The 41,349-nt window shown below is 60.6% G+C and carries 38 protein-coding genes and 1 tRNA gene (1 of these 39 running past the window's edge); 22 read left to right on the plus strand and 17 right to left on the minus strand.

All coding sequences use genetic code 11. The features are described from left to right. From ABD842_RS07590 to ABD842_RS07625, 8 genes are all read left to right on the plus strand, one after another. Positions 1–204 carry the 3' end of a fumarylacetoacetate hydrolase family protein gene (locus ABD842_RS07590; protein WP_345112265.1) on the plus strand. Its footprint begins 411 nt before the window's first position, so only the last 204 of its 615 coding nucleotides appear in the window; the start codon falls outside the window, past its left edge; its stop codon occupies positions 202–204. A gap of 199 nt (positions 205–403) precedes the next feature. After that, positions 404–2,410, plus strand: a complete 2,007-nt coding sequence (locus ABD842_RS07595; RefSeq protein WP_345112266.1) for a M23 family metallopeptidase — start codon at positions 404–406, stop codon at positions 2,408–2,410. Positions 2,411–2,746: 336 nt separating this feature from the next. Further along, positions 2,747–3,331 (plus strand): lipocalin family protein, encoded by a 585-nt coding sequence (locus ABD842_RS07600; protein ID WP_345112268.1) that lies wholly within the window; start codon positions 2,747–2,749, stop codon positions 3,329–3,331. Beyond that, positions 3,331–3,777, plus strand: a complete 447-nt coding sequence (gene bcp / locus ABD842_RS07605; protein ID WP_345112269.1) for a thioredoxin-dependent thiol peroxidase — start codon at positions 3,331–3,333, stop codon at positions 3,775–3,777. The genes ABD842_RS07600 and bcp overlap by 1 nt, the downstream gene beginning before the upstream one ends. Positions 3,778–4,045: 268 nt before the next feature. Next, positions 4,046–4,951, plus strand: coding sequence for a transketolase (locus ABD842_RS07610; RefSeq protein WP_345112271.1), 906 nt, complete (start codon positions 4,046–4,048; stop codon positions 4,949–4,951). Between the two features lie 161 nt (positions 4,952–5,112). Then, positions 5,113–6,513: a vWA domain-containing protein gene (locus ABD842_RS07615; protein ID WP_345112272.1), complete on the plus strand. Its 1,401-nt coding sequence runs from the start codon at positions 5,113–5,115 to the stop codon at positions 6,511–6,513. Positions 6,514–6,686: 173 nt separating this feature from the next. Continuing rightward, on the plus strand, positions 6,687–6,986 hold the full coding sequence (locus ABD842_RS07620; RefSeq protein ID WP_345112274.1) for a GIY-YIG nuclease family protein: 300 nt from the start codon (positions 6,687–6,689) through the stop codon (positions 6,984–6,986). Positions 6,987–7,108: 122 nt separating this feature from the next. Further along, entirely contained in the window at positions 7,109–8,068 is a 960-nt protein-coding gene (locus tag ABD842_RS07625) for a transketolase family protein (RefSeq protein WP_345112275.1), read from the plus strand. A gap of 265 nt (positions 8,069–8,333) precedes the next feature. On the opposite strand, the gene ABD842_RS07630 is transcribed toward ABD842_RS07625, so the two are convergent. The 8 genes from ABD842_RS07630 to ABD842_RS07665 form a co-directional block, all read right to left on the minus strand. Then, complete coding sequence (locus tag ABD842_RS07630; RefSeq protein ID WP_345112276.1) at positions 8,334–9,305, minus strand: peptidoglycan DD-metalloendopeptidase family protein; 972 nt, start codon at positions 9,303–9,305, stop codon at positions 8,334–8,336. Between the two features lie 196 nt (positions 9,306–9,501). Beyond that, entirely contained in the window at positions 9,502–9,984 is a 483-nt protein-coding gene (locus ABD842_RS07635; RefSeq protein WP_345112278.1) for a DUF2947 family protein, read from the minus strand. 224 nt (positions 9,985–10,208) lie between these two features. Continuing rightward, on the minus strand, positions 10,209–10,757 hold the full coding sequence (locus ABD842_RS07640) for a hypothetical protein (protein ID WP_345112280.1): 549 nt from the start codon (positions 10,755–10,757) through the stop codon (positions 10,209–10,211). 171 nt (positions 10,758–10,928) lie between these two features. After that, on the minus strand, positions 10,929–11,747 hold the full coding sequence (locus ABD842_RS07645) for an energy transducer TonB (protein ID WP_345112281.1): 819 nt from the start codon (positions 11,745–11,747) through the stop codon (positions 10,929–10,931). A gap of 214 nt (positions 11,748–11,961) precedes the next feature. After that, complete coding sequence (locus tag ABD842_RS07650; RefSeq protein WP_345112283.1) at positions 11,962–12,690, minus strand: hypothetical protein; 729 nt, start codon at positions 12,688–12,690, stop codon at positions 11,962–11,964. A 292-nt stretch (positions 12,691–12,982) separates the two neighbouring features. After that, entirely contained in the window at positions 12,983–13,438 is a 456-nt protein-coding gene (locus ABD842_RS07655; RefSeq protein WP_345112285.1) for a hypothetical protein, read from the minus strand. Positions 13,439–13,578: 140 nt separating this feature from the next. Beyond that, entirely contained in the window at positions 13,579–14,664 is a 1,086-nt protein-coding gene (locus tag ABD842_RS07660; RefSeq protein WP_345112287.1) for a tyrosine-type recombinase/integrase, read from the minus strand. A gap of 43 nt (positions 14,665–14,707) precedes the next feature. After that, the gene (locus ABD842_RS07665) at positions 14,708–15,055 is read right to left on the minus strand and encodes a single-stranded DNA-binding protein (protein ID WP_345112289.1); all 348 of its coding nucleotides are present in this window, start codon (positions 15,053–15,055) and stop codon (positions 14,708–14,710) included. Between the two features lie 234 nt (positions 15,056–15,289). Between ABD842_RS07665 and ABD842_RS07670 the strand changes: the two genes are divergently transcribed. From ABD842_RS07670 to ABD842_RS07685, 4 genes are all read left to right on the plus strand, one after another. After that, complete coding sequence (locus ABD842_RS07670) at positions 15,290–15,841, plus strand: RNA polymerase sigma factor (RefSeq protein WP_345112290.1); 552 nt, start codon at positions 15,290–15,292, stop codon at positions 15,839–15,841. 30 nt (positions 15,842–15,871) lie between these two features. Then, a complete protein-coding gene (locus tag ABD842_RS07675) occupies positions 15,872–16,330 on the plus strand; it encodes a hypothetical protein (protein ID WP_345112292.1) in 459 nt (152 codons plus the stop codon). Positions 16,331–16,378: 48 nt separating this feature from the next. Continuing rightward, a complete protein-coding gene (locus tag ABD842_RS07680) occupies positions 16,379–16,867 on the plus strand; it encodes a hypothetical protein (RefSeq protein WP_345112293.1) in 489 nt (162 codons plus the stop codon). 240 nt (positions 16,868–17,107) lie between these two features. Further along, positions 17,108–18,322: an aspartate aminotransferase family protein gene (locus ABD842_RS07685; RefSeq protein ID WP_345112294.1), complete on the plus strand. Its 1,215-nt coding sequence runs from the start codon at positions 17,108–17,110 to the stop codon at positions 18,320–18,322. 137 nt (positions 18,323–18,459) lie between these two features. Here the strand turns inward: ABD842_RS07685 and ABD842_RS07690 are convergent, their stop codons facing one another. Next, positions 18,460–18,915 (minus strand): tellurite resistance TerB family protein, encoded by a 456-nt coding sequence (locus ABD842_RS07690; RefSeq protein WP_345112296.1) that lies wholly within the window; start codon positions 18,913–18,915, stop codon positions 18,460–18,462. Positions 18,916–19,162: 247 nt separating this feature from the next. Here ABD842_RS07690 and pfkA point away from each other — a divergent pair, with 247 nt between their 5' ends. Then, positions 19,163–20,134, plus strand: a complete 972-nt coding sequence (gene pfkA / locus ABD842_RS07695; RefSeq protein ID WP_345112297.1) for a 6-phosphofructokinase — start codon at positions 19,163–19,165, stop codon at positions 20,132–20,134. A 175-nt stretch (positions 20,135–20,309) separates the two neighbouring features. Here the strand turns inward: pfkA and miaA are convergent, their stop codons facing one another. Together miaA and ABD842_RS07705 are read right to left on the minus strand one after the other, a co-directional pair. Beyond that, positions 20,310–21,206 carry a tRNA (adenosine(37)-N6)-dimethylallyltransferase MiaA gene (gene miaA / locus ABD842_RS07700; protein ID WP_345112298.1) on the minus strand — a complete coding sequence of 299 codons (897 nt, stop codon included), beginning with the start codon at positions 21,204–21,206 and terminating at the stop codon, positions 20,310–20,312. Beyond that, on the minus strand, positions 21,203–22,330 hold the full coding sequence (locus ABD842_RS07705; protein WP_345112299.1) for a glycosyltransferase: 1,128 nt from the start codon (positions 22,328–22,330) through the stop codon (positions 21,203–21,205). The genes miaA and ABD842_RS07705 overlap by 4 nt, the downstream gene beginning before the upstream one ends. Positions 22,331–22,480: 150 nt before the next feature. On the opposite strand from ABD842_RS07705, the gene ABD842_RS07710 reads away from it, so the two are divergent. The 4 genes from ABD842_RS07710 to ABD842_RS07725 all read left to right on the plus strand — a co-directional run bounded on the left by ABD842_RS07710 (position 22,481) and on the right by ABD842_RS07725 (position 29,474). After that, a complete protein-coding gene (locus tag ABD842_RS07710; RefSeq protein ID WP_345112300.1) occupies positions 22,481–26,587 on the plus strand; it encodes a PAS domain S-box protein in 4,107 nt (1,368 codons plus the stop codon). A gap of 61 nt (positions 26,588–26,648) precedes the next feature. Continuing rightward, on the plus strand, positions 26,649–27,026 hold the full coding sequence (locus ABD842_RS07715) for a response regulator (RefSeq protein WP_345112301.1): 378 nt from the start codon (positions 26,649–26,651) through the stop codon (positions 27,024–27,026). A gap of 104 nt (positions 27,027–27,130) precedes the next feature. Beyond that, the gene (locus ABD842_RS07720) at positions 27,131–27,898 is read left to right on the plus strand and encodes an MBL fold metallo-hydrolase (RefSeq protein ID WP_345112302.1); all 768 of its coding nucleotides are present in this window, start codon (positions 27,131–27,133) and stop codon (positions 27,896–27,898) included. Between the two features lie 22 nt (positions 27,899–27,920). Continuing rightward, entirely contained in the window at positions 27,921–29,474 is a 1,554-nt protein-coding gene (locus tag ABD842_RS07725; protein ID WP_345112303.1) for an NFACT RNA binding domain-containing protein, read from the plus strand. Positions 29,475–29,531: 57 nt separating this feature from the next. On the opposite strand, the gene ABD842_RS07730 is transcribed toward ABD842_RS07725, so the two are convergent. Both ABD842_RS07730 and ABD842_RS07735 read right to left on the minus strand, forming a co-directional pair. Continuing rightward, positions 29,532–29,613, minus strand: a tRNA-Leu gene (locus ABD842_RS07730). 293 nt (positions 29,614–29,906) lie between these two features. After that, positions 29,907–30,578 (minus strand): Dps family protein, encoded by a 672-nt coding sequence (locus tag ABD842_RS07735; RefSeq protein ID WP_345112305.1) that lies wholly within the window; start codon positions 30,576–30,578, stop codon positions 29,907–29,909. Positions 30,579–30,777: 199 nt separating this feature from the next. Here ABD842_RS07735 and ABD842_RS07740 point away from each other — a divergent pair, with 199 nt between their 5' ends. Next, positions 30,778–31,482: a VIT1/CCC1 transporter family protein gene (locus tag ABD842_RS07740; protein WP_345112306.1), complete on the plus strand. Its 705-nt coding sequence runs from the start codon at positions 30,778–30,780 to the stop codon at positions 31,480–31,482. 76 nt (positions 31,483–31,558) lie between these two features. On the opposite strand, the gene ABD842_RS07745 is transcribed toward ABD842_RS07740, so the two are convergent. Then, positions 31,559–33,181, minus strand: a complete 1,623-nt coding sequence (locus tag ABD842_RS07745; protein ID WP_345112307.1) for a hypothetical protein — start codon at positions 33,179–33,181, stop codon at positions 31,559–31,561. Between the two features lie 171 nt (positions 33,182–33,352). On the opposite strand from ABD842_RS07745, the gene ABD842_RS07750 reads away from it, so the two are divergent. Further along, positions 33,353–33,880 carry an MOSC domain-containing protein gene (locus ABD842_RS07750; protein ID WP_345112309.1) on the plus strand — a complete coding sequence of 176 codons (528 nt, stop codon included), beginning with the start codon at positions 33,353–33,355 and terminating at the stop codon, positions 33,878–33,880. 31 nt (positions 33,881–33,911) lie between these two features. Here ABD842_RS07750 and ABD842_RS07755 read toward each other — a convergent pair whose 3' ends face one another. The 3 genes from ABD842_RS07755 to ABD842_RS07765 all read right to left on the minus strand — a co-directional run bounded on the left by ABD842_RS07755 (position 33,912) and on the right by ABD842_RS07765 (position 36,548). Beyond that, the gene (locus tag ABD842_RS07755) at positions 33,912–34,754 is read right to left on the minus strand and encodes a sulfurtransferase (protein WP_345112311.1); all 843 of its coding nucleotides are present in this window, start codon (positions 34,752–34,754) and stop codon (positions 33,912–33,914) included. A gap of 341 nt (positions 34,755–35,095) precedes the next feature. After that, entirely contained in the window at positions 35,096–35,473 is a 378-nt protein-coding gene (locus tag ABD842_RS07760) for a hypothetical protein (protein WP_345112312.1), read from the minus strand. 304 nt (positions 35,474–35,777) lie between these two features. Next, positions 35,778–36,548 carry a DUF2490 domain-containing protein gene (locus ABD842_RS07765; protein WP_345112314.1) on the minus strand — a complete coding sequence of 257 codons (771 nt, stop codon included), beginning with the start codon at positions 36,546–36,548 and terminating at the stop codon, positions 35,778–35,780. Positions 36,549–37,038: 490 nt separating this feature from the next. On the opposite strand from ABD842_RS07765, the gene ABD842_RS07770 reads away from it, so the two are divergent. The 3 genes from ABD842_RS07770 to ABD842_RS07780 all read left to right on the plus strand — a co-directional run bounded on the left by ABD842_RS07770 (position 37,039) and on the right by ABD842_RS07780 (position 41,137). Next, on the plus strand, positions 37,039–37,452 hold the full coding sequence (locus ABD842_RS07770) for a hypothetical protein (RefSeq protein ID WP_345112316.1): 414 nt from the start codon (positions 37,039–37,041) through the stop codon (positions 37,450–37,452). Between the two features lie 355 nt (positions 37,453–37,807). Then, the gene (locus ABD842_RS07775) at positions 37,808–39,442 is read left to right on the plus strand and encodes a T9SS type A sorting domain-containing protein (protein ID WP_345112318.1); all 1,635 of its coding nucleotides are present in this window, start codon (positions 37,808–37,810) and stop codon (positions 39,440–39,442) included. A gap of 75 nt (positions 39,443–39,517) precedes the next feature. Next, complete coding sequence (locus tag ABD842_RS07780; protein WP_345112320.1) at positions 39,518–41,137, plus strand: SBBP repeat-containing protein; 1,620 nt, start codon at positions 39,518–39,520, stop codon at positions 41,135–41,137. The last annotated feature ends 212 nt before the right edge of the window (positions 41,138–41,349 follow it).

A 41,349-nucleotide genomic window follows, 5' to 3' on the forward strand; every position in this document is an offset into this window, starting at 1 on the left:
GGGGAAGTACGGCAGCGCGGCAACTCGGGGCTGATGCTCCACCCCTTCGCGGCCATCATCAGCTACGTGTCGCGCTTCTTCACCCTGAAAATGGGGGACCTGATCTTCACCGGCACGCCCAGCGGCGTGGGGCCCGTCCGGATCGGCGACCAGCTCACGGGCTACATTGAGGGCGAGAAGATCCTGGACCTGGCGGTGAAATAGCCGGCGGCAGTACCTGTTTTTGTTGATTGCGCCGTTGTAAGGCTGGTCTTTTTCCCGCCTGTCATCCTGAGTCTGCGCAGGACCTTCTCACGTTGAAGCGCCTCGTTCAACCGGCATAAGGTCCTTCGCTCTGCGCAGGATGACAGACGAAAAAAAGCTCCTTTGCCGGCACTTGTGCCTGTTGATTTGATTTTTCTGAATGCCGACTACCTCTTTGCCTACCTCGCCGCGCCGGCTGCTCAGCCTGGCTTTGCCTTTTCTGCTGCTCCTGGGGCTGCGGCCCACCTCCTGCGGCGGGCAGGAAGCCGATACGGCCGACGAAAAAAAGCCCCGGCCCGCCACGGTGCCCGCCGCCCGGCCCGCGGTGCCCAACGGCTACTTCCTGCTGCCCATTAAGCCCGGGCAGCCCAACTACCTGGCCGCCAGCATGGGCGAGCTGCGCCCCAACCACTTCCACGGCGGCCTCGACATCAAGACCGACGGGCGCACCGACCTGCCCGTGCACGCCTCGGCCGACGGCTACATCTCCCGGCTCAAGCAAAGCAGCTTCGGCTACGGCAACGTGCTCTACATCACCCATCCCAACGGGCTGGTAACGGTGTACGGCCACCTGAACCACTTCCTGGGGCCGGCCGCCCAGGCGCTGCTGCAGAAGCAGTACGAGAAGCAGACCTACGAGCAGGAAATGTTCTTTGCCAAAGACCAGATTCCGGTGCAGCGGGGCGAAATCGTGGCCTTGTCGGGCAACACCGGCGGGTCGGCGGGGCCGCACGTGCACTGGGAGGTGCGCGACGCCCAGGACAACCAGCTCAACCCCCTGCAGTGGGGCGGGTTCGCCGAAATTCAGGACCACGTGGCCCCCACGCTGCAGGCCTTTGCCGTGGAGCCGCTGACCATCGACGCCCGGGTGGCAGGCAGTTTCACCAAGGCCGTATTCACCCCCAAAGCCGCGCTGCCGGCCGGTGCGGCCCTCGCCTGGCCCGACACCATCATGGCCTACGGCACGGTGGGCATCCTGCTCCAGGCTTTCGACCGGTACGACAACGCCTGGAACAAGAACGGCCTGCAGCGCGTGGACGTGCGCGTGAACGGGCAGCCGCTCTACTCCCACGTCGTGGACAATATCCCGTTTCCGACCGGCACGCGCACCGTCAACCAGCACGTGGACTACGAGTGGATGATGACCCAGGGCCGCACCCTGCAGAAGCTGTTTGTGGACGACGGCAACGCCCTGCCCATCTACACCACCGGCCCCTCGAAGGGCAAGCTGCGGGTGGAGGACGGCCAGGTGTACACCGTGGAGGTGAAGATGAGCGACTCCTACGGCAACGCCACCCCACTCACCTTCGTGCTGCGCGGGCAGAAGCCGGCGTATACCAAAACCCGCAGCGCGGCCGTGAAAAAGCCCGGCCTGCGCTGGGAAGTCACCCGCAACATTCTCAAGGTCATTGCCGCCGACCCCGACACGGCCCGGCACAGCGGCAACCTGACGCTGCTGCGCGGCTCCCGCCGGCTTGAGCTTACGCCCAGCTACACCGCCCAGAGCCAGACCGTCTACCTCTACGACCTGCGCGCCGGCCGCCCCGACTCCCTGAGCTTCGGCGGTATCACCAAGCGCTTCGACCGGCAGGCCCTGATTCCGGCGGGCACCGAGCAGGGCTTCACCGACAGCTTCGTGAGCCTGCGCTTCGGGCCCCAGACGCTGTTTGACACGCTCTACCTGCAAACCAGCTACAAGGACGGCGCCTGGACCGTGCACCACCCCCGCCAGTCGCTGTACCTGCCGCTGGGCGTCACGCTCAAGCCGGCCACGGAAGTGCCCGACAAGGAGCACTCGGCGGTGTACTCGGTGAATGCCCGCGGCGCGCGCGCCTACGTGGGCGGCAAGTGGGACGGCAACCAGATTTCGTTTATGGCCAAGACGTTCGGGCAGTTCCGCATCTTCGCCGACACCATTCCGCCCACTGCCCGCCTCGTGAGCCGGGGCGCGGCCGGCCTCGTGTTTCAGGTCGGCGACAACCTCTCGGGCCTGGCCAGCTACCAGCTGCTCATCGGGGGCCGGTTCCGGCTGCTGCGCTACGAGCACAAGAACGCCACCCTGTTTACCGAGCGCCAGGACACGCTGGGCCCGCCCCTGCGCGGCCCCGCCACCCTGCGCCTTACCGACCAGGCCGGCAACGAAAAGGTCATCAACCTGAATCTGTAATACCGGTAGCTGCCCGCCGCCGGTGACAACGAGCGTGGAAGCGGTGGCAACGAGCGTGGAAGCGGTGACAACGAGCGTGGAAGCGGTGGCAACGAGCGTGGAAGCGGTGGCAACGACGTTTGAAGCACCGGTAAAGATCTTCCGAGTGGTGGGAATCACCTTATTACCAGCGTGAAGAATGTTTTAAGCGCCGCCGAAGATCTTCTCAGCAGCTCAAACCACGTTCGAAGCGGCGTGCAGCTGCTGCGGGGCGGCGCTACCCGCTTTCTTTTCGCCAACACCCGCCCGCCGGCCGCGTAAGACCACACTCCACCACCCGCTAACTGCTCCCGAATTATGGCTAAGAAGAACCTGATCAAGCGGCCCCAGCCCGGGCTCTATACCGCGGCCGCGGCTTTGGTGGGTACCGGGGTGGCGGCTTTCCTGTACGCCAAGCGCCAGCTGCGCCCCGAGCTGCCCACCGTGCCCCACGTCGACGTGAAGCGCTATATGGGCCTCTGGTACGAAGTGGCTCGCCTGCCCACGCGCTACGAAAAGGACTGCCAGCACGTGACAGCCCACTACCGCCTGATGCCCGACGGCAAGGTGAGCATCCTCAACACCTGCCATAAGCACGAGCTGGAGGGGCCGGTGGAAAAGGCCAAGGGCACCGCCCGCGTCGTGGATAAGCACACCAACGCTAAGCTCAAGGTGAGCTTTTTCTGGCCCTTTGAGGGCGACTACTGGATTCTGGACCTCGATTATGTGGATTACCAGTACGCCCTGGTGGGCGGACCCAACCGCAAGAACCTCTGGCTGCTGAGCCGCCACCCCCACCTCGACCGCACCTTCCGCGACCAGCTGGTGGCCAAGGGCCGGGAGCTGGGATTTCCGGTGGAAAACCTCATTTTTACCGGCCAACCCGTAACCGACCACGACTAATGATGCTGACCGCCGGCACTGCCGCCCCCGATTTTGAAGCCCCCGACCAAGACGGCAACCTCATCCGCCTTCGCGACCTGCGGGGCAAAAAGGTGGCCCTGTACTTCTACCCCAAAGACGACACGCCCGGCTGCACCGCCCAGGCCTGCAACCTGCGCGACCACCAGGCCGAGCTGACCGCCGCCAACGTGCAGGTTATCGGCGTGAGCGTGGATGGGGAGAAGTCGCACCAGAAGTTCGCCCTGAAGTACGAGCTGCCCTTCCCGCTGCTGGTCGATACCGACAAGAAAATAGTGGAAGCCTACGGCGTGTGGCAGGAGAAATCGATGTACGGCCGCAAGTACATGGGCACCATGCGCTTCACGTTTCTCATCGATGAAAACGGCCTTATCGAGAAAATCATCGAGAAGGTCGATACCAAGAACCACGCGGCCCAGCTACTGTAGGCCTCACCCCCGGCCCCTTTGCCTCCCCCCCGGCCCGCTCCCAAGGACAGGGAGCCTGATGGCGCAACCGGACAAACGCCTCAGCTTTTCAGCTGAGGCGTTTGTATTCAACGACTGGTTAAACAGCTGACGACTCCGCGTCGTCCGGGTCGTCAGGCTCCCCTCTCCTTGGGATAATGCGCATTAAGCATTTGCGGGCCGGGGGTGAGGTGTGGCCACTTCGCCAAGAACCTTACCTTTGCCCGTCTAAACCCTCCTACTCAATTCCATGTCGCAGGACGCTACGCTCACCCAGAACTCTTCTTCGGAAACCTCCGCCCCCCAGACCGCCAAAAGCGTCGCGGAGCTCCAGCAAATTGCCGCGCAGGTGCGCCGCGACATCGTGCGCATGGTGCACGCCGTAAACTCCGGCCACCCCGGCGGCTCGCTGGGCTGCACCGATCTGCTGGTGGCGCTGTACTTCCGCATCATGAAGCACGACCCGAGCTTCAACATGAACGGCGAAAACGAAGACCTGTTCTTTCTGTCGAACGGTCACATTTCGCCGGTTTTTTACTCCGTGCTGGCCCGCGCGGGCTACTTCCCGGTCAGTGAGCTGAGCACGTTCCGCAAGCTCAACTCGCGGCTGCAGGGCCACCCCGCCACCCACGAGCACCTGCCCGGCATCCGCATTGCCTCCGGCTCGCTGGGCCAGGGCTTGAGCGTGGCCACCGGCGCGGCCCAGGCCAAAAAGCTGAATGGCGACGCCCGCCGCGTGTACGTGCTGATGGGCGACGGCGAGCTGGAAGAAGGCCAGGTGTGGGAAGCGGCCCTGTATGCCCCCCACCACAAGGTCGACAACCTGATTGCCATCGTGGACCGCAACGGCCAGCAGATTGATGGCAGCACCGCCGAAATCGGGGGTCTGGGCAACCTGCGCGCCAAGTTCGAAGCCTTCGGCTGGCGCGTGCTTGAGGCCGACGGCAACCAGTTTGAAACCCTGCTCCCGGCCCTGGAAGAGGCCAATTCCCTCACCGGCCAGGGCCAGCCCATCATGCTGCTCATGGATACCCAGATGGGCTACGGCGTCGACTTCATGATGGGCTCCCACAAGTGGCACGGCGTGGCGCCCAACGATGAGCAGCTCGAAAAGGCGTTGCAGCAGCTGCTGGTGGAGCAGGCCGGCGACTACTAGAGTTCGGGGGCCGGTAGGGTCATTCCGAGCGAAGTCGAGGAATCTCGCGTGCTGACGGCGGAGTACTAATCCAACGGCACCACGCAAGATGCTTGGACTGCGCTCAACCTGACGGCCTTATGAATCACCAAGTCCACTTTTCACCCCGTCAGGCCCCCCGTATGCGTCGCCTGCTGCTGACTTTGTGCTCGTTGCTGCTCCTGACTTTCGGGTCGGGCCGGAACCTGCACGCCCAGAACGCCGAGCCCGAGAAGCCCAAAGTCACCCGTATCCTGTTCGTGCTCGACGCCTCGGGCTCGATGATGGCGCCCTGGGAAGGCCGCCCGCGCTGGGACGTGGCCCGCAGCCTGCTGGCCAAGATGGTGGACTCGCTCAACGCCTACCCGAACCTGCAGCTGGGGCTGCGCGCCTACGGGCATCAGCATCCCAACTCGGAGAACAACTGCGAGGACTCGAAGCTGGAAGTGCCCTTTGCGCCCAAAAACGCCAGGGCCATCAAAGCCCGGCTGGCCACGCTCAAGGCCCAGGGCAACACCCCCATCACGTATTCCATTCTGCAGTCGGCCAACGACTTTCCGGTGGACAGGAACTCCCGCAACGTGCTCATTCTGATTACTGACGGGCTCGAGTCGTGTAAGGGCGACCCCTGCGCCACCTCGGTGGCGTTGCAGCGCAAGCACGTGTTTCTGCGGCCCTTCATCATCGGGCTGGGCGCCGAGCGGGACTTCGGCAAGCAGCTCGAATGCCTGGGGCAGTACTACAACGCGGCCGACGTGAGCACCTTCCGCACCATCCTCGACAACGTCATCTCCCAGACGCTCACCAAAACCACCGTCAGCGTAAACCTGACGGATGAAATCGGCAAGCCGGTGGAAAGCAACGTGAACATGACGTTCGTGAACAACGTGACCGAGACGCCGGAGTACAACTACGTGCACTACCGCGACGCCCAGGGCAAGGCCGACGTGCTCGACATCGACGCGCTGCAGGGCTACGACCTGGTCATCAACACAGTGCCGCCGGTGCGCCAGGCCAACCTGCCCATCAAGCCCGGCCGGGCCAACGTGCTGACCTACAAAACGCCCCAGGGCACGCTGAGCCTGCAGGCGCCGAACATTTCGCCCAACCCCTACGGCAAGGTCGACGCGGTGGTGCGGGCCGCCGGCAGCGGGGCCACGGTGGTTAGTTTACCCTTCGGTACCCGGCAAAAGCTGCTGGCCGGCCCCTACGAGGTGGAGCTGCTCACGCTGCCCCGCCTCACGCGCCGCATCAGCATCCGGCAGGGCCAGGAAACGACCGTGACCTACGACGCGCCCGGGGCCCTGAACATCGTGACGGACCTGAAGGGCTTCGGTAGCATCTACCGGCTCAACAACGACGACTCGCAGACGTGGGTGTACAACTTGCCCGAGGGCAGCAGCAAGCTCACCCTGCCCATGCAGCCCGGCGTGTACCGCTTAGTGTTCCGTACCCGCACCGCCACCGGCAGCAAGTTCACCGACGTGCGCAGCTTCTCCATCCGCAGTGGGCAGACCAGCTCGGTCAGTATGTTCAGTAAATAGCTTTTTTTCATATCTGTCATCCTGAGCAGAGCGAAGGACCCTCCTCGGACAAACCGCCAAGCCCCTTTCAACACTCTTCACCCAAACTCCTTTGTCATCCTGAGCATACCGCGCCTAAAGCGGTGACGAAGGACCTTCCTCTTCTACCCTCAAAAGCCCCTTTCAACGCTCTGATGTTTGCCCATTGCTACTACGTCTACCTCGTCACGAACCCCGCCAGAACGGCGGTGTACACCGGCGTGACCAACGACGTACGGCGCCGCATTCAGGAGCATTTCGACAACCGCGGCAACCCCGGCACCTTCGCCGGCCGCTACTTCTGCTACAACCTCGGGCATTGTGAGCCCTTCGAGCACATGGAAGGCGCCATTGCCCGGGAGAAGGAAATCAAGGGCTGGAAGCGGGCGAAGAAGGATGCTTTGATTGCAACTACTAACCCGCAGTGGCTAACCCTGAACTACGCGGAGCTGTGAGATGCGTTGAATGGAGCTTTTCGCTTAACGGAGGAAGGTCCTTCACTCCGCTTCGCTGCGTTCAGGATGACAAAAAGATAAAAATCCAAGTCCCCAAGACCCTAAGTTCCCAAGACCCCAATATGAAAGACTTCCCCTACACCGAATCAAAAGACACCCGCTCCGGCTTTGGCGTGGGCTTGCACGAGTTGGGCAAAACCAACCCCAACGTGGTAGCCCTCTGCGCCGACCTCACCGGCTCGCTCAAGATGGATGCCTTTAAGAAGGATTTTCCCGAGCGGTTTTTCCAGGTCGGCATTGCCGAAGCCAACATGATGGGTCTGGCCGCGGGCATGACCATCGGCGGTAAAATCCCGTTCACGGGTACCTTCGCCAACTTCAGCACCGGCCGCGTCTACGACCAGATTCGCCAGAGCATTGCCTACTCGGGCAAGAACGTGAAGATCTGCGCCTCCCACGCCGGCCTGACCCTGGGCGAAGACGGCGCCACCCACCAGATTCTGGAAGATGTGGGCATGATGAAGATGCTGCCCCACATGACGGTCATCAACCCCTGCGACTTCAACCAGACCAAAGCCGCCACCATCGCCATTGCCGACTACGAGGGCCCGGTGTACCTGCGCTTCGGCCGCCCCGTGGTGCCCAACTTCACCCCCGCCGACCAGAAGTTCGAAATCGGCAAAGCGGTAATGCTGAACGAAGGCGCCGACGTGAGCATCTTCGCCACCGGCCACCTGGTTTGGAAAGCCATCCTGGCCGGTAAGATCCTGGCCGAAAAAGGCATCGACGCCGAAATCATCAACATCCACACCATCAAGCCGCTTGATGCCCAGGCTATCCTGGCTTCGGCCCGCAAGACGCGCTGCGTGGTCTCGGCCGAGGAGCACCAGATGAACGGCGGCCTCGGCGACTCCATCGCCCAGCTGCTGGCCCGCGAGGAGCCCCTGCCCCTGGAAATGGTAGCCGTCAACGACTCCTTCGGCGAAAGCGGCACCCCCGACCAGCTGATGGAGAAATACGGCCTGCTGGAAAACGACATCGTGGCCGCCGTGGAGAAGGTGCTGGCCCGCAAGGCGAAGTAGGTTTTAGGCTGAGTAGCTACGAAAACCGCCCCGGTTGCTTGATGGCAGCCGGGGCGGTTTTTTTCTTACGACCGGTACGGCTTGGCGATGTGGCGGTATTTGAAAATCGTCAGCCCGTAACTGCTGCTGAATAAAGTTACAAAAGTTGATGATAAGAACTAATGCCCGGCTTTATTCTTCACCCGGAACTGAAGCCCAATAGCGAACAAAAAGCTGAGAACATATTCGTCACCCGCCATATTGCCAAACCGCCTGTTGGCTGTAGTTATTTTTTCTCGTTGCTAATCTTCTCTTTTTGTATCGGTGAATAATCTGTTTTAGATTGTCCGTTTACTTGTATTTTGTCAAAGTAACATTTTACACCTGTTGCTGAATTCATATCTTCCACATTTTGGATGTGAAAATGTAAATGAGGTTCAGATGAGTTACCTGAATTTCCACAAAGTCCAAGTAGTTGTCCTTGTTTTATTTTTTGTCCTTGTTTGACTGCAATTGAATGTTGTTTGAAGTGAGCAAAAAACAAATACTCGTTGTTTTGTGTCTTTATAATGACTGTGTTTCCTGGAACGTAAACAGGATTTAAAATTCCTGGCACATTGTCTTTAACTCCATCAACTACCAAAACAACCTCTCCATCGCAAGGTGCAATCAGGTCTTTTCCAAAAGCATAATAATCTTCATTTATTTTTCCGTCTGTCTTATAAGAATTTCCTTTGTCGTTAGTTATTACAATATCAAAAGCATTTTTTTGAGCTTCACTTTCAACGTGATAATTTAATTCTTTAGTGTCGCCACCCCAAATTACCGTCCAATCATTTTTAAAGGGAAGAATTAGTTTTGTCTTGTTACGAGTAACTTTTGGCAAATTACTTTCTTTGAAAGGCTTAACTAAAAGTCCATTAATCTTTGAGTTTTTGTCAACGGAAATGTTAACTGCAAATAATGCTCTTTCAAAATTTGTTTTGTATGAAGCGTAAGTCTGCTCATATTTTACAAATTGTCTTTTTGTAATTTTTCCTACTTGTGTTTTCAGTCCTGCTAAAAATTCTTTTGTTTTTTCAAGCGGCAGTGCGTTTTGCATTTCAGTTGAGAAACTTGAAAATATTGCATCAAAATTGTCTGCATTATAATTCATCTCAAAACTGTCAGCAACGGTTTTGTTTGAGACTTTTTCTGTCTGTCCAAATGCAAAGTTCATAAAAGTTGTCAAGAGGATTGTTACTAAATATTTTTTCATTCTGTTAGAATTTTGTGAGGTCTGGTATAATTACAGCCAACGGTTTGCAGCTACAAGAAGTTGGCGATTTTCACCACAAATGTTGATGCTGAGAACCAAAGTTTGATTAACCACAAATGTGTCTTCGGAGCACTGAACCGCCACTTTTGCCAAACGCCTGTTATAGGTAGGCGTTCTGTCCACTGTGTCGTTATTGTTACCAAATAAAATCAATATCTGCAAATGTTTCGCTTGTTTTAAAGTCATTGTTAGTTCCAAAATAAATTTCGTCTTCGTGAAAGAAAAGTAAAGCCCAGTTCAAACTGTGGTCAATAATTGTCAAGTCGTCTGAGCCACCATAATAAAAACTGTCGAAGTATTTTATTAAAAGTTTCCAAGGAACAATCATTGCGTCTGTCTCGTCCCAAGAAAGAAAAACAGGCTTGTCAAAAGGAAGTCCGCGATGGTAAAGCCATTTTTTAATTTCTTTTTCGTTGCCGTCTAAAATTCTTGTATTGTCAATTGTCCTAAAAAAGTCCTTTTTGAAAGGTATGTCGTTATGCAAATTTGTCTTTGAGATATAGTCCCACAAAAAATTTGCAGCTTCCTTGTCTAACGGTTTCAACTGGTCAAGATGTTGGTCGGGTAATATGTCATACTTCTCCTCCGTAAAACGCCATTTTCGTCCAAAGTCGTCCATTGGAATTACGTGTTGAAATATGTTATCAAAGTCTATACCCATTTGTCGTTGTGTCGTCTTTTACGCTTACCTACGTTTCGCAGCTACAAGAAGTTGGCGATTTTCACCACAAATGTTGATGCGGAGAACCAATGTTTGATTAACCACAAATGTGTCTGCGGAGAACTGAACCGCCAATTTTTTGTAGGTGCTGTTATGTGTAGCCTTGCTTTCCATCGTTGTCGTTAAAATTTTATTTTGTCACGTTTGCAAAAGTATTTTGGGTCAATTTCCGAAGTCACGCAGCCACCGTCATAATAATTTTTATTGTCGTAGGGTGTGAGTGTCGTGTCGCCTTTACTGTCAACGCGTTGAATAACTATTGCACTTCCAAGTCCGTAACGAATTGTAACTGTCTGGTCGTGCTTATTACACTTTGGGCAAATGGTTTTTCCAAAATGCTTTTTATAGTCCTTTGGCACTTTGAAAGTCAACGAAACCGTGTCTTTGTCTGTTGGCTTTATTGTCTGAACGTAAGTGTCGCCAACGCCAATACCGCGATAATAAATGTCAAATTCTTTGTCAGCTATTGCAGAAATTTTAAAGGTTCCGTCTTGTTGAACTATGTTTCTCGCAATTACTAATGTGTCAACCCGAAATTCAATGTAAAGTCCCAAAACATTGGCTTTGTTTTTTTCGTCTGTTGTAACTTTCCCAATGAAAATAGTTTCTCTTTTTGGTGTCGAAAAACCCAAAGTCAAAATGGTCAATATTGTCAGCGTGAGTGTCTTCATAAGGTTACACATAACGGTTTGCAGCTACAAGAAGTTGGCGATTTCGAAGACGAAAACTGTCTGCCACCACAAAACTTGATACGAAGCACAAAGCTTCATTTAACCACTGAACCGCCAATTTCTTGTAGGTGCTGTTATGGGCTGGGCTTCTTTGTCCTTCGTTTCTGCTGCTCATTTTTTATACTTTTTTCTATTGTCGTTGCTGAAAATTATTGGAAGTATCCAACTTCTTCTTTCAAGTTTTTCGTGTCGATAAAAAACGTCCCACTCTGGAATGGCTTTTACTACACGTGTTGCTTCTTGGTCAAAAATTGTGTCGTAACCTCTCATTACTTTAGCGCTGTCAACTACACCATTTTCGCTTGCTGAAAACTGAACATAAACTTTAATGACTTTGTCGTCAAGTTTAGGTAAGTTAGTCCAGTTGATATTTGAATAAATAAATTCCCTTAGTTTCTCTACGTCTTGACTATAAACTGATTGCCGTGATTTAGAATTGTCGTATGTTTTTGTCCCAATAAGTTGGCCATTTTTGAATTGCAACTCTAATTCCTTTTCATAAAGAGAACCGTAACCCATATGAACATAATATAATTGCCTTCCTTTCGGTGCTATAATATTAGCAGAAAACCAGTCCGCTTTGACCTTTCCATTAATAAACTTGTTGCCAAATAATTTATTTAAGTCAGCTTTAACACTGTCCTCATAAAAACAACAACTGAAAATTCCCGTTAAGTAAAGTTGGTCATTTATAATTATCCACTCTGCTTCATATCCTCTCCAACACGCTGTCGACATACAACCTTCATTGTCACCGAAAAATTTAGGTCGTAATGAGTCATTATTGTAAAGTTGTTCGAGTGGATTTGCAAAAATTGAGAGAGTGTCGCCCTTATAAATTAGTCTGTCTGGGATTTGACCAGTCGCAAAGGATTTAACCAACGGAAATGTCAGAAATAAAATAAATATTATCAGCTCGTTTCGTTTCATCGTTGTCGTCTGTTAGCCTTGCCCATAACGGTCGGGTATTGCTGCAGGCAGGGAATTCATTGCTGTGTCCGACCCCAACCGCTGCTGAATAAAGTTATAAAGTAAAAGATAACAAACAAAAGCCCAACATTGCTCGTCCTGCCCCCAACCGAAGCTGATAGCGAACCGCAGCCGAAGATAACAACGTCCAGCCCTGCTTGCAGCAATACCTTTGTTAGCGGTATGTGGCTTTTCTATATTCTTTATTTAAAGTTATTCCATTTGTAATTGTCCAAAGAAAAACAGCAAGCCCAATAAATATCCCAAGTCGTTCACTAAGTTCGTACGGCAAGAAAGCAAGTCCACTCAATAAGGATGTCAATGCAATTTGTGTCAGGGTAATTTCTTTCTTCAATATGAATTTTGTCAATAATTGAAACAGTAAAGAGCCTAAAAGTCCTGCTAAAATTGTTATGTATTTTATTTGTCCTTCAGCTGAAAAGAGCCATACGCTTCCGTGATAAATTCCAACTGAAAGCACAAAGTGAATAATTCTATGGAAGCTAGAATATTTGATATTGTCTGTTCTGTAATAGCAGGTTGTCAATGGAAAAGTCAACCCTGGTAAAAAAAGCATTAAACTCATAAATAAACCTTTTGTTAAATCTCCATAGTCTAATGACCAACAAAACAGAAAGTAAAGCGCTCCTGCCAAAATTGAATTAAACAGAGGTCTATTCTTATAATAATTGTCTGTCCATTTCATTCTGTAGATTTTCTCTGGTGTCGTCTTGGCCATTACTGCTAACGAGCAGGTATTGCCGATGGTTGGGAATTTGAAAGTCGTCCGCCGGAACCGCTGCTTGGCTTTTTGATAAAGATAAATATTAAGAACTAAAGTTTGGCTTTGTTCGTTAAGCCATGAAGTGAAGTACAACAGAATTACCGCTGCTGATTGTTTCATTGTCGAGCCCAACTATTGGCAATACCAATGTTATGTGCCGTATTTTATTCGCTTGTAAAGTCTATGTCCGATGAAAAATACTCCAATTATGTTTAAGATGTTCCATACTTGTAAGGCAAAATAAAGTAATTTTTCAGTTGAATTCATACTTGCCAAACTCCAATACTCACCTTTCGAACTGTCGTAGTTATCGTCATAACCCATGAGTAAAAGTCCTAAAATTATATAAACAAAAAGGTCTGCGCCAATAATTGCAAGCCAATAAATAATGTCAACGAAATGAATTTTTGTCTTAACCATTTTTCTGCTTCATAAAGTTTAAAAGGTCAAGAATATGTTGTTGAGTATGACTGTAAAATGTCAGCTCAAAAAACCAAAGACCGTCAGCCAAACTATTATTTTCTATTCTCCATTTGATTTCTAATAGGTCTAAAATTATATCAGTAAGGTCGTCAATTGCGTCTCCAATTCCGCTATCTTTTGTGTTGTCAATGTCATTAATGTCAAGAATTGTTTTGTAAAACCCGAAGTCTTTAAAATGGCTTGTTACATTTTGTCGAATGTCAGAATATTCAGTTTTATCAAAGTCTGGAAAGGCGGTTTCGTCAAATTTATATTTTATGTCAAAATACAGGTTGTAAATTTTCACAAGGTCTTTTTCCAACAATTTTTCTTTGTCAGTTACTGTCAAGTTAGGTTGAAGTCCATACTTTACAATTTCATTAATTGTAGGAATTAGTTCTGTCATTTTGGTGTCGCTCTAATATGGCACATAACATCTGTATTGCCGCAACTCGACGGCCTTGCAAGTTGCGGCAATACATCTTTAGTACGCAAGTCAGTTGCGGGAAGCATACCAAATGGGTGTGCTTCCCGCAACTCGCCTGATTATAGCCCGAGGCTGTCGAGTGGAGAGGCCGGACGGGTGCGGTGGGCAACATGGGTGTAAATTTCGGTGGTTTTGATACTGCTGTGACCCAGCAAATCCTGGATAACGCGCAAGTCAGTGCCGGCTTCCAGCAGGTGGGTAGCATAGGAATGCCGCAACATGTGCAGCGTGATGGGCCGCAGAATACCGGCCCGCACGGCTGCTTGTTTGATAACCATCTGGAGGCTGCGGTCACTATAAGGCTCGCCGGGGTGCTGGCCTTCGAAGAGAAATGTGACGGGCCGAAACTGCCGGAACTGCTCGCGTAGTAACAGGAGCAAGGATTCGGGCAGGGGCAGGTCCCGGTCTTTTTTGCCTTTGCCGCCGCGCACGTACAGCACCATACGGCGCGAGTCAATGTCGGCGGGGGTAAGGGCCAGCACCTCCCCCAGGCGCAAGCCCAGGCCGTAGGCCAGCATCAGCATGGCGCGGTGCTTGCGGTTGTCGGTGCCTTGCAGCAGGGCTTTTACCTCGCTTTGGGCCAGCAGTTTGGGATTTTGGTGGGCGCGCTTAGGCCGTGGCACGTCATAGTATTGCCGGGGTTGGCCCTCTACCTGCTCATAGTAAAACTTGATAGCATTGATAAGCAGGTTTTGGTACGTTTCGGAAATGCCCGCTGCAACCCGCCCGGCCAGGTAGTCGAGTAGCTCTTGCTTGGTCAGTTCCAGGGGCAGACGCGGGGCATGATGCGCGAGAAAGAGCTGAAAGACGCCGCGGTAGTTCTTTAGGGTGGCGGGGCTGTAGCGTTTCAGAGCAATGAACTGACAGTAGCGGGCTAGCAGCGCCTGGTGCGGGGTAGCAGGTGGCAGTTCGGTGGCCAGGGCCGGGACTGTCGGTATCACTGCCTTTAGCCCAAGCTGGGCGCAGGCAGCTTGGAGCAAGGCTACGGCTTCAGGGGTGGCCGGCAGCAGGTAGCCCCGTGCGGCAGCATCGTAGTAGAGACCCGCGGCTAGCAGGGCGGCGCGCACGGCCGCGTCGGAATACGAAAAAAAAGCCTGAAACTCAGTGCGCGAAGGGCGCAGGCGCAACGATACCGTGGCTTTCATACGGGCAAAGGATAGTGCGGTCAGCCGCAAGGTAGAGCAAGTGTCAGGAACTTTCGCCGGGCTTTTTATCCAGCAGCAACAGCTGCTCGCCCACAATTTCCGTCACGTAGTGCCGTGCCCCGGCCGCATCATCGTAGTGGCGGGTTTTGAGCTTGCCTTCGAGGTATATCAGGCTACCCTTGTGCAGGTACGTCTGGGCCAGCTCGGCCAGGCCTCGCCACAGCACCACCGTATGCCAGTCGGTGCTGGTGTGGGGCTGGCCGCTTTTGTCGCGGTAGGTTTCGGAGGTGGCCAGGGAGAATTTCGCCACGGCCACATTGCCTTCCAGCACCTGTATCTCGGGGTCTTTGCCCAGATTGCCAATCAGCGTTACTTTGTTAAGACCCCGCATAGTTGCTAAAGCTACTCCCGGCCCTATAGGCAGCGCCGGCCGCCCAAGATACTATTTCCCGACTGGCAACGCCCGGCCCGTGCGGCCGGCAGCAAGTAAAAAAGCCGGTTCTATCCCAGCCCGGCCGAGCCAGCCGAGGCCCCGGTTCCGACTTTTTTCCTCTTCGACTAAACCCTGGCGTACTTTTGCCCTCCAACCGCCGCAACCGCCCCGCCGCCCTAACCCGCTCCCTGCTTGGAAGACCAGGACATCCTTGCCAAGTTCGCCGACCCCGCCGCCCGCAACGTGGCCTTCGACCAGCTCGTGCGCAAGTATCAGCAGAAGGTGTACTGGCACGTGCGCAAGATGGTCATCGACCACGACGACGCCGACGACCTGACCCAGGACACGTTCGTCAAGGTCTGGAACCACCTGGGCAACTTCCGCCAGGATGCCTCGCTCTACACCTGGATTTACCGCATTGCCACCAACGAGTGCCTGAACTTTCTGAGCAGCAAGCGGCGCAAGTTTTTCCTGCCGCTTAATGACGTGGGCGCCGAGCTGGCCGCCAAGGTGGAAGCCGACCCCGGCCTGGCCGGCGACGAAATCGAAATCCGCCTGCAGAAAGCCATCCTGCGGTTGCCCGACAAGCAGCGGCTGGTGTTCAACATGCGCTACTACGACGAGACGCCCTACGAGCAGATGGCCGAAATAACCGGTACCAGCGTGGGCGCGTTGAAAGCCTCGTATCATCACGCGGTGAAAAAAGTGGAGCAATACGTCAACGAAGAATCTCACCACGATTAAACCCGGCGGCCCCGGCCGCATCTTAGCTATATGAAAACTCCTTTCCGCCTCGACGAGCACCCGCGCCGGCCCCAGCCGCTGGCCGAGCCGCCGGCCGGCTACTTCGACCGGCTCCCGCGGCAGATCATGACCCGCGTGCAGCCCGCGGCGGCCCGCGAGTCGGGGGCCTGGGGCTGGCTGACGGCGCTGCCCCTGCCGCTGCGCACGGCCCTGGCCTCGGTGGTAGTCCTGGGCGGCTTTGCCGCTTCCTTTCTGCTGAGCCCCAACGCTAGTCCCACAGCGGGCTCTGCTGCCTCGCCTCCCGCGCTGGCCCAGGTGCCGGAAGCCGAGATGGTGCAGTACCTGCTGGCCAGCGACACCCGCGTGTCGCTCAACGATCTGGCCGACCTGCCCGCCACCGACCAGGCCATGCACGGCTATCTGCAGGCCTCGCCCAACGAGCTGCAGGACGCGCTGGACGCCCAGCCTACCGAAGACATCTATCTGTAAGCCACCCTTTGCTAACTCCCTTTGCCCACTCCCTTGTCTGCTTTCCCCATGAACTACCTTCTCCGCAGCCTCCTGGCCCTGCTGCTGCTGGCCGCAGTACCCGGCGCCGCCGCAGCCCAGGGCGGCCGGGGCGGTGGCCGCCAGGCCCGGCTCAGCCAGCTCGAAAACGCCAAAATCGCCTACCTCACCGACAAAATCTCGCTCACCCAGGACCAGGCCCAGAAGTTCTGGCCCGTCTACAACGAATTCACCGACAAGCGCCGCGACATCAATAAGCGGCTGCGGCTGCTGCGCATCGACAACGCCGACGGCCTCACCGACCAGCAGATCAAGGACAACCTGACCCAAGGGCTGGCTTTGCGCCAGAACGAGGTGACGCTAGAAAAGGAGTACTTCGAGAAGTTTCAGAAAGTGCTCAGCATCCGCCAGGTGGGCCGGCTGTTTCTGGCCGAGCGGCAGTTCACCAAGGAAGTGCTCAGGCGCGTTGCCGGGGCCGGCGGCATGAGCGGCGCGGCCCTGCCCGGCGCCGACGACTAGCTCCCGCTTCGGTATCAGGAAAAAAAGGCTGCTTCGGCGGCCTTTTTTGTTGGCCGCCGCCCTGGCCCACGCATGATGCAGTGGCGCATCCCGGCGGCGGCTCATGAAACAATACCGGCGCTTGCGGCGCAGGGCGCGGCGCGGCCAGAATCCGGCGGTACGGACTTTTCCGGCCGCTTGCGGGAAAGTCCGGGGCCCGGCGTGCGTACCTTTACGCCCCGAATCTGTTAAGAGTACCGCATGCTTACTCCCCGCCAGCTTTTCCTGCGCCACCAGGCCCAGACCTCCGACACGCCGCTGCTGCTCGAAATCGAGCGGGCCGAAGGCGTGTACATGTACGCCCCCGACGGTCGCCGCTACCTCGACTTGATTTCCGGTATCGGCGTCAGCAACGTGGGGCACCGCCACCCGCGGGTAGTGCAGGCCATCAAGGACCAGGTAGACAAGTACCTGCACCTGATGGTCTACGGCGAGCTGGTGCAGGCGCCGCCCGCCGCGCTGGCCCAGGCCCTGCACGAAACCCTACCCGCGCACCTGGACAACGTCTTCTTCACCAACTCCGGCACCGAGGCCATCGAGGGCGCCCTGAAGCTGGCCAAGCGCCACACCGGCCGCACCGAGCTGATTTCCTGTCACAACGCTTACCACGGCTCCACCCACGGCGCGCTGTCCATCACCGGCTCCGAGGATTTTCGGCAGAGCTTCCGTCCCCTGCTGCCCGACGTACGCCACCTGCACTTCAACGACCTGGCCGATCTGGCCCTGATTACCACCCGCACCGCGGCCGTCGTTGTCGAAACCGTGCAGGGCGAGGCCGGCGTGCGGGTGCCGCAGCCGGGCTACCTGCCGGCGCTGCGGCAGCGCTGCACCGAAACCGGCACCCTGCTGATTCTCGACGAAATCCAGTGCGGCTTCGGGCGCACGGGCTCGTTCTGGGCGTTTGAGCAGTTCGGCATCGTCCCCGACATTCTGGTGTGCGCCAAGGGCATGGGCGGCGGCATGCCGATTGGCGCCTTCATTTCCTCCCAGCAGATCATGGCCGGCTTCAAAAGCCAGCCGGTGCTGGGCCACTGCACCACGTTTGGCGGCCACCCGGTATCGTGCGCGGCTTCGCTGGCTACGCTGCGCGTGATTCAGGACGAGAACCTGCTGGCGGACGTGCACGAAAAAGCCGCCCGGTTCCGGCGGCTTCTGCAGCATCCGGCCATCCGGGCCGTGCGCGGCCACGGCCTGCTGATGGCGGTGGAGTTTGATTCGTACGCGGTGCTGAAGCCCATTATCGACCACGCCTTGGAACACGAGGGTATTCTGACCGACTGGTTCCTGTTCTGCGACAACTCCCTGCGCCTGGCTCCGCCCCTGACGATTTCCAGCGCCGAAATCGACGAAGCCTGCGCCGCCCTGCTGCGCGCTGTCGACTTCGTGACCAGTGCGTCTTTGGTAGCACAGCGCTAAAAAAGAACGTCATGCCGGGCGAAGTCGAGGCAGCTCGCGTGGCGGCGTTGAAACGGGAATCCAACGAGGCGGGCAAGGTGCTTCGACAAGCTCAGCATGACGTGCTGTATGTTCCGTCCTGCCAGGAAAGGGCGGCTTTACAGCCCGGGGCCGTGGCTGTCTTTCTGGAAGTTGAGGAACGACTGGCTTTCGTCCTTGATCTGCTGGCGCGGCAGGCCGTCTTTCACGCCCATCGAAATCTTGCGGACCAGCACGCCCACAATGGCTTTGCGGAAGCCCAGCTTCTCGGCCATGTCGATGCAGAAGTCCATTTCGTTGTCGTCTACCACGCCGTCGGCCAGCATCATATCCACGAGGTCGAAGATCTGGTCGAACCGCTCGGAGTCGTTGTCGGGCAGCACCAGGTTGACGCTGCCGGAGTTGGCGATGACGCTTTTTACCTCGTCGGTGCGCATGCCGTTTTTCTTGCCTACCGCCACAATGAAGTTGATTTCCCGCTCATCAATGTGGCCGTCCGCCTTCGCCAGGGCGGCCAGATTCATCAGGTGACTCTTCACTTTCTTGGTTTGCTCATTTTCAAAGAAGCCAAACATAGGGAGGGCGTTGCTTAAGTGACGGTGGGAAGTTGAAAGAAAAGCCGGCAGAAACTTGCCGAAAGCACTTGGGAGAGTGGTTAAGATAGGCGCTGCCGGCATATCATCCAATACGCAGTTGCAAAAAAAACAGCCAGCCAGCCCCGTGCAGCCGGGGCATTATCCGGCCGGGAAGCTTTGATTTTAGCCGGGATTCCCCACCTTTGCCTGCTTCACTCGGAACTGAATCTGATTACCTGAGAATATGATGAAACGCATTGCAGTTTTCACCAGCGGCGGCGATTCGCCCGGCATGAACGCCTGCATCCGGGCGGTGGTGCGCACGGCCGTCTACCACGGCATTGAAGTGTACGGCATCATGCGCGGCTACAGTGGCATGATCAAGGGCGAGTTTGTCAAGCTCGACTCGGCGTCGGTGTCGAACACGGTGCAGAAGGGCGGCACCATTCTGAAGTCGGCTCGCAGCCAGACGTTCCAAACCAAGGAAGGCCGGCAGCAGGCCTTCGATCAGCTCGTCAACAACGGCATTGACGGGCTGGTGGCCATCGGCGGCAACGGCACGTTTACCGGCGCCAGCATCTTCGAGCAGGAGTTCGGCATTCCGACCGTGGGCGCCCCCGGCACCATCGACAACGACCTCTACGGCACCGACTACACCATCGGCTACGATACGGCCGTGAATACGGCCCTGGAGGCTATCGACAAGATCCGCGACACGGCCGACTCCCACGACCGGTGCTTTTTCATCGAAGTCATGGGCCGCGACTCGGGCTACATTGCCATTCCCTGCGCCATCGGCGGCGGGGCCGAGATTGTGATGATTCCCGAAACCCAGATGTCGACCGACGCGGTGATTGAAACCCTGAAAGCCGGCTGGAAACGCTCGAAAACCTCGTTTATCGTGGTCGTGGCCGAGGGCGACGAGGAAGGCAACTCCCATGCCGTGGCCAAGCGGGTGAAGGAAGCCATTCCCGAGCTCGACACCCGCGTGACCATCATCGGTCACGTGCAGCGCGGCGGCTCCCCCACCGCCGCCGACCGCCTGCTGGGCTCCCAGATCGGTATTGCTGCCGTGGAAGGCCTCATGAACGGCATGCGCAACGTGATGGCCGGCATCGTGGACCGCAAGCTGGTGTACACGCCCTTCAACGACACCATTCACAAGAAAAAGCTCATCAACCAGAGCTTCATGCGGATGGTGGAAATCCTGAGCGTATAGCGCCTTTTTCCGGTCGTTGCGAGGCACGAGGCCATCCATCCTCTGAGCTAGACCGAACTCCTTTTCAACCGAAAAGCCCCGACGTCAGCCCGACATCGGGGCTTTTCGGCTTAGGTGAGCTTTCGGTACGGCCCACACTGCTCCAGCTGACGCCTCGCCAGGACCGGAAAACGGGTTATTGGCCCAGCTCCACCCACTGATAGCCCGGGTCCCGGCGAAACCAGGTGAGCTGGCGCTTGGCGTAGTGGCGGGTGTTGCGCTTGAGCAGGCGCACGGCTTCGGGCCAGTCGTGCTTGCCGTCGAGGTAGCCGAATATTTCCTGGTAGCCCACGGTTTGCAGCGCGTTGTGGTGGCGGTAGGGCAGCAGCGACTTCACCTCGTCCAGCAGCCCGGCGGCCAGCATCTGGTCTACCCGCTGGTCGATGCGCTGGTAGAGCTCGTCCCGCTCCCGGGTGAGGGCCACTTTCACCACCTCAAACGGCCGCTTTACCCCGGTTTTGGCGGTGTGGAAGCTGGAAAACGGCTGCCCGGTGCTGCGCGTCACTTCCAGCGCCCGCACCACGCGCTGGTGGTTCTGCCGGTCGATGCGGGCGTGGGTGACCGGGTCGAGGCGCGCCAGCTCGGCCACCAGCGGGGCCAGTCCGTGGGCAGCCAGCTCCTGCTGCAGCGCGGCCCGGGTTGCGGGACTGGTGACGGGCATCTCATCCAGGCCCTCGGTGACGGCCTGCAGGTACAGCCCCGAGCCGCCGGTGAGGATAACCAGCGGGTGCTTTCGAAACAGCTTTTCGAGCAGCGCCAGGCAGTCCACTTCGAAGCGGCCGGCGTTGTAGTCCTGGGTGATGCTGTGCGAGTCGATGAAATGGTGGGCCACGCCCTGCATCTCGGCCGCCGTGGGCTTGGCCGTGCCGATGCTCAGCTCCCGAAAGAACTGCCGCGAGTCGGCCGAGACAATGTCGGTGCGGTAGTGCCGGGCCAGCTGCACGCACAGGGCCGTTTTGCCCACGGCGGTGGGGCCGGCCACCACCAGCAGCGTGGGCCCGTTCAGGGGCAGGTCGAATAGATTCAGGTTCATGCGGGAAGGGAATGCGGGGCCACCAGCGCCCCGTAGAGGGCCAGCAGCAGTTGTTCTTCGTGCTGCCAGCTCAGCTCCCGGCGGGCCCGGCGGCAGTTTTGGGCCAGCTGCTGGTAGCGGCCGGGCTCGTCGCGGAGCAGGCGGTTGAGGGCCCCAGCAATGGATTCGGGCGTGAGGTCTACCACTTCCGCCACCTGGTATTGGTCGTTCAGCACCCGGTACTCGGGGAAGTCGACGATCAGCTGGGGAATGCCGGCGTGCAGGTAGTCGAAAAACTTGTTGGCCAGGGAATAATAGTAGCTCAGCCCCTGGTTTTCGAGCAGCATGATGCCTACCGCGGCGTGGCGGGTCACTTCGCGCAGCTCGGCGGGCAGCACGAAGCCGCGGAATTCTACCTTGCCCGCGGCCGGCAGCCCCAGCGCCTCGGCCCGCTGCCGCAACGCTTCCGACAGGTCGCCCTCCCCGCAGACCACCAGCCGGCCGGCCACGGCGGGCATGGCGTCCAGCAGTGCTTCCAGGCCCCGGCCAGCATTCAGGGCGCCCTGATACAGAATATAGCCGTTGGCCGGCGCGGCAGCGGGGGCCGGCGGCAGCTCGGCTTCCTCCCGCCGGCTGATGTTGCGGATAACGGCAAACGGCCGGCCGTAGCGCTGCTCAAACACTTGGGCCAGCGCCGGCCCCACGGTATACGCCAGCTGCGCCCGGGGCACCACAAACCGCTCAAGGCCCAGCCACAGCCGCCGGATGCCGGGGCGGGCCACTACTTCGGGTACCTCCGTAAACAGCTCGTGAGCATCATACACGAAGGGCCGGCCCGCCAGCCGGGCCCGCAGCCACACCGGCAGGGCCGTATCCAGGTCGATGGCGCACCAGACCTGGGCCTGCTGGCCGAGCAGGTAAAAAAACAGCCGCAGGTTGAACTCCAGGTAAAACAGTTTGCCCCGCGTATTCCAGCAGCGCAGCCGGTGCTGGCGATAGGGCTGCGCCGACAGGGGCCGGGAGGTGGGCCACTCGCGGCCCACCAGCAGCACCGAATAGCCGTGCGCCGCCAGGCTGCCGCAGATGCGCTGCATCCGCTGGTCGTAGTTCAGATCGGTGGTGACGGTGAAGAGCAGGGAGGCCATGGCAGGGAAGCAGCACTACCGTCCGCGCGCCGTAAAACGGGAAAAGCCGGATGGTCTGGGATATTTTTGACAAATTTAACGAGTTAAAACCCGTGCGCTGCCTGGACGCCTTCCCGCCGGGGAGCACTGCCCAGCTTACCTACCTGCCTGATGCCTGTTCGCCCTACTCCTCCGGCTGCTTCCGCGGCGGAAGCCGCTGCGGCGGCTCCCGCCGATTTCTACCGCGCCCTGTTCGAAGAGGCCTACGACGCCCTGCTCCTCTACGATGAGCACGGCGGCTTAGTCGACTGCAACCAGACGGCCCTGCACCTGCTGGGCACCACCCGCGCCATGCTGCTCGGGGCCGGGCTGATGGCCTTTGCTCTGCCCCCCACCGACGACCGCCAGGACCACTGGCTGTCGGAACCGATGCTGCACGAAGCCATCCTGACCACTGCCCGCACGGGCGAGAAATTTTCGAAGTGGTGGTACGGGCAGCGCATGGACCGCGAGCCGCTCGACGCCTGGGTGACGCTGCACCGCGTACCCCTGCCGGGGGGGGCCTCGCGCGTGCAGCTCACCATCCGCGACGTAACCAAGGGCCACCGCCGGCACGAAGTATTCACCCAGCAGCAGGTGATTGAGCGGGGCCAGCAGCAGCTGCGCGACCTGCTCAGCCGCACCAACCTGAGCTACGTGCTCGGCGACGAGCTCGGCAACATCGTGGACGTCAACGATTTTTTTCTGGCCTACACCGAGTACACCCGCGAGGAAGTCATTGGCCTGAACTTCTACGAGCTCTTCGCCCTGCCCGCCGAAAAGGAGCAGTTCAAACAGGCCTACCTCGACTGCCTCGCGCAGGAAAAGCTCCAGGACTTCTACGAGCGGGCCCTGCTGACCAAGTCGGGCCAGTCGCGGATGGTGAACTGGCACGCCGAGTTTGCCCGTGACTTTGAGGGTAAGATCACCGGGATTCTGGTAGTGGGCCGCGACTTTACCGACCGCCACATTGCGGCCCGGGCCCTGACCGACAACCGCACCCGCCTGCAGGATTTCCTCGACAATGCCCACGACCTGATTCAGAACCTGAGCATCGACAACCGCTTCCTGTTCGTGAACAAGGCCTGGAAGGAAAAGCTCGGCTACGAGGACGACGACCTGCCCCACCTGACGCTGGGCGATGTGGTGCACCCCTACTACAAGGCCAAGCTGCTCTACCAGCTGCGCAACCTGTACAAGGGCGAAAAGGTGAACAAGCTGGAAACCGTGTTTCTGACCAAAACTGGCAAGCCCGTCCACCTCATCGGCTCCATCAGCTGCTCCTGGCAGGACGATGAGCCGGTGAGCACCCGCGCCATCCTGCACGACATCACCGACCGCATCAAGGCCGAGCGCCTGCAGAAGGTGTACTACAGCATTGCCAACCTGGCCATCAGCTCCAAGGATTTGCACTCGCTCTACGGTGCCATTCACCGGGAGCTGAGCAAGATTATCGAAACCAACAACTTCTTCATTGCCCTCTGCGACGAGGAGCGCACCCAGCTGCAGTTTTCCTACTTCGTCGATCAGAATACCCAGGGCGAGCAGGGCCTGGTGTCGCGGCCGTTTTCGTCGGGAGTTTCCGAGTACATCATCCGCACCGGGCGGCCCCAGTTTCTGCTCCGGCCCGAGCTGGAGGAGCTTATTGCCAACGGCACCATCACGGCCTACGGGCTGATGCCGGAGGTGATGCTGTGCTCGCCGCTGAGCATCGGCGAGCGGATCATCGGCGTGATTACGGTGCAGGACTACCAGCGCGCCGACGCCTACGCGGCCGGCGACATCGAGATTCTGCACTTTATCTCCAACCAGGTGGCCCTGGCCATTGAGCGCAAGCGCAACGAGGTGCAGATTCAGAAGCAGAACGCGCGGCTGAATGCCATTTTTGAAAGTGGCTCCCACCTGATGTGGAGCGTGGATACCCATTCCCGCCTGACTTCCTTCAACCGCAACTACTCGGCTTACTTCCTGCGCCGCAACGGCGTGTACCCCACGCTGAACGTGAACCTCTGGCAGGCCGACCTGGGCATGATGGAGGACGACGCCCGCGAAGCCTTCGTGGAAAACTACCGCCGCGCTTACCAGGGCCAGCCCCAGCGCTTCGAGGTGCGCCTGCGCGACTCCCGCGGCCAGGATACCTGGCGCGAAATCTACCTGAACCCGATTTACCTGGACGACGGCTCGTTCGAGGAAATTTCGGGCATGGCCCACGACATCACCGAAAAAAAACGCTCCCAGCTGGAGCTGGCGGCCCAGGAAGAGAAGTTCCGGGCCATCTTCGAGTCGTTTCAGGACGTGTACTACCGCACTGATGGCAAAGGCGTACTCACGCTCGTCAGCCCCTCGGTGCTCGACATGCTGGGCTACACGCCCGATGAGGTCACCGGTACGCCCATCTACGACTATTACATCAATCCGTCGGAGCGCGAAGGTCTGCTCAACAGCATACGCCTGCACGGGGAGGCCCGCAACTTCGAAATTGCCATGCGCCACAAGTCCGGCCACTCCGTGAGCGTACTGGTGAATGCGCGCATGGTGCAGGATGGCCCTCTGGGCACCGAGGGCATCGGGCGCGACATCACCGAGCTCAAGCAGATGCAGGACGACCTGCGCCGGGCCAAGGACGAGGCCGAAACGGCCCTGGAAGCCAAAACGCAGTTTCTGGCCAACATGAGCCACGAGCTGCGCACGCCCATGAACGGCATCATCGGCATGATTGACCTGCTGCACCAGACCGTGTCGAGCGAGGAGCAGGAAGACTACGTGGATACGCTGCGCAAGTCCAGCGACGCGCTGCTGGCCATCCTGAACGACATTCTGGACCTCTCCAAGATTCAGGCCGGCAAGCTGCAGCTCAGCGAGTCGGGCATCGACCTGCACTACACCCTGGACAAGATCTACTCGCTGTTTGCCAACCGCGCCAACCAGAAGAAGCTCAAGTTCACCTACCACATCACGCCCCACACCCCGCGCTTCATCATTACCGACGAAACCCGGGTACTGCAGATCCTGTCGAACCTGACGTCCAACGCCATCAAGTTCACGGCCGCCGGCACGGTGAGCATCGTCGTCTCGTCGGTGAGCACCGACGGGGTGGAGCACGTGCTGCGCTTCGCGGTGCAGGACTCGGGCATCGGCATTTCGGCGGCCAACGAGAAGCTGCTGTTTACCAACTTCACCCAGCTCGACACCACGCCCACCAAGTCGTTTGGCGGCACGGGCCTGGGGCTGGCCATCAGCAAGCAGCTGGCCGAGCTGCTGGGCGGCGAAATCGGCATCTTCTCCAACGAGGGCGACGGCTCCACGTTCTGGTTTACCATGTGCTGCCGGGAGGCCTTCAACGCCGAGGAAATCGTGCAGGAGCGCCAGGCCTCGCGCGAGCGGAGCCTGGAGGTTATCCGCTTCGAGTCGGCCCCGCGGGTGCTGCTCGTCGACGACAACCCCATCAACCAGAAAGTAGCGACCCGCCTGCTCGACAAGCTGGGCTGCCAGATCGACGTGGCCGGCGACGGGTTCGAGGCCATCAGCAAAGCCACCGCCCCGGAAGCCCAATACGAGCTGATCTTCATGGACATCCAGATGCCGGAAATGGATGGCGTAACGGCCATGCAGGAAATCCGCCGCCGCCTGGGCCACCTGTGCCCGCCCATCGTGGCCATGACGGCTTACTCGATGAAGGAAGACGCCGACCGCTTCGTGCAGCAGGGCATGGACGACTACGTGTCGAAGCCGGTGAAGTCGCAGGCGCTGTATACGGTGCTGCGGCGCTGGACCGGGGCCACCGAGCGGCTCACCACGCTGGGGCTGAGCGCGGGGGCCGAGCCGGACGGGGCCACGGTGCAGGAGCCGCCGGCCCCGGCCCTGCTGCCCGCGGCGGCACCCGAGCCGCCGGCGAATGGCCTGATTGACCCCGAAATTCTGGAGCAGCTGCGCCAGCTGGGCGGCAGCGAGTTTGCGGCCCAGCTCTACGCCGATTTTGAGCAGGAAGCCGGGCAGCTGCTCGACGAGGCCAAAACGCTGGTGCAGGCCGGTCAATACGAACAGATTTTACCACATTTGCACCAACTGAAGGGAACCGGCTTTACCTTAGGCATTAATCCGCTGGCGGAATGTGCCAAACAACTGGAGCATGACCTCAAAGAGGGCCATATCCAGGACGCCGACGCAAACTTTCAGCACCTGCTGCGTTACTTTGCACAGTTCACGGCCGTATACCCGGCCGTGACCAACGCCAGCTGAGCCGGCCCCGGCTTAGCACTCCGACCTCTTCCCCTCCCTCTGACTCTACAACCCAACTCCCATGGCAGATCCCAAAACTATTCTGATTGCTGAAGACAGCTCCGTTATTCTGAACCTGACCAAGAAGATTCTGGAGCTGCAGCAGTACCGTATCGTGTCGGCCAAAAACGGGGGCGAAGTCATCAAGCAGGTGGAAAGCCAGCCGATTGACTGCGTGCTGATGGACATCAACATTCCGGTGAAGGACGGCATGGAGTGCACCCGCGAAATCCGCCGCAATGCCGACCCGCGCATCGCCGCCATTCCCATTATTGCCATCACCGGCAACGCCAACAACTACTCCATGGAGCAGTTTCGCGAGGCCGGCGTCACCGACTACCTGCCCAAGCCCCTCGACTTCGACGCCCTGGTGCGCGTGGTGAAGCAGTACGTCGGGTAGTTAGTGGGGACTTGGGGTCTTGGGATCTTGGGTTTTGTTCCGTAGGAAACACGCCGCGGAACGAAAACCAAGTTCGTAAGTCCTTAAGACCCTAAGTCCCTTTTATGCAGATAACTTTCCTGGGCACCGGCACGTCGCAGGGCGTGCCGATGATTGGCTGCCATTGTGCCGTGTGCCGCTCCGTCGATTACCGCGACAAGCGCCTGCGCGTGTCGGTGCACGTGCAGGTGCAGGACAAAAGCCTGATCATCGACTCCGGCCCCGACTTCCGCCAGCAGGTGCTGCGCGAAAGAATCGACCACCTCGACGCGCTGATCTTTACCCACGAGCACAAGGACCACACGGCCGGCATGGACGACATCCGGGCCTACAACTTCCGGCAGCAGCAGGACATGCCCGTGTACGCCGAGCCGCGGGTGCTCGAGCAGCTCAAGCGCGAGTACGCCTACATCTTTGCCGAGCATAAATACCCCGGCGTGCCCAAGGTGCAGACCATGCCCATCCTGAGCGACACGGACGTGTTCTGGGTGGAAGGCGTGCCGGTGCAGCCCATCCGGGCCCTGCACTACAAGCTGCCGGTGCTGGGCTTCCGCATCGGCAGCTTCACCTACATCACCGACGCCAACTACCTCTCGCCCGAGTCGCTGGAGCTGGTGCGGGGCTCGGAGGTGGTGGTGCTGAATGCCCTGCGGCACGAGCAGCACATTTCCCACTTCAGCCTGCAGGAAGCGGTGGACATCCTCACCGAGCTGGCGCCCCGGCAGGGCTACCTGACCCACATCGGCCACCAGCTGGGCCGGCACCGCGACGTGGAAGCTACCCTGCCGGACTTTGTGCGGCTGGCGTATGATGGGCTGCGGCTCACGCTGTAGGTTTATTTAAGATTCGGGCTCCGTGCACAACAACTACTACTTCCTGCGCCAGCTGGCCCCGGCCCTCACCCAGGCGCTGGCCGGCTTTCGGGTGGCGGCCTGCTTTTCCCAGGAAAAAGATGAGCTGGTCATCGGCCTGACCAAGGGAGCGGAGGAGTTCTGGCTGAAAGCTCAGCTGTCGGCCGCCTTTCCGCTGCTGGCGCTGCCCGAAACCTTCAACCGGGCCCGGGCCAACTCCGTGGACCTGCTGCCCGACCTGCTGGGCAAAGTGGTGATGCGGGCCAGCGTGTTTCTCAACGACCGGGTGCTGCAGCTGCATTTCCAGGGCGATGCTACCCTGCTCTTCAAGCTCTACGGACCCCGCCCCAACGCTATTTTCCGGCCTGGCCCCGCGGCGCCGGCCCAGCTGTTTCACCAGCGCTACACCGCCGATGCCGACCTGGCCCCCGCTCCCACCGCCCCGGCTCCCGACCCCGACAAACCGCTCCGCCAGTACCCCGCCCTCGGCGACCTGCCGCCGCGCTACCTGCGGGCCCACGGCTACGACAGCGCCGACCAGGCGGCCCGCCAGCAGCTGGTGCAGGATGTAGTAGCCCAGCTGGAAAATCCGCCCCAGTTTTACCTCACGGCCGTCGAGGGCAAAAGCCGGCTCACCCTGCTGCCCGTGGGCGAGATTGAGCAGGCCCTGCCGCCCGACCCGGTGGCGGCCCTGCGCCTGTTCGTGCGCCTTACCCTGGGGCGCCGGGCCTACGAGGCCGAGCTGCGGCAGGTACGGCAGGTGCTGGAAAAGCGCGCCGACGAGGCCACCACCAGCGCCGCCCACGCCCGCACCCGCCTGCACGCGCTGGAGCACACCGTGGGCTACCGCCAGACTGCCGACCTGATCATGGCCAACCTGAGCAATATTCCGCCCGGGGCCGCGCAGGTGGAAGTGCTGGATTTCTACCAGGAAGACCAGCCGCGCGTCATCAGGCTCAAGCCCACTGAAACGCCCCAGCGCACGGCCCAGAACTTCTACCGCAAGGCCAAAAACCAGCAGATCGAAACCAAGGAATTGCTTGAGCGCAGCGAGCGGCGCGAGGCCGACGCTTTCTGGTGCCTGGAGCGCCTGGAAGAGCTGGCGGCCATCACCGACCTGCGGACCCTGCGCGCCTGGCGTAAAACCCACGACCTGCTGCCCGCCACCAAGGCAGTGGAGGCTGCGGAGCTGCCGTTCAAGGTGTTTACCGATTCGGGCTTTACCATTCTGGTGGGGCGCAATGCCCAGAACAACGACCTGCTCACCCAGCGCTACGCCCACAAGGACGACCTCTGGCTGCACGCCAAAGACGTCACCGGCTCCCACGTGGTGATCAAGCATAAGTCGGGGCAGGTGGTGCCGGAGCCCGTGGTGGAGCGCGCGGCGCAGCTGGCCGCCTGGTACTCGCGGCGCAAAAACGACTCGCTCTGCCCCGTCACCGTTACGCCCAAGAAGTTTGTGCGCAAGCGCAAGGGCGCCATTGCCGGGCAGGTGGTGGTGGAGCGCGAGCGGGTGGTGCTGGTGGTGCCCGCCAATCCGTTTGAGCGGGTCAGCTAGCAGGGCCCGGAAAGCAAAAAATCCGCTTCAGCCAGGCTGAAGCGGATTCCGTCGCTGTGCGCGCGGGGAGATTCGAACTCCCACACCCGAAGGCACCACCCCCTCAAGATGGCGTGTCTACCAGTTTCACCACGTGCGCGACTGATTGTACTAACTCTTTACTCTGCCAACAGCCGAAGCTGCAGCACTTCACTAAGGCGGTGAAGTGGGGACAAAAGTAGCCGGTTGAGCCAACCGGTGCAAGTCGGAAAGCGTTTTTTCTGCGAAAAAAGCCTTTTCCCTCTGCCATTTTCACCCTGACCAGCTAATACTCAGGGCTCAAGGCGAGTGGAAAAGATTCAGGCAGCCGGCAATAAGCAGCTCGTCTCCGCCACCAAACCAAAAAGGCCCGGCATCTTCCGATACCGGGCCTTCTGGCGGGCTGCGGCGGACTTAGTCGGCGCGCGCCAGGGGCGTATCCACTACGTGCTCCGACACGAACCACACCTGCATTTCGTTGGTGCGCATCACCTGGCTTACCACCAGGTCGTTGGTGCCGTCGTCGCCGCTTTCGTCGGCGCGCTTGGCAAAGTCGTGGCTGTTCTTGAGCATAATCTGGTGGGCTTCCAGCAGGCGCGATACCTGCACCGGCGCTTCCTCCCGGTCCCTGGGCGGGCGCGGAATGGTCGTCAGATCGGCTACGTCGGCGGCCATGGCAATGGCGACGCCGCCCAGAATCTGAATTCGCTCAGCAATGGTGTCGACCAGCACGCTTTGCTCCTCGTAATGCTTGTCGTAGAGCAGGTGGAGCTGGTAGAACGTGGGGCCGACCACCTGCCAATGGTGCTTTTTGTACAGGTCGCGCAGGGTGATGGTGTCGGCCAGCATCTGGTTGAGCATCGTCACGCTGTCCATGCGCACCTTATCGGCCAGCCCGATCGGCAGGCGCTGCGACACGGTGCCGTACTTCTGCAGGGGCAGCGGCGAGCCGGTCTGCTGGTTGAGGACGGGCTGCACGCTGGATTGGGACAAGCCATTGCTCTTGGCCGCCGAGGCGGGCTTGGCAGCAGATTTAGGAGCAGCCGCTTTGGCGGCGGGTTTCTTGGTGGTGTCTTTGGTGGCCATAGGGTTGGATTGCTGAGAAGAACGGGCGGTGGTAAATCCGTACCACGCGTCGCCACCTGCTTTACGCACGAATGCGGGGGAGGTTTGCCCGGCGGCGCAGTTGCTATGCTGAGCGCCGGCGCCGCACCGCTTTCGCACCGAGCCGGGCTTCCGCAGAAATGCGCGTACTTGAATTTCGTTTTCCTCCTGCCTTGCTGCCATGCACCCCCACCACCATCCCCACCCCGAAGACCACCTGACCAGCTCGGCCATGCTCCAGGATATCGTCATTGGCTTATCCGACGGCCTGACGGTGCCCTTTGCCCTGGCCGCCGGCCTGAGCGGGGCCGTGGATTCGTCGGCGCTGGTCATCACGGCGGGGCTGGCCGAAATTGTGGCGGGCTCCATTGCCATGGGCCTGGGCGGGTACCTGGCGGGCCGCACCGAGGTAGAGCACTACGACGCCGAGCTGGCCCGGGAGCACCGCGAGGTGCAGGAAGTGCCGGAAGTGGAGCGGGCCGAGGTGCGCGACCTGCTGGCCGAAATCGGCTTGTCGGAAGCCACCCGGGAGCTGGCCGTGCAGGAGCTGACGGCCAACCCCGAGCAGTGGGTGCGGTTTATGATGAAGTATGAGCTGGGCCTGGAGAAGCCCGACCCCCGGCAGGCGCCCAAAAGTGCCGCCACCATCAGCCTGGCCTACGCCCTGGGCGGCCTGATTCCGCTGAGCGCCTATTTCTTTACCTCCACACCCACCGACGGCCTGCTCTGGTCGGCTGTCATCACGCTGGTCTGTCTGCTGCTGTTCGGCTACCTCAAAAGCCGCCTGACCGGTCAGGCGCCCATTGCCGGCGCCTTCAAGATGGCCGGCGTCGGAGCCCTGGCCGCCGGGGCCGCCTTCTTCGTGGCCCGCCTGATCAGCAGCTGATTCGTATCAAGTCCACCAAAAAAAGCCGGCCCCTGCGCGGGGTCCGGCTTTTTTTGGTGGATTACCAGCGCAGGCGCTATTCGGTACCGGTGCGCAGCAGGCGGGCCATCTGGCTGCCGTCGGGGGTGCGGGCCAGGTACAGGCCGGCGGGCACGGTAGCGGCGGGGCGCCACTGCACCTGCCCCGAAGGCAGGCTCTGCAGCGTGGCAATCTGCCGGCCCAGCTGGTCGAATACCAGCACCGGCTGCACGCCGGCCTTAGCCAGCTGGAAGCTCACCTGCCCCTGGAAGGGCGTGGGCACCGCCACCAGGGCCGTGGCGTGGCGGGCTGGCCGGGTCGAGAGCAGCGTGTTGGTGACGCGGAACGTGAGCGTCTGAGTCTGCACGCCTTTGATGGGGCAGGCGTCGTCGGTGGTCGTCACGGTGCAGTAGTACAAACCCGAGGGCAGCGTCACGGGCGGAATCCAGGTGATCTGACCCGTGGGATTCACACTGGGCGGTGCGGGCGTGAACTCGGAGTTGGGCAAAGCCTGCTCCACGTTGCTGGTCATGGTCAGCAGCTGGGTGCCGTTGGCATCGGCAGCCGGCACGCGCACGGTAATAAGCTGCCCGGCAGTGGCGGCAATGGGGGTCGTGACCGACTGGGGCACGGAGCTGCCGTTGACGGTAAGCAAGCCGACCACCGGGTTCACGTTGTTGCCGCAGTCGACTACGGTAAACAGGATATCGCGCCGCACGCTGCCCACCAGGGCCAGGTACCGTTGCCCGATGGCGTTGGTCAGGTAGCGGTACTCCGACACTTCCACGGCCACCACGTTCTTGTTTTCCGCGCTGTTGACGGCGGGGTTGAACAGCACCGGCAGCATGGAAATGGAGCCATTGGCCGGGTTGAAGTCAAAATAGGGCTGACCCGTCAGGATTGGGCAGGTGCCCGAGAGGTTAAACGAAGCCAGCGGAAACCGGGGGGAGTAACGAGCTACGGTAGTTACGACCACGCAGGGCGGTGTGGCGCTCAGCTGAAAATTACCATCATTGGGCAGGCGCTTGTAAGTGAGCGTATCCGTGCCGCAGCCCACCAGGGGAGCCACCAGCTCGTACACCAGCGAGTCGCCGTCGGGGTCCAGGGCCAGCTGGCTGAACGTGGTCGGCAGCTTCCAGCCCACAAACTTCACCACCTGGCCGTTGCTGCTGAACACGGGTGAGCTGTTGCTCTGGCCCTGGCGGTTGTCGAGCGTGGCTTCCGTGTACAGCTCGACACTGCTGGCATTTTCGACGTTGCCCAGCTCGGGGCGGGCATTGACGGAGACGCTCATCGTCCACTGGCCCGGAGGCAGCGTGAGGGTAGCCGTAAATTCACCGGTTTCGTAGTTGGTGGGCTGGTTGAACCCGCAGGGTGAGCCAACAGCGGCGCAGTAGTCGCTACCGGTGCGCCGGGTACCCGGCACCAGTACCATGCGGACCCTGGGCCAAGGGCCGCCGGTGCAGCCCGTCGTCCGGTACTCGAGGTCGGCAACGATGCCGTTGAAGTCAACGCCCCCGCAGTCGCGGTACACCCGGTAGGTTACCTTATACTGGTTGGGGCCGGCCAGCTTCACGTAGGAAAGCTCGGCTGCCTGCATGTGGGACGCCCGCAGCTGCTGGGCCCCGAGCAGTATAGTCAGCAGAAGCAGCCAACGGGTAAGCAGTAATCGTGTAGCCATCTGAGTAGCAGTAGAGATGAATGAATTGACATAGATAAATAAAAAACCCGGTGGCTTTGGGTCCAGGCAGCAATACTTTGTGGGCCGCGCGGCCCGCAGCAGCTTATCCAGCCGTGAAATAACTGCTTGGAGCCGGCGTACGTAGCTTTTCCATCTTACCCTTTCTTTCTTATGCCCTTCCCCTTCTTCGGCGACGACAAATCGAAAATTGCGCAGATGCTGGCTACCCTGCCCCAGACCGGCCGCCTCGAGTGGATCGGGCTGCGCCCTGCCCGCCGCGAGCCGCTGCAGCCCGTGCCCGAGGCCACGGCCGAAACCGACCGCCACCTGCTGGGCGACCATGCCCGGGTGAAGGCCGGCGGCAAGCGGCAGGTCACCCTCATTCAGCACGAGCACCTGGCGGCGGTGGCGGGCTTCCTGGGGCTGCCCGAAGCCGTGGAGCCCGGCCGCCTGCGCCGCAACCTGGTGGTGAGTGGCCTGAACCTGCTGGCGCTGAAAAACCGGCACGTCCAGCTCGGCGACGAGGTAATCCTGGAAATCACCGGGGAGTGCCACCCCTGCTCCCGCATGGAGGAAGAGCTGGGCCCCGGGGGCTACAACGCCATGCGCGGCCACGGTGGCCTCACCGCCCGCATCGTGCAGGGCGGCGCGCTGCGGGTGGGCGACGTGGTGCGGGTGCTGGAAAAGGAGCCCCAATAACCGGCGCGCCGGGCCGGGTAGGGTGCGGGCCTCAGCTCCCGGTAGCCTGCGGGAAGCCGCGGCGCGACCATTCGCTCCACGAGCCCACGTACAGCTGCGGCAGCGGCAGCCCCGCCTGCGCAAAGCCCAGCAGCGTGTGGCAGGCCGTGACGCCGGAGCCGCAGTGCACAATTGCGTCGGCGGCCGGGCGCCCCGCCAGCACCGCTTCGTACCGGGCCCGCAGCGCGGCCGGAGCCAGGTAGCGGCCCTGGGCGTCGAGGTTTTCGGCGAAGGGCAGGTTGACGGCGCCCGGAATATGCCCGGCTACCAGGTCGATGGGCTCCGACTCGCCCCGGTAGCGGAAGGCCTCGCGCACGTCGATAATCAGGCTGCTGCCGCTGGCCGAGGCCTGCTGGACAGTGGCGGTGGAGGCCACCGGCAGCTGCCAGGCGCTGAACGGGTAGGGCTCCCGCGGGGTGGCCGGCGCCACGGGGGCCGCGCTGCTTTCGAAGCCGGCGGCCAGGGCCGCGGCCAGGCCGCCGTCGAGCACCTGCACGGCCGCGTGGCCCGCGCTGCGCAGCAGCCACCAGGTGCGGGCCGCGGCATTGGCCCCGCTTTTGTCGTCGTACACCACTACCGGGGTTTCGGGACCGATGCCGAGCTGACCCAGCAGGCGGGCAAAGTCGGCCACGGGCGGCAGCGGGTGCCGGCCGCCCTGGGCGGCGTCGGCAGTGGGGCGGGCCAGGTCGTGCTCCAGATCCACGAACCGGGCCCCGGGCAGGTGGCCGGCGGCGTAGCGGGCCGGGGCATCGGGACCGGAGCGGGCATCAAGCAGAACGACGGACCCGGCGGCCTGGCGGCGTTGCAGTTCGTGGGCGGTGATGAGGGGCAGCATCGGGCAGAAGAAGTTACGGGGCCGGTGGCCGGTTGGCCGCCCCAATGGGAAAAGAACACTGCCCGCGCACCCGGGCGGCGAAGCCGGTCCGGCGCGCGCGGGGTACACCAGCAGGCCGGCGTCGCCGAAGGTAAGCGGGAACCACCGAAAGCAAAGCCCATCGGCGCGGGATTTACGGCCACCGCGCCGCCGCCGCGCCTGGGCGTAGCAACTTTCGCCCGGGCCGCCGGCCCGCGCCCTGCGACTAGTTACCGGTTTTGCCGGCGCCAGCAGCCAAAAGCCCCGGCTGCTCGTGCGTGACGAACAGCCGGGGCTCCTGACCAACAGATTCGAAAAGGGGCTTAGCGGGTGGTGCTGCCGCTGGTAGTGCCCGTAGTGGTGGTGCCCGCCGTGGTGGCACTGGTCGTGGAGCCCGTGTTCATTCCCGAGGTGGTGCCACCCGGCGTGCCCGCCGTGGTAGCGGCGGGGGTACCTGAAGTGGAGCCGGAAGTGCTGTAGCCACCGGAGCTGGTTGTGGAGCCCGAGGTGGTGCCGCTGGTCGAACCGGACATAGAGCCGCTGGTTGAAGCACCGGAGGTAGAGCCGCTGGTCGAGCTGTCCGTAGTGCCGGATTCATTCGGCGTGCCGGAGTTGGTCGACGAGCAGGAAGACAGGGCGGCAGCAGCCCCAAACAGCAGCGCCATAACGCTGGTAGCAGACGGTTTGTTGGTCGGTTTCATAGGGGTAGTGGTTAGGTTGAGGAAGTGCCGCAACGGGCACCCAGGAAGCCCTTGTACGTGCCCTTTGCCCGGTAGTTTACCCAGCCGGCCGAAACACAGCTTCCCCGGTCCCTCGCCTCGCCGGGCTTACGAACCCCAGGACCCGCTTTCCGTCGGCCAGGCCCGGAATTAGCCCGAAGTAGGTGGCGGGGCGCCCGGCATTTTCACCGGCAGCTCGACCGGCCTCCTGCCTGGAAAGACCGCAGTGCCGGCCAGCCGCAACTCGTCTGGGGAGCCGGCGGTCGGGCCCGGCTCCTGGCGCGGCCTAATCCTGCTGGGAGGGCAGCGTTTCGGAGCGGGGCGTGGAGCCCTGGTGGCTGAGCCGGTACTGCAGGGTGAGCACCACGTTGTTCTTGGTGACAGTGCCCAGCGGCACCAGCTGCCCCTGCCGGAACGCGGGCTGGCTGTAGTTGGCCTGCCGCAGCCAGCCCAGCTGCAGACTCAGGTGCCGGTCCAGCTGGTAGCCCAGCCCGACGTAGAAGCGGTTGCGCTCCAGCACCGGCCCCCGCGGATTGAGGAACACTTCGTCGTAGACCGACAGAAACACGGTATGGTTGGTAACGGTCTGGTGGTTGAGGGGCACAAAGGCATTCAGGCGGTAGCGCAGGCGCTGCCGGAAGGCGGTGCTGTCTTCGGTCCGGTACCGAAACCAGCGCTGCTCTACGCGGTAGCGGTGCTCGATCTTGAGCCGGCTCATGTACTGACTCAGCACCAGCTGCTGCCACAGGCGCTTTTCCAGCGTGAGCGGGCCGGGCGCCTCGTAGGTGTTGTAGCGCCCCCCGCCCAGCAGCAGGGTGAAGTTCTTGTCCAGGTCGTAGCTCAGGCCCCCTTTCAGCTCGTTGTAGAAGTACTGGCGCAGCAGGCCGTTGGCGCGGGCCTGCACCTCCACGTAGCCGCCCCACTTCTTCTCCACGCTGCCCGGCAACGACACCGTGCCGATAGCCCAGCTGCCCCAGGTTCCGGGCGTCTGGGCCCGGGCGGCTCCACTGCCCAGCAAGCCCATCAGGCCGGCGAAGGCCAATACTACTCGGTTCATCAAATACAAGGTGGGTGGACCGCGAAGGTAACACCAAAGCCGCCCGCTGGGTGGGCTACCGGGGCCGGATTATCCGGTTGCCCGGGCCCACCACCAGAATAGCCCCGCAGGCCCCCGTAAAGGTGGCCTGGTCGTCACGGCCAATGAGCTGCCCATGCTGGCCGGTGCCGGCCCGGGTTTGCCCCGATTATCGCCCGTAAGAAGCGGTTTGGGTTAGCCCGCAAACGGCAGCCTTCTCAGCCTGACTCAAACAGAGCAGCTTCCAAGGACGATGTCCTCGCCGGGGCGTGTGACCACGGCCCCGCTGGCCTCGCAGCCTGAAAGTCCGCGCTACCCCGCTCCCGTCCGCCAGTCCGTCCGGCCAACCTGAGAGTTGTGCTGAGGATGATGGCTGGCTGAGTTGTCTATGAAATTCTGTATATTCAGACAAGGACAAGACTGTGGAGCGAAGTGCGCCCCACGAGGCCTGCCACTCCATTCACGCTTTGCCATGCATTTGTCGCCTTTTTGCCTGCTGCTGGTGCTGGCTTTTCCGGCTGGTGCTCAATCGGTACGGTCGGCAACGGCCCCCATGTCGTCCCAGGACTATTCCCTCAAGAGCCGAAATCAGCGCACGACGGCCCGCGTGCTGCTCATCGGGGGCGGCCTGGTGGCTGGCACCGTGGTATATGCCACGCTGCCGGGCAAAAGCGTCTCCTTAGACGTATTACCCCTTGTAGGTGGCGTGGGCGTGGCCGGTGGGCTGGCCGCGCTCGGCAGCATCCCCTTGTTCATAGCCGCGGGCCGCAACAGGCGCAAGGCTGCCCCTATTGCTCAGGTGGAAGTAGGCACGCTGGCTGCCCCCGCTTACGCCGGTGCCACTCCAGTATTTGGCCCCACCCTGGGGCTCCGCATCAGCCTGTAAGCCCCCCCGGGAAGCCCCTCACCCGGGACGGCCGGCGGTGGGTAAGGTGGTAGTGGAGTAGCACCGCCGCGCCGGTCGCCGCCCGCATCCGCCGCCTCCGGCCCGAGAAAGTGGAGCCCCTGCTGGCCACGCTGGCCGCCCTGAGCCTCATTCGCCACACTGAGGAAGGCTACGCGGTGTAGGTAATGCCGAATACAAAAAGAACGTCATGCTTGATCTGACGTCCGCGCAGCGTAGCGGAACCGAAGTAGCTCTACCGCTCCGTTGTAGTGGTAAGTACCAAACACGCTCTCACGCAGGCTACGTGCATTTACCTACCTTGTAGGCTATGGCAAGAACTACCTACCTAACCGCCTTGGGTATACTCGTTTGCTGGTGCTGCATCAGCCCCCGGTTGGTGCGGGCGCAAGCGGCGCCCGCCTGGCGCTGGGCCCAGGGCTTCCGAACGAATCAATACAATGGCCCGGCGGCGCTGGCCGTAGACAGCGTCGGCAATACCTATCTGGCCGGTTCTTTCGATACTCTCTTGCCATTGGGGGCGGGCCAGACCCTCACACCCCAGGACGGCACTGATGGCTTCCTGGCCAAGTTCAGCCCTACCGGAACCCTGCTTTGGGCCCGACAGCTGAGCGGAGCAGGTGGCCAGGCTCTTTCCTGCCTCAAGCTACTCAGCGGCCCCGGCGGCGACCGGCTCTACGTAGCCGGTACGCTGGCAGCCGGGGCGGTAACCATTGGCCCGCAAACGCTGCCCGTACTCACCCGCGACCAGTGCGCTTTTACGGCGTGCTTCGATGGCCAGGGCCAATTGCAGTGGCTACGTCCCCTAACCAGTTTGAGCGGCAGCACCACTCCCTACGATACGGAGCTGGATGCGGCCGGAAACTATTACTTGCTGGGGGGCGTACGCGGAGCCGTGGCGCTGGGGGCTCACTTGCTCACCACCAGCGGCCCGGCTCCCCGGGAGGAACAGCAGATTTTCTGGGCCAAGTTCTCCCCGGGTGGTGTGGCCCTCTGGGCCCGACAAAGCCCGATTGGCCCACAATCTAACCATGAAGTACCGGCTACCAGCCTAACCGTAAGCGCATCGGGCAATGCCGTGTACCTGCTGGGCGGGATAGGTCAGTTGGCCGGGGTGTTTGCCGGCATGCCCCTGCCCCCGCCGCTTGGCGGCACCGACGTGCTGGTAACCAAGTGCGACCGCCTGGGCCGCCCCCGCTGGGTAAACCGGAGCGGTGGGGTAGGTGGGTGGAATAACCCCGGCGCCGCTGCCCTCGACGCAACAGGTCACCTGACGGTAGGACTGATCTTTTCGGGTGCCGCCGCTTTCGGCTCCTACTTTTTTTCGACCCCGCCAGGTACTTACCGGGCGGCAATACAGGTGCTGGATTCGGTGGGGACGGTGGTGTGGGCACACGCCCCGGCCGCGCAAGGCATCAGCGACCTGCTGACCGACCCGGCCGGCAATCTGTATGCGCTCCTATATGGCAGCAACGGCTTTCTGGGCGTGGCCGTCACCTGCTACTCGCCCTCACGACAGGTGCGCTGGTCCTTGACCTCTGGTACGGGTAATGAGTACCCGGCTCGTGGGGCGCTGGGCGCTGGCGGCCACTTAAGCATCGTGGGGCGCTATCAGGTGGCGGCGGCCTTCGGGCCGTTCAGACTGTCACCGCATTACGTGCGTGGGGTGGGTCCCGAGAGCTTTTATCTGGCCCAGGCAGGGGCGGCATTGCCCCTGGCTACCCGCAGCTCGTCAGCCACAAAGCGGCTGGCCCTCTACCCCAACCCGGCCACCGACGTGCTGCACCTGCCGGCCCTCCCCGCCGGCGCCCCCGTGCAGCTGCTCGACACCCGGGGCCGGGTAGCGCGCGAAACCACCGTATCGGTTGGCACCCAGACAATAGCAGTCCAGGGCTTGGCCCCGGGCCTCTACATGCTGCGCGCCACCGATGCCCGGGGCCGGCAGTACGCCGGTAAGCTGGTAGTAGAGTAACTAAATCCTTAATCCTCCCATCCGACCACGCGTACCATGTTTACCTTTTCTTCCATCTGCCGGCCGGCGGCCGGTTTGCTCCTAGGAATCTGCGCCGCCTGGAGTGCTCAGGCCCAGTCCGGCTCTCCGGCCTGGACCAGCGCCCAATCAGTCAGCACGACTTCTTTACCCGCGGTGGGCACCGCCGTCGACGCCACCGGCAACACCTACACCGCCGGGCGCTTTACGGGCACTGCCAGCTTTGGCGGCACCGCCTACACCAGCCAGGGGGGCGGAGATGCTTACCTGGCCAAATACACGCCGGCCGGCGCACTGGCTTGGGTCCGTATCCTTGGCGGCCCCGGCAGCGAGTCGGCCAATGATCTAGCCCTTGATGCGGCTGGCAACGCCTACATCACCGGCGACTTTTCGGCCACCGTCACCCTGGGCAACAACCTGGTGCTCAACGGCGGCACGCCCGGCATCAAAGCCTTCGTTGTGCGGTTTTCTCCGCTGGGCATGCCGGAGTGGGCTTTGCACAGCGCCGATTTCAGCTCCGGCACCAGTCTGGCCATCGATGCCAACGACAACGTGTACGTCGCCGGCACGTTCGGGCCAAATCTGACCCTGGGTGGGGCCTCCATCACCATACCCGGTGCTTACGAGCGTTACGCGCCCTTCCTGGCCCGGCTATCCGCCGCTACCGGCCAGCTCAGCCGGCTGACTCCGGCCTTCTTCTACGCCCCCAACGGCACCACAACGGCCACCTACAGCCCGCCCGAAGTAGCCGTCAGCCCTGCCGGCGCTGCTTATCTGATCAATGCCTTCGTGGAAAGCCCCGTGGTCGGGCCCGCTACGTTTACCAGCCGGGGCCTTACCGATGCCCTGGTGCTTTGCCTCAATGAGCAGGGCACCGTGCAGTGGGCGCGCCAGATCGGCGGCACCAATAATGAGTACATCAACGACGGTATTGTCGACGCGGCGGGCAACTTTTACGTCACGGGCTACTTCGCCGGGCAGGCCTTCGCCGATGCGCTTGCCTTGCCCAATGCCGGCGGCTTCGATGGCTTCCTGGTAAAGTTCTCCCCCCAGGGTGATGCCTTGTGGGCCCGCAACGCCGGGGGCCCGGCCTTCGACTCCCTGTACGGCCTGGCGTTAGACCAGGCCGGTCAACCCTACGTCACGGGTAATTTTAGCGGTACCGCTCAGTTCGGCCCCACCACCCTGACCGCCGCTGGCGCCACGGATATCTGCGTAGTGGCCTACACGGCCCAGGGCCAGGTGCGCTGGGCCCAGCAAGCCGGAGGAACCGCCATTGACACCGGCCACGGTATCGGCCTGAACGCGGGCGGCGACATCTACCTCAGCGGTACTCTGCGCGGCCCCGCCACCTTTGGCTCGTACTTGGTACCCGTTGCGGCCCCGGTGGAGTGCTTCCTGGCCCGCCTAGACGCTACCCTGCCCACGGCCACCAAAGGGCCCCAGCCCCGGGCCCTGGGCCCGTATCCGAACCCCGCCACCGACCTCGTTTATCTGCCCGCCCTGGCTGCCGGCACCCGCGTAGAGCTCATCGATGCCTGGGGCCGCCTAGTGCGCGAAACCCTTGTCTCGGCCACCGCTCAGGTATCGGTGCGGGGCCTGGCGCCCGGCCTCTACACCCTACGCGCCCCCGATGCCCAGGGCCGACCCTTTGCCGGCAAGGTGGTGGTTGAGTAGCCTTCGCCGGCATTTCTAACGCAAACGGCCGCCCCGGAATCCGGGGCGGCCGTTATTGCATTTTCCCGGGGCAGGAGCTTCGGGGTAGGTTCGGGGTAGGTTCTCGGTAGCTGTATAGTCCCAGCGTGAGGTGGGTCGGGTCCTGGGTAAAGTTAACGGGGTTTTTCTGCCACTGGGCACACACAAATTCATGTGGCGTGAGGCCGCGTAAG

Origin of the sequence: Hymenobacter algoricola (assembly GCF_039539525.1) — a bacterium.
Classification (GTDB): Bacteria; Bacteroidota; Bacteroidia; order Cytophagales; family Hymenobacteraceae; genus Hymenobacter; species Hymenobacter algoricola.

What these genes read in the sequence shown, in the direction of transcription:
- ABD842_RS07630 (WP_345112276.1), bottom strand. Translation starts at nt 9,305, where the DNA reads ATGAAAAAATATTTAGTAACAATCCTCTTGACAACTTTTATGAACTTT.
- ABD842_RS07635 (WP_345112278.1), bottom strand. Translation starts at nt 9,984, where the DNA reads ATGGACGACTTTGGACGAAAATGGCGTTTTACGGAGGAGAAGTATGAC.
- ABD842_RS07680 (WP_345112293.1), top strand. Translation starts at nt 16,379, where the DNA reads ATGAACTACCTTCTCCGCAGCCTCCTGGCCCTGCTGCTGCTGGCCGCA.
- ABD842_RS07710 (WP_345112300.1), top strand. Translation starts at nt 22,481, where the DNA reads ATGCCTGTTCGCCCTACTCCTCCGGCTGCTTCCGCGGCGGAAGCCGCT.
- ABD842_RS07645 (WP_345112281.1), bottom strand. Translation starts at nt 11,747, where the DNA reads ATGAAACGAAACGAGCTGATAATATTTATTTTATTTCTGACATTTCCG.
- ABD842_RS07595 (WP_345112266.1), top strand. Translation starts at nt 404, where the DNA reads ATGCCGACTACCTCTTTGCCTACCTCGCCGCGCCGGCTGCTCAGCCTG.
- ABD842_RS07675 (WP_345112292.1), top strand. Translation starts at nt 15,872, where the DNA reads ATGAAAACTCCTTTCCGCCTCGACGAGCACCCGCGCCGGCCCCAGCCG.
- ABD842_RS07705 (WP_345112299.1), bottom strand. Translation starts at nt 22,330, where the DNA reads ATGGCCTCCCTGCTCTTCACCGTCACCACCGATCTGAACTACGACCAG.
- ABD842_RS07765 (WP_345112314.1), bottom strand. Translation starts at nt 36,548, where the DNA reads ATGAACCGAGTAGTATTGGCCTTCGCCGGCCTGATGGGCTTGCTGGGC.
- ABD842_RS07665 (WP_345112289.1), bottom strand. Translation starts at nt 15,055, where the DNA reads ATGCGGGGTCTTAACAAAGTAACGCTGATTGGCAATCTGGGCAAAGAC.
- ABD842_RS07715 (WP_345112301.1), top strand. Translation starts at nt 26,649, where the DNA reads ATGGCAGATCCCAAAACTATTCTGATTGCTGAAGACAGCTCCGTTATT.
- ABD842_RS07625 (WP_345112275.1), top strand. Translation starts at nt 7,109, where the DNA reads ATGAAAGACTTCCCCTACACCGAATCAAAAGACACCCGCTCCGGCTTT.
- ABD842_RS07720 (WP_345112302.1), top strand. Translation starts at nt 27,131, where the DNA reads ATGCAGATAACTTTCCTGGGCACCGGCACGTCGCAGGGCGTGCCGATG.
- ABD842_RS07685 (WP_345112294.1), top strand. Translation starts at nt 17,108, where the DNA reads ATGCTTACTCCCCGCCAGCTTTTCCTGCGCCACCAGGCCCAGACCTCC.
- ABD842_RS07620 (WP_345112274.1), top strand. Translation starts at nt 6,687, where the DNA reads ATGTTTGCCCATTGCTACTACGTCTACCTCGTCACGAACCCCGCCAGA.
- ABD842_RS07755 (WP_345112311.1), bottom strand. Translation starts at nt 34,754, where the DNA reads ATGCTGCCCCTCATCACCGCCCACGAACTGCAACGCCGCCAGGCCGCC.
- ABD842_RS07760 (WP_345112312.1), bottom strand. Translation starts at nt 35,473, where the DNA reads ATGAAACCGACCAACAAACCGTCTGCTACCAGCGTTATGGCGCTGCTG.
- ABD842_RS07740 (WP_345112306.1), top strand. Translation starts at nt 30,778, where the DNA reads ATGCACCCCCACCACCATCCCCACCCCGAAGACCACCTGACCAGCTCG.
- ABD842_RS07745 (WP_345112307.1), bottom strand. Translation starts at nt 33,181, where the DNA reads ATGGCTACACGATTACTGCTTACCCGTTGGCTGCTTCTGCTGACTATA.
- pfkA (WP_345112297.1), top strand. Translation starts at nt 19,163, where the DNA reads ATGAAACGCATTGCAGTTTTCACCAGCGGCGGCGATTCGCCCGGCATG.
- ABD842_RS07690 (WP_345112296.1), bottom strand. Translation starts at nt 18,915, where the DNA reads ATGTTTGGCTTCTTTGAAAATGAGCAAACCAAGAAAGTGAAGAGTCAC.
- ABD842_RS07615 (WP_345112272.1), top strand. Translation starts at nt 5,113, where the DNA reads ATGCGTCGCCTGCTGCTGACTTTGTGCTCGTTGCTGCTCCTGACTTTC.
- ABD842_RS07750 (WP_345112309.1), top strand. Translation starts at nt 33,353, where the DNA reads ATGCCCTTCCCCTTCTTCGGCGACGACAAATCGAAAATTGCGCAGATG.
- ABD842_RS07610 (WP_345112271.1), top strand. Translation starts at nt 4,046, where the DNA reads ATGTCGCAGGACGCTACGCTCACCCAGAACTCTTCTTCGGAAACCTCC.
- ABD842_RS07655 (WP_345112285.1), bottom strand. Translation starts at nt 13,438, where the DNA reads ATGACAGAACTAATTCCTACAATTAATGAAATTGTAAAGTATGGACTT.
- miaA (WP_345112298.1), bottom strand. Translation starts at nt 21,206, where the DNA reads ATGAACCTGAATCTATTCGACCTGCCCCTGAACGGGCCCACGCTGCTG.
- bcp (WP_345112269.1), top strand. Translation starts at nt 3,331, where the DNA reads ATGATGCTGACCGCCGGCACTGCCGCCCCCGATTTTGAAGCCCCCGAC.
- ABD842_RS07650 (WP_345112283.1), bottom strand. Translation starts at nt 12,690, where the DNA reads ATGAAACAATCAGCAGCGGTAATTCTGTTGTACTTCACTTCATGGCTT.
- ABD842_RS07770 (WP_345112316.1), top strand. Translation starts at nt 37,039, where the DNA reads ATGCATTTGTCGCCTTTTTGCCTGCTGCTGGTGCTGGCTTTTCCGGCT.
- ABD842_RS07640 (WP_345112280.1), bottom strand. Translation starts at nt 10,757, where the DNA reads ATGAAGACACTCACGCTGACAATATTGACCATTTTGACTTTGGGTTTT.
- ABD842_RS07660 (WP_345112287.1), bottom strand. Translation starts at nt 14,664, where the DNA reads ATGAAAGCCACGGTATCGTTGCGCCTGCGCCCTTCGCGCACTGAGTTT.
- ABD842_RS07735 (WP_345112305.1), bottom strand. Translation starts at nt 30,578, where the DNA reads ATGGCCACCAAAGACACCACCAAGAAACCCGCCGCCAAAGCGGCTGCT.
- ABD842_RS07600 (WP_345112268.1), top strand. Translation starts at nt 2,747, where the DNA reads ATGGCTAAGAAGAACCTGATCAAGCGGCCCCAGCCCGGGCTCTATACC.